The following is a 57671-nucleotide window of genomic DNA, read 5'->3' as shown; positions in this document are numbered from 1 at the left end:
GTCGGAAAACAAGATCCTGACCAAGGAAGAGGTCGAGGCGCTCCTGCTGCGCGGGCCGTTCCATCAATGGCTGGGCCTGAAGGTGGTCGAGGTCGGTGACGGCACGATCGAGCTGAGCGCCACCTGGCGTCCGGAATGGGTGGTGAACGCCGATCGCGGCTATGTCCATGGCGGCATCCTCGCGACCCTGGTGGACCTCACCGCCGATTGGGCGCTCGTTTCCAAGACGGGACGCGGCGTGCCGACGGTCGATCTGCGGGTGGATTATCACCGCGCCGCGATGCAGGGCGATTTGCGCTGTGTGGGCAAGGTGGTGAAGTTCGGCAGCCAGATCTCGGTGGCCGAGGCGCAGATCCTGGACGGCGACGGCAAGCTGCTGGCCAGCGGCCGTGGCGTCTACATGACCGCCACACCGAAGTGAGGGACGGCGCCATGGCGATCCTCGATCATATGGTGATCAACGCCTTGCGCGGCATGGACGCGGCGGCGGCGAGCTTCACGGCGCTGGGCTTCACGCTCACGCCGCTCGGCCGCCACACGCTGGGCTCCATCAACCATCTGATGATGACGCCGGGCGCCTACCTCGAACTCGTCGGCGTTCCGGTGGACGGCGGGCGCCAGCGCCCGGAAGTGCTGGACAGCCCGTTCGGCCTGAACGGGCTCGTCCTGCGCAGCGACGACGCCGACGCCACGTTCGACCGGCTCAACCGTGCCGGCGCGCGTGCCACTCCACCGGTCGCGTTCTCGCGGCCGGTGGAGATCGACGGCCGCCAGGAGGAAGCGAGCTTCCGAACCGTGCGTCTGGATGCCGCCGCATTCCCGGCGGGCCGCGTCTATTATTGCCAGCATCTCACGCCGCAATTCGTCTGGCGCGACGACTGGCTGACGCACGCCAACACGTTCTGCGGGTTCGACCGCATGGTCGTGACCAGCCCCGATCCGGACACCGACGCGCAGGCCTATGCCCTGGCGTGCGAGAGCACGGCCGAGCGCGGCGAAAACGGCTGGAGCGTCCCGATCGGAGACTTCATCGTCGACATCGTCGCCGGGCCGGCCCCGCGCTTCCACTCGCTTGGGCTGCTGTTCTCCGATCTCGGCGAGCTTGAGCGGCGCGCCGTGAATGAGAGCTCCGTCCGTTGGAAGCGCCTGAATGCCGAGGAAGCGGTGCTGGAGCTGCCCGATCTCGAACTCATTCTCACCTGCCGGACGGCGGCATGAACAGGCCGCGCAATCTCGGCGATCTTCTTCGCGGAACGGACACGACAGACGCACCCGCGATCATCGGCCTCGATGCCGAGGGCGTCGAAACGGCTCTGACCCGCGCCGGCCTGGACGCGCTGGCGGACGGATTCGCGCGGGGCCTGCTGAAGAACGGACTGGTGCGCGGCGACCGGGTCGCCATCCTCTCGGCCAACCGGCCGGATTATCTCGCGCTCGTTCTGGGCGCGATGCGGGCCGGCATCGTGCCCGTTCCGGTGAATTTCAAATTCCCGCCCGCAATGATCGCCGATGTGGTGTCGGACAGCGGCGCGAAGCTGGTGTTCTGCGACGCGCCACGCCGGGCGGATCTTGGGGCGGATATGCGCGCCGTGTCGTTCGACGACGAGGACGTCCATGCCTGGATCGACCCCGGGCCGTTCGATCCGGTCGTGCCGGCGGATGATGAACCGGCACTCAGCCTCTACACGTCGGGTTCGACCGGGCGGCCCAAAGGGGTGCTGCTGTCCCACGCCTCGCATTTGTGGGTCGTGAACACGCGCATGGCGGAACACGACATCGCCGGCGAGCGTATGCTGATCGCCGCGCCGCTTTATCACATGAACGCGCTGGCCAATTCCTTCTACGCGCTCGCCGCTGGCGCGAGCGTGGTGCTGCTGCCGCAATTCCAGGCCAAACGATATATCGAGGCCATCGACCGCTATCGTTGCACCTGGGCCACCGCCGTGCCGCCCATGATCGCCATGATGCTGCGCGAGAAGGAGGCGCTGGCCGCCGCCGATCTCTCCAGCGTGCGCACGGTGCGCATGGGCTCGGCCCCGGTCAACGACGCGCTGGCGCGGCAGATCCGCGATCTGTTGCCCAATGCCCGCATCATCAACGCCTATGGCACCACCGAGGGAGGGCCGATCGTGTTCGCCGCCGATCCCGAAGGTGCGCCCCTGCCGACGGGATCGGTCGGGAAGCCGCATTCGGGTGTCGAGGTGCGGCTGGTCGGCCCGGAGGCACCGGTCTCCGGCGTGCTGCAGATGAAGAGCCCGGCCGTCATGCTGGGCTATCACAACCGTCCGGACGTGCGCTCCCCCATCACGCCCGATGGGTTCTACGACACCGGCGACGTCTTCCGGCAGGACGAGAGCGGCTTCTTTTATTTCGTGGGCCGGGCCGACGACATGTTCGTCTCGGGCGGGGAGAACATCTTTCCCGGCGAAGTGGAGACGGTGCTGGAGAAGCATCCGGATATCCTTCAGGCCTGCGTCGTCCCCGTCGATGACGAGATAAAGGGCACCAAGCCGGTGGCCTTCGTCGTGCGCCGGCCGGGCTCGGCGCTCGACGAGGATGCCGTGAAGCAATTCGCGCTTCGAAACGCGCCGGCCTACCAGCATCCGCGCCGCGTCTGGTTCCTCGATGCCATGCTGCTGGCCTCCACCAACAAGATCGACCGCAAGGCCCTGCGCAACCGCGCCGACGCCCTGCTGGAGGAAGGATAGATGTTGGTTGCGACCGCGCCTGCCCCGTCGATCCAAACGGTCGATGATCGGGAATGGGTCACGCATGCGATCCAGAAGATCGAGACCGACATCAACCGCTCGGCCGACACCCATCTCATCCGGATCGATCTGCCGCGCGTTCCGTCCGTCGCGCTCTATCTCAAGGATGAATCGAGCCACCCCACCGGCAGCCTGAAGCATCGGCTTGCGCGCTCGTTGTTTCTCTACGCGCTGTGCAATGGATGGATCGGGCCCGAGACGACGATCGTGGAATCGTCCAGCGGCTCGACCGCGATCTCGGAAGCCTATTTCGCCCGCCTGCTGGGACTGCGCTTCATCGCGGTGATGCCACGCTCGACGTCGCCGGAGAAAGTGGCGGCCATCGCCTTTCAGGGCGGCAAGGCGCACCTTGTCGATCGCGGCGACGTCAGCGAGGAGGCCCGTCGCCTCGCCCGCGATATCGGCGGCCATTACATGGACCAGTTCACCTTCGCCGAACGGGCGACGGACTGGCGCGGCAACAACAACATCGCCGAATCCATCTTCACGCAGATGGAGCTGGAGGATCATCCGGTGCCCGATTGGGTGGTCTGCGGCGCCGGCACGGGCGGCACCTCCGCCACCATCGGCCGCTACATCCGCTACCGGAAATTCCCGACAGCCCTGTGCGTGGCCGACCCGGAAAGCTCGGTCTTCCACCGCCATTACGCAGACCGTTCGATCCGCCGGGTGGAGGCTTGCTGCAGCGTGATCGAGGGCGTCGGCCGCACCCTCGTGGAGCCCTCCTTCGTCCCGGAACTGGTAGATCGCGCCATCGCCGTGCCCGACGCGGCAAGCGTGGCCGCCGCCCGCATGGCCAGCGAATTGCTTGGCCGGCCATGCGGCGGCTCGACCGGCACCAATCTGTGGGCCTGCCTGCACCTCATCCGTGAGATGCAGGCCGAGGACCGCAGCGGCTCCATCGTGACCCTGCTGTGCGATTCCGGTGAACGCTATCGCTCGACGTTGTACGATGATCGCTGGCTCGCCGAGCGCGACATCGACGTCGCGCCCGCGCGCGCCGAGCTCGAACCCGTCTTCGGACGGATCTGAACTTTCCTTCTGACGCTTCCCGAGGACCATTCTCCATGGTGCACCGCTTCGACTGGGACGCCGGCTATTCTTCCCGCCGGCTGCCGATGTTCGGCCGCAACGTCGTTTCCACCTCCCATCCTCTTGCCGCCCAGGCCGGGCTCAAGATGATCTGGCAGGGCGGCAATGCTGTGGACGCCGCCATCGCCTCGGCGGCGGTCATGGCTCTGGTCGAGCCCTGCAGCAACGGCCTTGGCTCGGACGCCTTCTGCATCCTGTGGGACGGACAGAAACTGCACGGCCTGAACGCCTCGGGCACCGCGCCCGCCGCCTGGACGCCGGACTATTTCCGCGGGAAATACGGCGAAGACGCCGCACGGCCCCCCATGCGGGGCTGGGATTCGGTGACGGTGCCGGGCGCTGTCTCGTCCTGGGTTGCGCTCAGCGAACGGTTCGGCCGCCTGCCCTTCGGCGACCTTCTGGAGCCGGCCATCGAGATTGCCGAGCGCGGCTATCTGGTGCCGATGATCATCCAGCAGAAATGGGACGCCGCGTTCAACGTGGCGGAGATCGCACGTCAGCCGGGCTTTGCCGAGACGTTCCTGCCGCACGGCCGCGCACCGAACATAGGCGAGCTTTTCACCATGCCGGGAGCGGCCCGCATGCTGCGCGCCATCGCCGAGACGAAGGGCGCGGCCCTCTATGGCGGCGAGATCGCCGAGGCCATGGAACGACATGCGCGCGAGCATGGCGGCGCGATGACGGCGGCCGACATGGCGGCCTATCGCCCGGACTGGGTCGAGCCCATTTCCGAGGATTACCGCGGCTACACGCTGCACGAAATCCCCCCGAACGGTCAGGGCATCGCGGCGCTGATCGCGCTCGGGATCCTGTCGAACTTCGATCTGGCGGGACTGCCGGTGGACAGCATCGACAGCCAGCATCTGCAGATCGAGGCGATGAAGCTCGCCTTCGCCGACACCTATCGCTACGTCTCCGACCCGCGCACCATGGAGGTGACGCCGGAACAGATGCTCGACGATGCCTATCTTACCGAGCGGGCGAAGCTCATCGATCCGCGACGGGCGCAGGATTTCGCGGCTGGAAACCCGGTGCGCGGCGGCACGATCTACCTCACCGCAGCCGATGAATCCGGCATGATGGTGAGCTTCATTCAGAGCAATTTCATGGGCTTCGGCTCCGGCGTCGTGGTGCCGGAATGGGGCCTGTCGCTGCAGAACCGCGGGCACGGCTTCCATCTCGATCCGCAGAGCCCGAACGTGGTGGCACCGGGCAAGCGCCCGTTCCAGACCATTATCCCCGGCTTCCTGACCAAGGACGGTGCGCCGGTGATGAGCTTCGGCGTGATGGGCGGCAACATGCAGCCGCAGGGCCACATGCAGACCGTGGTCCGCATGCTCGACTACGACCAGAACCCGCAGGCCGCCTGCGACGCGCCGCGCTGGCGCTACAATGTCGGGCTCGACATCAATGTCGAAAGCGCCATGGCGCCGGACGTGTGCGAGGGCCTGTCCGCGCGCGGCCACCAGATCAGCGTCATCAACGACAGCTACCAGGATTTCGGCGCGGGCCAGTTCATCTGGCGCATGGGTGACCCGGCCGTGGAGGGCTATGTGGCCGCGAGCGATCCGCGCCGCGACGGGCAGGCCGCGGTCTTCTGACCGCGGGCTTCGGCGGGACGGGCAGGCGCGGCTGGTGCTCCCTGCCGACATGCTGAATAATTTCTTCGTATTTCGTCGCTACACCGCTAAACACGATCTGTTTTCGGTGCGGGAGTTATCCATGTCGCGCGTCTTCCGTCTTCCGCTGTCCGGCGTTGCCGCCCTGGCCCTTCTCGCCACCGGATCGGCTGCGTCCGCGGCGGATGCCTTGCTCGACCCCACGCCGATGGCGAACACGGAGACGGATCTCGTCATCGAAATCGGCGCAGGCGGACGTCTGCAGCCAGCCTATGAGGGCGCTTCGGAAACCGAGGTCGTCCCGTTTCCGATCATCAATCTTGAATACCTGAACATTCCTGGCCTGACCTCGTTCGGCGGCAAGAAGGGCGGCGGCTTCTCAATCGGGCCCTCCTTCCGCATGGTCGGCGAGCGCGACAGCAGCGAATATGACGACCTCGAAGGCCTGGAGGATGTGAGCGCATCCTACCAGCTCGGCATCAAGGTCGGTTACGAATGGGATTTCGCCGAGATTTACGGCGCGGCGCGCTATTCCTTCGGCGGCGCGCACGGCGTGGTGGGCGAGATCGGCGCCAACGCCATCTTCCGCCCGACCGCGCAATGGGAAATAAAGGCCGGCCCCGTTCTGGCGTTCGCCTCCTCCGACTACATGGACACCTATTTCAGCGTGACGCCGGGCGAGAGCCTCGCCACCGGCGGTCGGCTTGGTGCTTATGAGGCCGAGGGCGGCCTGAAATCGGCCGGCGTCACCGCCAATGCCCGCTACGAATTCCGCCCAGATTGGTTCCTGAACGCCGAAGCCTCCTACACCCGGCTTGTCGGCGATGCCTCGGATTCGCCGATCGTGGCTGACGCCGGCGACGAAAATCAGTTCACATTGGGTCTCGGCCTGTCGAAGCGTTTCTCGTTCGACCTGTTCTGAGCCCTGCCAGGGTCGGATTTGGAAGGCGCCGCCGGCTCTCCGGCGGCGTCTTTGCATTTCAGGCGGTCTTTGCGGCTCCGCTCAGCAGCGCGACCCATTCCTCGAGTGCGCGGACCTTCTTCGTATAGAACGCGCGCACTTTCTCGTCGGCAAAGCCGCCGTCCTCGCCGATCATGCCTTCCTTAAGCTGGATGTACGCCTCCGGCTGACCAATGAGGCGAATGTCTAGAACACCCAACAAGTTCCGAAGATTGGACTGAGCGCCACCCGTGCCGACGCCACTGTTCGACACGCCGGTGATGGCGCCGGGCTTGCCTGCCCAGGCGCTCTGACCATAAGGGCGCGAGGCCCAGTGCAGCGCGTTGAGGAGAAGCGGGGTCGGCTGGCGATTGTATTCCGGGGTGATGAAGAGGAAGCCATCAGCCGCCTTCACCTCGGCCCTCAGGCGGGCCACGCTCTCAGGCGGCGTGTCGGTATCGAGATCCTGGTTGTACAGCGGGAGGTCGTCGATCCTCAGCTCGTCGAAGGCGAAATCGGGAGAGGCCACCTTCGCCAGCGCCAAGCCGACCTGACGGTTGATCGACCCCTTGCGTGCGCTGCCGACGACCAGTCGAATGTTGAATCGTGCCATTGCCCTCTCCCGTCCCGAATATGTCCTGGGGGACGGCACGTTACCCAGATCATCGTGCGCTGCAAGAAGGCACATGACTGGAACCGCCCTCTGGACGCGCGCGTGTCAGCCGTCCAGTTCGGGATAATGCCGGAAGATGCCCTCCTGGTTGAAGGGCTCCCGCCGCGCGCTGGCGAGATAAGCGCGGATGTTGGGACGCTCCCCGACCGCATCACGCAGCGAGACGACATGCGGCGTCTTCTCCAGGGCGCGCGCGGATGCCTTCGGAAAGGCGTACGACAGCCCTTCCACAATCTGGAACAGCGAAAGGTCGGCATAGGTCAGGCGGTCGCCGACGAGATGGGCCGGGCCCGCCCGGTTGGCGAGCAGGACGCGCTCGAACCAGCCGAGGAATTTCGGGATGCGCTCGTCGCGGAAATTTTCGGAATAGCGCTTCGCTTCCGCCTTCTGCTCTTCGTAATAGAGACCGGACCCGATCGGATGATGGCTGTCATGCGCCTCGGCCACGATGTCGGCGATGGTGAGCTGGATCTGGTGGGTCCAGAGGCGGCCGGCTTCGTCGTCCGGCGCCAGGCCCAGGCGCGATCCGAGATAGAGCAGGATGTTGGCGGTCTGGCCGACGAGGACGTCCTTGTCGCGCAGGAAAGGCGGCGCGAAGGGCGGGGTCGATGCATCCTTTATCAGAGCGAGCATGGATTCCGTGCCCTCTTCCCGCGCCACATCGCGATAATCGGCGCCGGCTTCCTCGAGTGCGAGGCGGACATATTCGCCACGCCCCTGAAGGCCCGGCCAGTAATAAAGCTCGTACATCGCGATCTCCTTCACTGCGGCATGGCACCGGGAACGTAAATTGGTTAAGAGCGGCAAAGACGTGCGGGGAGCGAAGTCATGCCCAAAGTTAAACTTGCCAACGTTCTTGGAGTTCAGGTTCAGGCCAAGGACGGCACCTTTTCGATCCTGGGACGCGACGGCGCCGGCCGCGAGATACAGGTCGAATTGCCGATCTCTGCGGCGACCAAGCTCGCGGCGGAAACGCGGCGCGCAGCCCTGGCGAAGCCTTTTGCACCCAGCCCCACAGCCGCGCCCGGCTCCTGGGGCGAGGTGGTGCCTCTCGACGTCCGCACCGCCGCCGTGGGCACGCTGAGCCCACCGGCCGGACCGGCCGTGGCCATCGTGTTCGACCAGGGCGAGCCTTCGGAGCTGACCTTCCGGCTGCCGGCCAGCGGAGCGTTGGAACTCGGCAATCTGCTGATACAGGAAAGCACGAAGCTGAAAGGCTGATTTCGGGCGAAACCTTCCCCTGCCATGGCGCGTTTGGGAAGAGGATCCCCGAACCCGTACAGGTGGCGTCATGGCATTTTGGAGCACATCCCGCGCGTCGGACCTTCAGACGAAGATCGATGACATCCAGCACAGCCTGGCCGCGTTGAGCGACATTGTCGGCAGCAATGCCGATCAGGCCAGCAAGCGCGCATCGCGCGGGCTGCATCGCGTTGAGGAGCGCGTGCAATCGGGGGCGCACGACATCAGTTCCAGCGTGGTGCCGATGATCTCCGACCTCGGCCGCCAGATCGAGACGCTGTTGTCCGTCGTCACTTCGGTCACGGGGGGCTTTGCCCGCAAGGCCGGCAAGGAAAGCCGCCAAGCCTACAATACGGTCGAGGAGAAAATCGAGGACAACGCCGTGCTGGCCGTGCTGGCGGCTGCGGGCGTCGGTTTTCTGCTGGGCGCGGCGGTGGTGGGCAGCGCTACGGCGAGCCGTTCTTCCAACAACGACGAGCGCCGGCGGCCGGCTTCACGCGTGGAGTGAGACTGGCTCGGACCCGGCGGCGCGGATGGCGTTGAACCGGCCGATTCTGGTCCTATCTTAGGGGGCGAGGCAACGTCCTCACCCCCTTATCGGGTTCAAGTCCGGGACGGCCCGGCCTCTTTCAAAGGAGGCCGCAATGGCCTGGATCTATCTGCTCGTCGCGGGTCTGCTCGAAATCGTGTGGGCCTTTTCCATGAAGCAATCGGAGGGGTTCACGCGGCTGTGGCCGAGTGCGATCACGATCGTCACCATGGTGGCAAGCTTCAGCCTGCTGTCGATTTCCATGAAAACGCTGCCTCTGGGAACCGCCTACACCGTGTGGACGGGCATCGGCGCGGTGGGTGCGTTCCTCGTCGGCATCATGATCCTGGGCGAACAGATCAGCGCGACCCGCCTCGCCGCGGCGGCGTTGATCGTGTCCGGCCTGTTTCTGATGAAGCTTTCCGACGCGAGCTGATCCGCTCAGGAACATAGGGCTCGCCTGCCGCCGCGCGATTTTCTATACGCGCGTGATGATCGCGGCCGGGACCGTTCTGCTTCACGACAATCTGTCCGGAGGGCCGAGCCGCCTGTTCCGGAACCCGCGGCGCGTGCTGACGACGCGTCGCGCGGGCGAGGTCGTCGACCTCATCGGGCAGGCCGAGCAGGCGCTGGCCGATGGGTGGCATCTCGCTGGCACGTTATCCTATGAGATGGGGTTTCAGTTCGAGGAGCGGCTCGCGGCCCTGCTGCCGGCGGAAACGGACGCGGCATTGATGTGGCTCGGCGTGTATGACGCGCCGGAAACGCTTGGTCCCACCGAGGTGTGGAATTGGATCGGCGCGGCCTGTGGACCGGACATTCCCCGGGTTGACGATCTGCGCCTGCCCATTACCCGCGACGCCTATGCGCAGGCCTTCGCGCGGGTGAAGGCGTATATCGCGGCGGGCGACGTCTATCAGATCAATCTGACCATGCCGGCGATATTTCGGCTGAGCGGCGACCCGGTGTCGTTCTACCGCGATCTGTGCCTGCGGCAGAGGGTGGCGCATGGCGCGCTGATCAACACCGGCGAGCAGCACATCCTGTCGCTCTCACCTGAATTGTTCGTCGAGAACGAAGGCGGCCGCCTGACCACACGTCCGATGAAGGGCACGATCGCACGCGGCGCGTCGCCGGAGGAGGATGCCGCACAGGTCGCGCATCTGCGGGCGGATGAGAAGACGCGCGCCGAGAATCTGATGATCGTCGATCTTCTGCGCAACGATCTCGGCCGGATCGCCGAGATGGGCAGCGTCGAGGTCGATGATCTGTTCGCCGTCGAAACCTATGCCTCGCTGCACCAGATGGTGTCGAACGTGCACGCGAGCATGCGGCCGGGCACGGGATTCCGCGATGTGTTGCAGGCCCTGTTTCCCTGCGGTTCGGTGACGGGCGCGCCGAAAATTCGCGCCATGCAGATCATCCACGAAATCGAGGCCGCGCCACGCGGCGTCTATACCGGCAGCGTGGGCTGGGCCGCGCCCGATGGCGATTTCCGCTTCAACGTGGCCATCCGGACTGCCTTGATCGAAAGCGATGGACAGGGGCGCATCGGGATTGGCGGCGGCGTGGTGGCGGATTCGACGATGGATGCCGAATATGACGAGGCCCTGCTGAAGCTGGATTTCCTGCGCGATGTGCACGCGCCGTTCGGCCTGATCGAGACCCTGCAGTTCAACGGCGCGGAATACTGGCTGCTGGAGCGCCATATCGCTCGGCTCAAGGCTTCGGCCGAGGCCTTTGCCATGCCCTTCGACGAAGGCGCGGTTCGCACCGCACTGGCGCGGGAGGTTGAGGGCGTTAGCGAGCGCAGGCGGGTGCGGCTCGTGCTAGGCGAGAACGGCGAGGTGGAAGCGACCTCCGCACCTCTCGGCGCGATGGATCATCTCCGTTTTGCCCTTTGCCCGCGCCCGATGCGGTCGACCGACAGGCTCCTGCATCACAAGACAACGCGGCGGGCGATCTATGACGTGCCGCGGGCCGAGATGGCGCGGCAGCAGTGTGTTGACGAAGTGCTGTTTGCCAACGAACGCGGCGAGTTGACCGAGGGCAGCTTCACCAATCTTTTCGTGCGGCGCGGGGGCGTTCTGCTCACCCCCGCTCTCTCCTGCGGGCTTCTGCCGGGGACCTTGCGCGCGGAGCTTCTGGAGACGGGCGAGGCGCGCGAGGCCGTGCTGACGACGGCTGATCTGGCCGGCGCCGAGGCCATCTTCCTCGGTAATTCGGTTCGGGGAATGGTGCCGGCAACCTACGTGCGGGTCTAGCGCGGCGGCGGAAGCGTCCGTGTCTTCACGATCGGGGCAGGGGTCTTCGGCTCGTAGCGGCAGATATCGGCGATGAGGCAGCGCCAGCAGTCCGGGAGGCGGGCCTTGCAGACGTAGCGGCCGTGCAGGATCAGCCAATGATGGGCGTGCAGCAGTGCCCATTTCGGTACGGCCTTTTCCAGCGCCAGCTCCACGGCAAGCGGCGTCTTGCCGGGCGCGAGGCCCGTGCGGTTGCCGACGCGAAACAGATGCGTGTCGACCGCGATCGTGGGTTGGCCGAAGAAGATGTTGAGCACGACATTGGCGGTCTTGCGGCCGACGCCGGGCAAGGCTTCGAGCGCTTCGCGCGTGGCCGGCACCTCGCCGCCATGGTGCGCGATAAGCTGCTCCGACAGCGCGACGACGTTCCGGGCCTTGGTGTTGAACAGGCCGATGGTGCGGATATGGGCAGACACGCCCTCCACTCCGAGCGCCACCATCTTCTGCGGCGTATTGGCGACCGCGAACAGACCGCGCGTTGCCTTGTTGACGCCGGCATCGGTGGCCTGCGCCGACAGCACCACCGCCACCAGCAGCGTGAAGACGTTGACGTATTCGAGCTCGCCCTTCGGTTCGGGGTTGGCGGCCTGGAAACGGCGGAACAGCTCCTCGACCTCGGCCTTGCTCAGCCGCTTGCGGCGGCGCGGGAGCGGCGGAACGGGCGGATCGTCGGGCAAGGGCATCTGGCTTATAGGCATGGTCGCGCTAATATGCCCCTCTCGACGTCTCGACAAGAATGCGGTGCGGATGATCGACAACGCTGCCGACGAAGAAATCTATCACGCGGTGCTGCGGCCCCATCGCTCGCTCGGACCGCGCGGGTTTCGCATTCTGATGATCGCGACGGCGGCCGTCTCAACATTGGCCAGCCTGCCCTTCTTCGTGATCGGCGCCTGGCCGATCGTCGGCTTCTTCGGGCTCGATGTCCTGCTGCTCTACATCGCCTTCCGATGGAGCTATCGCACCGCCCGCGCCCGTGACGAAGTGGCCATGACGCACTTCGAGCTGCGGCTGAGGAAGACCTCGCATTGGGGCGAAGCCGCGGAATGGCGCTTCAACCCTGCCTGGGTACGCCTTCATCGCGAGGACGACGAGGATTACGGGTTGCAGCGAGTGGCCATCGCCGAGCGCCAACGGCTTGTCGATGTCGGCGGCTTCCTGGCGCCGGCCGACCGGGCGGATTTCGCATCGGAATTCTCAGCCGCTTTGGCACGCGCCAAATCCGGCCCACGATACAACTCAGCATAGTGGCGATACCGATAATTTTAGCTAAATACGGTATGCAGCATATCTGTTAACCATATTTTTCAGCGTTTCTCGCTACTAAAGGAGTAGTCGGAACGTATTATTACGTACCATCGTTCTTTGCACCGAGGTGGGTCGCACAACCAGAAAGCGATCGCGGAGGTTCAAATGAAGAATGCGAGCATGAAGAAGGCCCTGTGTGCCGCCAGTGCCGTTGCGCTAGTCTTGTCGCTGAGCGCGCCCGCAAATGCACTGGGCCTGGGACTTGGTAAGGGCCGAGGCGGCAATTCCGGTGGGGCCAACGGCACCGGCAGCAGCAGCAACAATGGCGGCAGCCGTGGTGGGGTCGGCGTCGGTATCGGCGGAAGCCGCGGGGTCAGCGTCGGCATCGGCCGTACCAATCGCGGCGGCGTCGGAGTTGGTGTCGGCATCGGCGGAGCGAGTGTCGGAGCGAGCGTCGGTGGAGCCAGTGCGGCATCCGTCGGCGTGGGCGTCGGAACCACGCGAGGCACGAGCGCTGCCGCCGGCACAGCATCCAGCACGTCAGCTCCCGCGGCCCGCTCAGCAGCTACCGCATCTTCAGATGACGATGCGCGTGTGATCCGGAAAAAGCGCGGTCTGAAGGCAAAGGCCAAGATTGCAGGCGAGAAGCGGACGGCCACAGCCAAGGCCAAGGCTGGTTCCGTGGCGAAGGCCAACGCCAAGGTCGGCGGCGAGAAGAACGTTGCCCGGGTCAAAGCAAAGGCGCTCAATGATAATGTGAAAGCCCGCGTCAAGGTCGGCGCTCCAGAGGCGCCTGCAACATCCGCCACGAACGGCATCGCCAAGGTGAAGGCGGACGTCGCGAACGGCAACAGCGTGGCCGACGTCAAGGCCAGTACCGTGAGCGATGCGGTCAAGGCTCGGGTCACCATTGGTGGAACGGCGACCGAAGGCACTCCAGGCAATGCCGGGACGGCAGCAAGCGCTGCAGATGTGAACGCCAACGCGCTCAACAACGGGGTGCAGTCACGCATCCGCGTGCTGCGGAGCGTGGCACCTGTGGCCGGCGTGAACGCCGACGTGCTCAGCAATGGCAGCGTGGCCGATGTCGACATCGGTGCGCTCAACCGCGGCCAGAATGCGGCCCCGCAAGACGGCACCGGGACCCCTGTGAGTGTGGATGTGAACGCGCTCAATCGTGGTGCCCAGCCGGCTGAAACCGACACCAACGGGCTCGCACGCGTGAACATCAATGCGTTGAACGATGGCCAGAAGGGCGTTTCCACCCCGACGAACCAGCGGGCCGGCATCGCCAATGTCGATATCAACGCACTGAACAATGGCGCACAGCCCTCGGATGCAAATTCGAACGGCATCGCCAACGTCAACGTCAACGCGCTGAACTCCGGGCAGAACGCGGCCGGCGATCAGAACGGCCAGCCTGCAAGCCCGGTCGGCGTCGACGTCAATGTGCTGAACCGCGGCGCGCAGCAGCCCGCCAACAACGATGGCGGCCTCGCCGACGTCAACGTGAATGCCCTGAACAGCGGCGCCGCGCCCTCGAACGGGAATTCGGGCGGCATTGCCAGCGTCGACGTCAATGCGCTGAACTCCGGACAGAATGCGGCCGGCGATCAAAACGCTCAGTCCGCAAACCCCATCGGCGTCGATGTCAACGTGCTGAACAGCGATGCTCAGCAGCCCGCCAACAACAATGGCGGCCTCGCCGACGTCAACGTGAATGCCCTGAACAGCGGTGCCGCACCCTCGAACGGCAATTCGGGCGGTATTGCCAGCGTCGACGTCAACGCGCTGAACTCCGGGCAGAATGCGGCCGGCGATCCAAATGCTCAGTCCGCAAGCCCGATCGGTGTTGATGTCAACGTGCTGAACAATGGGCAGGGCGCCGGCAGCGATCAGAACGGCCAGCAGGCCGGCCTGGCCGATGTCGATGTCAATGCGCTGAACAATGGAGGCACCTCGTCGAACAACGGGACGGGCACGATCGCCGACGTGGACGTCAACGCCCTGAATGGCGGCCAGAACACTGGCGGCGATCAGAGCGGCCATCAGGGCAGCGTCGCCGATGTCGACATCAACGCTCTCAATGGCGGCAACAATGCCGGCAATTCGGGCGGCGACGGCGGGAATGGCGGCGACGACACTGGCCCGCTGGCCAGCGTGAACGTCAACGTCGGCGGGAGCACCAATTCCGGCGGGAATGGCGGTTCCGGCAACGGCAATGGCGGCAATCCCGGAAACGGCGATAACGGTACCGGCAACGGTGGCAATGCCGGAAACGACGGCAATGGGAACGGCGGCGACGACACCGCCGGGAACGGAGGCAATGGCGGCGATAACGGTGGGAACACCGGCAACAATGGTGGCAGCGGTAACGGCGACACTGCCGGGAATGGCGGCGCCGGAGGCGGCACGGGCGACGGCGACGCGACCGACACCGGGACCGACGGCAATTCCACGGCCTCCTCCATCAACAACGTGCAGGCAGCCGCAGCCCCGGCCGAACGGAAGCCCGAGATACTCTGCGGCGGCATCGAATCTGGCGACGATTCCTGCCGCTGATACAGGCCAACATCATGGGGAAAGGCGCGGCTCAGGCCGCGCCTTTTTCTTTTCCGCCCGCATGCGACAAGACGCCCGGTTGTTGCTTTTTTCGACGCTCTCCCTATGGTGCGCCGCGACATCAGACATGGCTGCGCTTTTCAGGCTCCTCCCCGGCGGGCGCCGGCCCTTTTTTGGACCCCGACCCTATGAAGCTGCGCAACATCGCGATCATCGCCCACGTCGACCATGGCAAGACCACGCTCGTCGACGAACTCCTGAAACAGTCCGGCTCCTATCGTGAGAACCAGCGCGTCGCCGAGCGCGTGATGGATTCCAACGAGCTCGAAAAAGAGCGCGGCATCACCATCCTGGCCAAGGCGACATCGATCGTCTGGAAGGACACGCGCATCAACATCGTGGACACGCCCGGCCACGCCGATTTCGGCGGTGAGGTGGAGCGTATCCTGAACATGGTCGACGGTGCGATCGTCCTCGTCGACGCGGCCGAAGGCCCGATGCCTCAGACCAAGTTCGTGGTCGGCAAGGCGCTGAAGGTTGGTCTTCGGCCCATCGTCGCGATCAACAAGGTTGATCGTTCCGACGCGCGGCCGGCCGAAGTGGTGAACGAGGTGTTCGACCTGTTCGCCGCGCTGGACGCCACCGACGAGCAGCTCGACTTCCACATCCTGTACGGCTCCGGCCGTTCCGGCTGGATGGCTGAATCGCCGGAGGGGCCGCAGGATCAGGGCATGGCCCCGCTGCTCGACCTCGTGCTGAAGCACGTGCCGGAGCCGAAGGTCCATGAGGACACCCAGTTCCGCATGATCGGCACTCTGCTGGAATCGAACCCCTTCCTCGGCCGCATGATCACGGGCCGCATCACCTCGGGCTCCATCAAGCCGAACCAGAGCGTCAAGGTGCTGGCGCAGGACGGCTCGGTGGTCGAGCAGGGCCGCATCTCGAAGATCCTCGCGTTCCGTGGCATCGAGCGCACCCCGATCGAGGAAGGCGTCGCCGGCGACATCATCGCCATCGCCGGCCTGCCGAAGGGCACCGTCGCCGACACCTTCTGCGACCTCTCCGTCACCGAGCCCCTGAAGGCGCAGCCGATCGACCCGCCGACCGTGACGATGTCGTTCATCGTCAACGACAGCCCGCTGGCCGGCACCGAAGGCGACAAGGTGACCAGCCGCGTGATCCGCGACCGCCTGCTGAAGGAGGCCGAGGGTAATGTGGCGCTGAAGATCGAGGAAGCGTCCGACAAGGATTCGTTCTTCGTTTCCGGCCGCGGCGAACTTCAGCTGTCCGTGCTCATCGAAACCATGCGCCGCGAGGGCTTCGAGCTGTCGATCTCTCGTCCGCGCGTGGTGCTGCAAAAGGGCGAGAACGGCGAGACGCTCGAGCCGGTCGAGGAAGTGGTCATCGACGTGGACGAGGAGCATTCCGGCGTCGTCGTCCAGAAGATGGGCGAGCGCCGCGCCGAAATGCTGGAAATGCGCCCCTCGGGCGGAAACCGCGTCCGCCTCGTGTTCCACGCTCCCACCCGTGGCCTCATCGGCTACCAGTCGGAACTGATGACCGATACGCGCGGCACGGCCATCATGAACCGGCTGTTCCACGCTTATCAGCCCTATAAGGGCGAGATCGCCGGCCGCCGCAACGGCGTGCTGATCGCGAACTCGGCGGGCGAGGCCGTGGCCTATGCGCTGTGGAACCTCGAGGACCGCGGCCCGATGATGATCGAGCCCGGCTGGAAGGTCTATCAGGGCATGATCGTGGGCGAGCACACCCGTGAGAACGATCTGGAAGTGAACGTTCTCAAGGGCAAGCAGCTGACGAACATCCGCACCACGTCCAAGGACGAAGCGGTGCGCCTGACGCCGCCGATCCGCATGACGCTGGAGCGCGCCCTGACCTACATCCAGGACGATGAGCGCGTGGAAGTGACGCCGAAGTCGATCCGTCTGCGCAAGGTTCATCTCGACCCGAACAACCGCAAGCGCGCCGAGAAGACCAAAGAAACCGCCTGATCTTCCACACTCGGGCAATGAGAAAGGCCGGTCCCCGGGGGGCCGGCCTTTTTTGTTTTGCGCCGGCGTCCGATCTCCTCCGGCAGGTTGACTTATCGCCCGGCAACAGGCACTAGCCATAAAATACATACGAATATCGTAGTTTGGAATATTTTCAAGGTGGGCATGCCCCGCCGGGACCCTCGATGCACGCACTCGCTCAGCTCTACGACGATATCTCGGCGCCGGACGCGCCCTTCAGCCTGACACGCGGCAAAGAGAAGATCTCCGCGCAGGGGCAGCGGCATGTAATGGCCGGCTATACCCTGGCGGAAATGGGAGACGCCGCGCGCGCTTTCTTTGCGGGCAACAGAAACGGCCCCGATATGCTGACCGGTGCATTGCCCTTCGACCGGGACGCGGCCTGCTATCTTTTTCAGCCGGACCATCTCGGCATACAGGCTCAGCCTCCCTTTGGCGTTATCGATGGGGGATGCCGAAGCGACCGTCTGCAGGTCCGTCCCCAGCCCAGCACCCGCGCCTATGCGGCAGGCGTGCGCCGCGCCCTGGCGCTGATCGCTGCGGAGAAGGACGGACTACGCCGAATCGTGCTGGCGCGCAGCCTGTTCGTCAGTGGCGAGGAGGATTTCGACATTCCCGCTATCCTGCGGCGTCTGTCGGGCGATCCCGGAACCACCGCATTCTGCGTGCCCCTGGCCGAATGCACCCTCGTTGGAGCCACGCCCGAGCTTCTCGTTTCGAAGACGGGCACGCGCGTGGCGTCGCACCCGCTGGCCGGATCGGCGAAGCGCCTCGCGGATCCGGTACGCGACGAAGACGCGGCGCGGGCGCTCCTTGCTTGCGAAAAGGACCGGCGCGAGCACGCCGCGATGATCGAAGCCATCGCCGATGTGCTGGCTCCCTATTGTCGCAGCCTGTGCGTGCCCGAAACGCCGCGCCTGCTCGCCACCAAGACGCTATGGCACCTCGCCACCCGGATCGAAGGCGAGCTGCGCGATCCCGATATTTCGTCGCTCGATCTCGCGGCCGCGCTCCATCCGACGCCAGCCGTGTGCGGAATGCCGCGCCCGGCAGCGATCAAGGCTGTCAAAGCCATCGAGCCCTTCGATCGCGGCTTCTATTCCGGCGCGGTGGGCTGGTGCGATTCTTCGGGAGACGGCGAATGGCATGTGGCCATACGCTGCGCCGAGATATCCGGCCACAGGGCGCGGCTTTATGCCGGGGCCGGAATCGTGGCCGGTTCGGATCCGGATGACGAGATAGAGGAAACAGCGGCCAAGTTCATGGCCCTGCTGGACGCGTCGGCATCGAGGCGCCGATGGGCGGCTTCTGAGGACGGAGACATCCGCCGAACGCCTTGCACATGGGCATGAAAAAGGGCGGCTCAAGCCGCCCTTTTCAATTGGATCGGGCCGGATCAGAGGCCTTCGAACAGAGCCGTCGAGAGATAGCGCTCGGCGAAGCTCGGAATGATGATGACGATGTTCCTGCCCGCGAATTCGGGGCGCGAACCGATCTCCAGAGCCGCCGCGACCGCCGCGCCCGACGAGATGCCGACCGGGATGCCTTCGAGGCGGGCGACCTTGCGGGCCGTGTCGAACGCGGTCTGGTTGCCGACCGTGACGACCTCATCGATCAGCTCGCGATCCAGCACGTCCGGCACGAAACCGGCGCCGATGCCCTGGATCTTGTGCGGGCCGGGCTGTCCGCCCGACAGGACCGGAGAATCCTCGGGCTCCACCGCGATCAGCTTGATCGACGGATTGCGCTGCTTCAGGACCTGGCCAACGCCGGTGATGGTGCCACCGGTGCCGATACCCGCGATGACCGCATCGACTTTGCCATTGGTGTCGTTCCAGATCTCCTCAGCCGTGGTGCGGCGATGGACGGCGGGATTAGCCTTGTTCTTGAACTGCTGAGGCATCACCGAGCCCGGGATCTCGTTCAGCAATTCCTCGGCGCGGGCGATGGCGCCCTTCATGCCCTTGGCCCCTTCGGTGAGGACGAGTTCGGCACCCAGAAGAGCAAGCATCTTGCGGCGCTCGACCGACATGGTCTCCGGCATGACGAGGATCATGCGGTAACCGCGTGCCGCCGCCGTGAAGGCCAGTGCGATGCCGGTGTTGCCGGACGTGGGCTCGACCAAAGTGCCGCCGGGCTTGAGCACCCCGGCCTCTTCGGCGGCGTCGATCATGGCCACACCGATGCGGTCCTTGACGCTTGCGATCGGATTGAAGAACTCAAGCTTGGCCAACAGGTTGGCCTTTACGCCCTGCTCCTCGCCGATGCGATTCAGGCGCACCAGAGGCGTGTCGCCGATGGTCTCGGTGATGGAATTGTAAACGCGGCCGCGCCCGGGCACATGCTCCGTCTGCGGTTCTGTGGTGGCGAGCTGGGGCATTGGATCCTCCCGGATGAGCCTTTGAACGTGGCTTCTAAGAAATCACATCCTACGGATGTTTCAAGGGGCGCAATGCGCAAATCAGATCGTGAAATCGTAATTCGCCTGCGCCTCTCCGAAGACTTGGTCCTTCTGGGCGGCCTGGCAAAGATCATCGACCGTGATTTCCTCGAGCTTCTCGAGAAAAGTTTCGGAGGCCTGCTCGATCGCCGGCACCACGATGCCGCGCACGAGGGCCGAAGGCTCCTGTGATTCCTCGTCGGATTCGTCGCCGTTCTGGATGCCACCGGAGGCTGCGCGCACGATATCCGCAAGCGTGATGCGCCGGCGTTCCCGAGCCAGCTCATAGCCGCCGCGCGGACCGCGCACGCCCTTCAGGATGCCGGACCGCACGAGGACCTGAAGCAATGTTTCGAGATGGCGGGGGGGAAGGCTGTGGCGGGCCGACAGGGCCTTGGCCGCAATGGGCGCCGGGCGGGCGTGGTAGGCGATGTCCACGACGGCGGCGATGGCCAGCAAACTGCGGCGCGGTAGGAGGTTCATACGTCGGCCTTCTGATGTCCGGTGCCTGTGGAACCGAAACCACCGGCCCCACGTGTGGTTTCGCTTAGCACATCGGCTTCCCACAAATCGACTGTTTCCACGCGTGAAATGATCATCTGGGCGATGCGCATCCCCCGGGAAATGACGAAATCCTCGGTTCCGAGATTAATCAGAAGCACCTGGACCTCTCCCCGATAATCGGCATCGATCGTGCCGGGCGCGTTCAGCACCGTCACTCCATGGCGGAAAGCGAGGCCGGAACGGGGCCGCACCTGCGCTTCGTAACCGGCCGGCAATTCCATGACGAGGCCGGTGGGAACGAGGCGCCGCTCACCCGGACTTAACCGTAAAGGGGAAGCTTCTTCAACAGCCGCCAGAAGATCGAGGCCGGCGGCGCCTGAGGTTTCATAGGCGGGCAGCGGCAGCCCGGCTGCATGAGGAAGGCGGGTGACGGCGATCCGAATGCTCACGGCAACATCTCCGCGAGGCGCGCGATCAGACGCCGTGCCACCTCGTCCTTGGTCAAAGAGGGCCAGGTTTCGACGCCTGCGGCCGATACGAGATGCACCGCATTGCTGGTGCCGCCCATGATGCCGGTGTCGGGCGAAACGTCATTGGCGATGATCAGATCGCAGCCCTTGCGGGCGAGCTTGGCCCGGGCGTGCTCAAGCACCTCGTCCGTCTCGGCCGCGAAGCCGACCACGAGGCGCGGCCTGTCCTCGGTGAGGCGCGCAATACCGGCGAGGATGTCGGGATTCTCGACAAGGTGCAGCGCGGGGGGGCCGCCAGCCCCCTTCTTCACCTTTGAGGCGCTTTCCGTCTCCACCCGCCAATCGGCCACGGCCGCGGCGAAGATCGCGAGATCGGCGGGAAGCGCGACCTCCACCGCGGCCTGCATCTGGCGCGCGGTCTCGACCCGAACCACGTGCACGCCCTCGGGATCGGGAACCGCCACAGGCCCCGATATGAGAATTACCTCTGCGCCAGCTTCGGCCGCTGCACGCGCAATGGCATGGCCCTGACGGCCGGAGGAGCGATTGGCGAGGACCCGAACGGGATCGATGGGCTCGTGCGTCGGCCCGGACGTGACCAGAACGCGTCGGCCGGCCAGCACCTTTTCTATCGGCGACAAAAGCGCTTCGGCAGCCGCGACGATTTCCAGCGGCTCGGCCATGCGGCCCAAGCCGCTTTCGCCGCGCTCCGCCATAAGCCCCTCATTGGGACCGATGACGCCGATTCCGTCTTCGCGCAGGAGGGCGATGTTCCGCCGTGTGGCGTTGTGGCTCCACATGCGTGGGTTCATGGCCGGGGCGACGAGCGCCGGGCGGTCTGTGGCAAGCAGCGCCGTGGAGGCAAGATCGTTGGCCAGGCCATGGGCCATTTTCGCGAGAAGATCGGCCGTGGCCGGAGCGACGATGATGAGATCGGTGTCCCGCGCGAGGCGGATATGGCCGATGTCGTTTTCGTCGGCGAGATCGAACAGATCGCCGAACACGCGCTCGCCGCTGAGGGCGCCGACGGACAACGGCGTTACGAATTCCGCACCGGCTTCGGTGAGAATGGCGCGAACATGTGCGCCACGCTCCTTCAGCCGGCGGATCAGATCGAGACTCTTATAGGCCGCGATGCCGCCACCGATGATGAGAAGGACGCGGCGTTGGTCAAGGACGCTCTCGGTCATCGCACAGCCTTAGAACAAGATCGCGACGGCGAGCAAAATCGCGATGACCCAGAGCGCGAGATTGCCCCAGCGCGCGCGCCGCGCTTCCGCCCGGCCGATGCCGCGCAGCGTCTCCGGCGCGAGGGGAAAGCCGTGTTCGGACAGATCCTCAAGACGGGCGACGAGCCGCTCGCCCCGGATGATCAGATCCGGCAGCGCGCCGATACTGCGCCCGAGCCGGGTGAGCGTGTCGGCCGCATCCTCCACCCGGCCCTGCGGGCCGAGATTGCGAGTGATCCATTCGCGCACCACGGGGGCCGCCGTCTTCCACATGTCGAGACGGGGATCGAGCGAGCGGGCCACGCCCTCCACCACCACCATAGTCTTCTGGAGCATGATGAGCTCGGGGCGGGTGTACATGTCGAAGATCTCGGTGATCTCGAACAGCTGCGTCAGCAGCCGCGCCATCGAGATGTCCTCGGCGGGCCGGTCGTGAATAGGCTCGCCGATCGAGCGCAGGGCCCGGGCGAATTCGTCAACGGATTGATTGGGCCGCACATAGCCCGCGGCGAAATGGACCTCGGCCACGCGGCGGTAATCGCGCTCGATGAAGCCGTAGAGGATTTCGGCCAGGAAGCGGCGTTCCTTCTGGCCAAGGCGGCCGGTGATGCCAAAATCGATGGCGACGATGTTGCCGGCCGCATCCACGAACAGATTTCCGGGATGCATGTCGCCATGGAAGAAGCCGTCGCGCATGGCGTGGCGCAGGAACGACTGGATGAGGTTGCGCCCGAGCGCGGGAAGATCGTAGCCCGACGCGGCCAGCGCCGCCCTGTCGGTGAGAGGGATGCCCTCCACCCATTCCAGGGTCAGAACGTCCTTGGCCGTCCGGTCCCAATCAACGGCCGGCACCCGGAAGCCGGGGTCTCCCTTGGTGTTCTGCGCCATTTCCGACAAGGCCGCCGCCTCAAGCCGGAAATCCATCTCGAAGGTGACGGATTGCGCCAGCGTATCGACGACGGCGACGGGGCGCAGGCGCCGGGCAAAGCGGCTGAACCGCTCCAGCCATCCGGCGACGGCATAGAAGGTGGAAAGATCGCGCCGGAAGCGCCGAGCCACGCCCGGCCGGATGACTTTGACCGCGACCACGCGTTCCCCGCGCGGAGTGGCGATCGTGGCGCGATGGACCTGGGCGATCGAGGCCGCCGCCAGGGGCGGGCCGAAACTCGTGAACAGCGTGTCGACCGGGCGGCCGAGCGCATGCAGGATCGTGTCTTCGGCGACGCCGGTGCCGAACGGGGCCATGCGGTCCTGCAATTCGCCGAGCTCGCCCGCGATCTCGGCGCCGACCACGTCCGCGCGGGTGGCGAGGAACTGGCCGAGCTTCACATAAGAGGGGCCGAGCCGCTCCAGCGCTGTCGGCAAAGCATGGCCGCGCCGCTGGCGGCGCTCGACCACCCGGGAGGCGCGAATGGCGAACCGGGCCAGAGGCGGCAGGCCGCTGGTGTCGACCTCGCGGAACACGCCCTCGCGGGCGAACACCCAGGAGGCGCGCAGGATGCGTGCGATGTGGCCGATCGATCCGAGCATGCGCGGTTACAACCGCCAGCCGGTGTGCAAGGCCGCGATGCCGCCGGTGTAGGGCGTGTAGGCCACGCGGGACAGGCCGGCCGTGCGCATCATGCCGGCCAGCTCCTCCGGCGGGGGGAAGCGTCGGATGGATTCGACGAGATAGCGATAGGGCTCGCCATCACCCGCCACCAGACGGCCGATGTGAGGAATGGCCTTGAAAGAATAGAGATCGTAGACGCGGTCGAGCACCGGGGCATCGACCTTCGAGAATTCAAGGCAGAAGAAGCGGCCGCCGGGCACGAGCACGCGGCGCGCCTCGGCGAGGGCGCGGTCCATGCGCGGCACGTTGCGCAGGCCGAAGGCGATCGTCACCGCTTCGAAGCTGCAATCGTCGAAGGGAAGCTCCTCGGCATTGCCCTCGAAGATCTCGACGCGGTCGGACAGGCCCCGCGCCTCGGCTCGTTCGCGGCCGACCTCCAGCATCGAGGGGTTGATGTCGAACAGTGTGACATGCACGCCCGGCCCGCCCCGCTTCAGCGCGCCAAGCCCGATATCGCCCGTGCCGCCCGCAACGTCGAGCAGCCGGAAGCGCCGGGGTCCGCGCGGCAGATTGAGCTCGGTGAGGAGCGCCTGCTTCCAGGCCCGGTGCAGACCGCCCGACATCAGATCGTTCATCACGTCGTAGCGCTGCGCCACACCGTGGAACACCTCGTTCACCCGGCCCTGCTTGTCGCCGAGCGCGACATCCTCAAAGCCAAAATGCGTGGTTTCGGACTCGCCTGGGCGATCGGACATGCTGACACTTCCTAAGGAACGCGCGGACCCTAGCGCAGGGCCCGAGGCGACGCTAGTTTGCTTGCTCCATTCCCACCTGGCGCACAATGCCCGAGCTTCCAGAAGTCGAGACCGTCCGTCGCGGGCTTGAGCCCGCCCTTGTCGACCACACGCTGGCGCATGTCGAGGTGCGCCGGGCGGATCTGCGCTTTCCGTTCCCCGAAAATCTCGCCGCGCGGCTGACCGGACGGCGCGTGACCGCCCTGTCGCGTCGGGCGAAATATCTGTTGGCCGATCTCGACGACGGAATGGTGCTGATCATGCATCTGGGAATGTCGGGCTCGTTCCGCATCGATGCGCCCAAAGACGCCGAGCTGGTGCCGGGCGTCTTCCATCATGCGCGCTCGAAGCAGACGCCGCATGATCATGTGGTGTTCACGACGCAGACCGGCACCCGTGTCACCTACAACGATCCGCGTCGCTTCGGCTTCATGCTGCTCGTGCCACGCGCCGAGATCGGAGAGCATCCTCTGCTGAAGGATCTGGGAATCGAACCGCTCGGCAACGAGCTCGACGGGGCGGTTCTGGCCCGCGCCTTCGCCGGGCGGGAAACCAGCCTGAAGGCGGCGCTGCTCGACCAGAAGCTGATCGCGGGGCTCGGCAACATCTATGTGTGCGAAGCCCTGTTCCGCGCCGGACTGTCGCCGTTTCGCAAGGCACGCACATTGGCCGGAACCGCCCGGCCGGGCCTGCGGGCCGGCCGCCTCGCCCAGGCGATCCGCGACGTGTTGACCGAGGCTGTAGCGGCCGGGGGATCGAGCCTGCGCGACCACATCCAGACATCGGGCGAATTGGGCTATTTCCAGCACACCTTCCGCGTCTATGATCGCACGGGGCATCCGTGCACCCGCGAAGGCTGCTCCGGAACCGTTCACCGCATCACGCAGAACGGCCGCTCCACCTTTTATTGTTCGGCCTGCCAGCGCTGAGCGCATTGACCTCACGCCGGCAAGAGCTTATGAGAACCGTCCAATGCGGCGGGGCAACTTCGCCGCACACGTTTTTCTGTGCCCACGCGCCTGCCGCAGGGCAGGTTGTTCGAGGAACACGATATGGCCAACACGAAATCGGCCAAGAAGGCCGTCCGCAAGATTGAGCGGCGCACTGAAGTCAACCGCGCCCGCACCAGCCGCATGCGCACCTTCCTCCGCAAGGTCGAAGAGGCCCTGGCCTCCGGCGATGCGTCCGCGGCCTCCGAGGCACTGCGCGCCGCCCAGCCCGAGATCATGCGCGCTGCCCAGAAGGGCGTGCTGCACAAGAACACCGCGTCCCGCAAGGTGTCGCGCCTGTCGGCCCGGGTGAAGCTGCTGTCGGCCTGACACCTCGCTTCAGGACCCGTTGAAATTGGAAAAGCCCGGCCTTTGCGCCGGGCTTTTTCTTGCGTCATTCATGCGTTGTGGAAACGTCACAAAATGCCTCGACATGCCGATGGGGCCTTGACTCGCGGGATTCGCTGAATCCGCAGGAAAAACGCCGGCCGCGCAGTATTTCTCTATAGATATCAATGGTTTACGGGCAATACGTTTGGGTGCCCCTCGATTCCGGACACGGAGTCCGGGCGCAAGCAAAATTGTTAAAAAAATTTTGCAGCGCTCCCCGATCCGCGCGGACAGCGTCGAATCTCGCGGAGTCTCAACGCTTTTCACAGGCCGGCGCGAAAGCTGCGGTGCCGTGCGTATCAAACCGGAGCCGAATCGACCGACGGGACGCTTGCACCGGCCGCCCGGGTCTGTATCTTCGGGCTTGTCCCCGGCCCGCCAGGGACTTCAATAAATCAAAGCTTGGCCAGAACCTGCGTGGAGCAGGAATGGTTAAGTATTGTCGCCTTTCTGGCAAAATGGGGAATTGTCAGATGTTTCGTTGTGGGAAGATATCGAGGCACTCATCTTTCCCTTAGCGTTGCGTGGCGTTCAGTTAAAAAATTTAAACAATTAATGCGGAGTTTTCGATTCCGCATGAGGGGGCGTTATGTCTGGGCAGAACGGGGGGAGATATGCGGGCGATATCGACGCGCAAACCGCATTTCAGGAATTGGCCAAGCAGCCGGATGCCCAGCTCATCGATGTGCGGACGCGCGAAGAATGGACCTTCGTCGGCCTGCCGGACCTGTCCGGCATCGGCAAGGAGCCCTTGCTGATCGAATGGCAGATCTGGCCGGCCATGCAGGTCGCGTCCGACTTCCCCGAACGCCTGAAGGTCGCTCTCGCTGAGCGTGGCGTGCCGGGCGATGCCCCGCTTTATTTCCTGTGCCGTTCCGGCGGACGCAGCGCCGCCGCCGCAAGCATCAGCACCGCCAATGGTTTCGGGACCAGCTATAATGTGGTTGGCGGCTTCGAAGGCCCGCCAGATCCCGAGCGCCACCGCGGTACGGTCGACGGCTGGAAGGCGCACGGCCTTCCCTGGCGCCAAAGCTAGCCGGATCTCCCTCCATGCTCGACGTATCCAATGACGCGGCCCGCGCCGCGGCACCCGACTTTCGCACCCTATCCACATCCGATCAGGAGACCCAAATGGCCGCCACCGCTGAGCTTTCTTCCCAAGGTGGCGATTTCGGCGCGGCCTGGGAGCGTTCTCAGCGCCGGCTGCGCGCGGAACTGGGCGAGGACATCTATCTCAGCTGGTTCGCCCGCATCGAGCTGGAGGACGTTGATAGCGGCCTCGCGCGACTCTCGGTGCCGACGCGGTTCCTGAAGAGCTGGATCCAGTCGCATTACGCCGATCGCATCCTGCGGGCCTTCCATGCGGAGGCCGATGCGATCAACCGCATCGAACTGACCATCCGCACCGCGGGTGTGCGCCTTCCGCCCGTGGCCCGCAGCACGCCCATCGCCATCGAGGCCGCACCGAAGGCCAATGCCGCGCCAGCTGTGTCGACCGCACCCGCGACGGCCCATACGGTGGACACCGCCGGTGGACTTGCCGGATCGCCGGTCGACCGCCGTCTCGGCTTCGACACCTTCCTCGTCGGACGGTCCAACGCGCTGGCGCATGCCGCCGCGCGCGAAGTGGCCAATGCGCGGCCCGGCGAAGCGATCCGCTACAACCCGCTTTACGTCCATTCCGCAGTGGGACTCGGCAAGACGCATCTTCTCCACGCCATCGCCGGCGCGGCGGAAGCCGGCGGACGCCGGGTGCTGTACCTTACCGCCGAGAAATTCATGTTCGGCTTCGTCTCCGCGCTGCGGGCGCAGACCGCTCTGGCCTTCAAGGAGACCTTGCGCGCCATTGACATGCTCGTCATCGACGACGTGCAATTTCTTCAGGGCAAGACGGTGTCCGCCGAATTCGGCCACACGCTGAACGCGCTGATCGATGGCGGACGACAGATCGTGATTGCGGCCGACCGGCCGCCGGCCGAGCTGGAAAGCCTCGACGACCGCCTGCGTTCGCGTCTGGCCGGCGGCCTCGCGGTGGAGATGGGATCACTCGACGAGGAACTGCGGCTGCAGATTCTGAAGCTGCGCGTCGCCGCCGCCCGCGAGCAGGCCCCGGGCTTCGACGTGCCAGCCTCGGTGCTGACCTATGTGGCGCGCACGATCACCGCCAACGGCCGCGATCTCGACGGCGCGATCAACCGCCTGCTGGCCCACAACACCTTGACGGGCGCGGTGGTAACGCTGGAAATGGCCGAAGAGGCGCTGCGCGATCTGGTGCGCAACCGCGAGCCGCGCCGCGTCAAGATCGAGGACATCCAGCGCATCGTGGCGCGCCATTACAACGTGTCGCGCGCCGACATCCTGTCGGCCCGACGCACCGCAACCGTCGTGCGGCCGCGACAGATCGCGATGTATCTCGCCAAGGTGCTGACGTTGCGCTCGCTGCCCGAGATCGGCCGCCGCTTCGGCGGGCGCGATCACACCACGGTGCTGCACGCGGTGCGCAAGATCGACAATCTGATCGGCACCGACAATGCGCTGGCGGATGACGTCGATCTGCTGAAGCGCATGCTTTCGGAGTGAAAGCGGGTCAGAACCTCTAGAAAGTCTTGCGGAATTTTGGGGGAGCGGCCAATGTCGCCCTCCCGGCGGGTGGGGCTGCGGACGGAACCCGACCGCTCGTGCCGCCGGTCGCAGACGATGGAGCGGGACAACAGATGAAAGTGACCCTTGAGCGGGCCGCGCTGCTCAAATCTCTCGGCCATGTGCACAGGGTTGTGGAACGCCGCACGACCATTCCGATCCTGTCCAACGTCCTGATCCGCGCCGAAAACGGCGGGCTGAGGCTGCAGGCGACGGACCTCGATCTCGAAGTCGTGGAAACGAGCCCCGCCGAGATCGGCCAGCCCGGCTCGACCACCGTCCCCGCCCACACCTTCTACGACATCGTGCGCAAGCTGCCGGACGGCGCCCAGGTGGCGCTGGAGCAGACCGGCGAAACCGGCACGCTCGTCATCCGCTCCGGCCGTTCGCGCTTCACGCTGCAGACGCTGACGGAAGCCGATTTCCCCGATCTCGCCACGGGCGACCTGCCGGTGCGGTTCGAGCTTCCGGCCAACGACCTCAAGCGCCTGATCGAAAAGACGCAATTCGCGATCTCGACCGAGGAAACGCGCTATTACCTCAATGGCATCTACCTCCACACGATGGACGTGGAGGGCCAGACAGTCCTGCGTGCGGTGGCGACCGATGGTCACCGCCTGGCGCGCGTCGAATTGCCGGCCCCCGAGGGCTCGGCCGGAATGCCGGGCGTGATCGTGCCGCGCAAGACCGTGGCCGAAGTACAGCGCCTGTTCGAGGACCCGAACGGCACCGTGACCATCGAATTGTCGGCGACCAAGATGCGCTTCTCGATGGGCGATGTGGTGCTGACGTCGAAGCTGATCGACGGCACGTTTCCCGATTATGCGCGTGTCATCCCGCTCCACAACGAGAAGCGCCTAACCGTCAGCAAAGCGGATTTCGTCAGCGCCGTGGACCGCGTCTCGACGATCTCCTCGGAGCGCGGCCGCGCGGTGAAGCTTGCCATCAGCGACGGCAAGCTCGTCCTGTCGGTCACCAATCCGGATTCCGGCAGCGCGACCGAGGAGATCGAGGTCGAGTATGCGGCGGACGCCATCGATATCGGCTTCAATTCCCGCTATCTCCTCGACATCGCCGCCCAGATCGACACCGAAAGCGCCCTGCTCAAGCTGAACGATCCGGGTTCGCCCACCCTGATCCAGGATCAGGAAGGCGCGTCCGCCCTCTATGTCCTGATGCCGATGCGGGTGTGACGGACAATCCGGCGAAACGCGTCGCGCTCACCCGGCTCAAGCTGGCCAATTTTCGCAATCATGCCGCGCTCGACATTTCGAGCGGCGGCCTGAGCGTGGCCCTGACGGGCCCGAACGGCGCAGGCAAGACCAATATTCTGGAAGCCCTGTCCATGTTGGCGCCGGGTCGTGGGCTGCGGCGCGCCGCGCGCACCGATATGGCCCGGCAGGCTGGCGACGGCTCCTGGGCGGTGGCGGCGGAGCTGGAAGGCGCGGCTGGGCCGGCCCAGCTCGGCACCGGCACGGATTCGGGCGATGACAGCGGCGGCCGGCGTTTCCGCATCAACGGCGCAAATGCTTGCGGCCCCGGCTCGTTCGCCGAGCATTTGAGGTTCGTCTGGCTGACGCCGTCCATGGACGGGCTGTTCGGAGGCCCGGCCGGCGACCGTCGGCGCTTCCTCGACCGCCTCGTTCTGGCGGCCGATCCGGACCATGGCAGCCGCGTTGCCGGGTTCGAGCGTGCGCTGCGCACCCGCAACCGCCTGCTGGAAGACCATGCCACCGATCCCCGCTGGCTGGACGCGGTGGAGCGCGAGATCGCCGAACTGGCGATCGCCGTGGCGGCGGCGAGGTTCGAAACCGTGCAGCGCCTTTCGGCCATGATCGCGGAAACGCGCGACGACGCTGGAGCTTTCCCTCATGCGGAGATTGCGCTGGGAGGCTGGATGGAGACCGAGATCGCTTCCGGTTCGGCGCTGGCGGCGGAGGATACATACCGGGCGCGGCTGCGTTCGCTGCGGGCCAGGGACCGGGCTGCCGGCCGGACGACGGAAGGGCCGCAGGCGTCCGATCTTTCCGTCCGGCACGGACCGAAGGCCATGCCCGCCGCTCTGTGCTCGACGGGAGAGCAGAAAGCCCTCCTGATCGGTCTCGTTCTGGCCCATGCCGGCCTGGTGGCGCGCTTGCAAGGGGCGGCCCCTCTCGTCCTGCTTGACGAGGTGGCGGCCCATCTCGACCCCGCACGGCGGCAGGCCCTTTATGACACGCTCGACGCCTTGGGCGCGCAAGCCTGGCTGACAGGCGCCGATCCCGCCGCCTTCGTGGAATTGGGAGAGCGCGCAGCTCTGTTCCGAATCGGCCCCGGACATGCGGAGCAGGTGCGCTGACCATGGTGGGGATGAAGGAGGCGCGGGCCAGCCTGAAGGCCGTGTTCGGCTATGACGATTTCCGGTCGGGGCAGGCCGACGTCATCGCGGCCGTGCTGAAGGGCGACGACGTGCTGGCCGTGATGCCGACCGGCAGCGGAAAATCGATCTGCTACCAATTACCGGCGATCCTCGAAGGCGGTTTGACCGTCGTCGTGTCGCCGCTCATCGCGCTGATGCGCGATCAGGTGCAGCAGATGACCGCGCTCGGGATCGAAGCGGCCAGCCTCAATTCCGGCAATTCGGACGAGGAAAGCCGCGACGCCTTTCGTCGCATGGCAAATGGGGATCTGCGCCTCCTGTTCGTCTCGCCGGAGCGGCTGGCCGGCACCTCGCTGGCGGAGCGGCTGGCGCGGGCAGGCGTGCGCCGCCTCGCCATCGACGAGGCGCACTGCGTGTCCCAATGGGGGCACGATTTCCGGCCGGAATACCGGCAGCTCGCCGATGTGCGCTCCATCCTCGCCGGTGTTCAGACCATTGCCTTGACGGCCACGGCCGACACCACCACCCGCGCGGACATCGCGGCCGCGTTGTTTCCGACGCCGCCGCACATCGTGGTGCAGAGCTTCGACCGGCCCAATCTCGGCCTGCGCTTCGAGCCCAAGGACCGTCCCACCGAGCAGATCGCGGACGTGGTGGCGCGCAACGGCAAGAGATCCGGCATCGTCTATGCCTCGTCCCGCGCCCGGACGGAGAACCTCGCCGCATCCCTGGGCCGCAAAGGACATCGCGCGCTGGTCTATCACGCCGGCCTCAGCCAGGAGGAGCGTGCCCGCAATCAGGATCTCTTCCTGCAGGAGGACGGCGTGGTGATGGTGGCGACCATCGCCTTCGGCATGGGCATCAACAAGCCGGACGTCCGCTTCGTGGTCCACGCCGACATGCCGGCCGGTATCGAGGCCTATTATCAGGAGATCGGCCGCGCGGGGCGCGACGGGCTGCCGGCCGAGACGCTGACGCTCTACGCTCTGGAGGACATGGCCTTTCGCCGCCGCCAGATCGAGGAGAAGGATTCGAGCGAGGAACGGCGCCGGATCGAGCATCGGCGCCTGTCGGCAATGATCGATCTGTGCGAGGTCGCCACCTGTCGGCGGCAGGCCCTGCTGGCCTATTTCGGCGAGGAGAGCGGCCCGTGCGGGCGCTGCGATCTGTGCTCCGGCCATGCGAAGCTGGAAGATGCCACCCTGCCCGCGCAGAAATTGCTGTCGGCTGCGGTGCGGACCGGACAGCGGTTCGGCGCCGGGCATCTGGCGGATGTGCTGCTGGGCGAGATGACGGATGCCATCAAACGGCACGGCCATGATGCGCTGAAGACGTTCGGCGTCGGCAAGGATCTGCCCCGGCGGGCCTGGATGACAATGGTGCGCCAACTCTACGCCGCCGGCATCCTGGCCGATGCCAGCGCCGAGCACGGCGGGTTCGCGCTGACCGAACGCGGAGGAGCGGTGCTGCGCGGGCAGGAACGGCTGCAGCTTCGCGCGGTGCCGGACGCGCCGGCCCGCCGCACGCGTCGCGCCGGCAGCCCCGACCGCGACGGCCTGAATTCGTCCGATGCCGCGCTGTTCGAGCATCTGAGAGCACTGCGCCTGACCTTGGCCAGGGAAGAAGGGGTGGCGGCCTATGTGGTGTTCTCCGACCGCACCCTGATCGAGATGGCGCAGCAGCGGCCGAGCACCCCCGACGAGATGGCGCTGGTGCAGGGTGTCGGCACCGCCAAGCTCAAGCGCTACGGCGATGTTTTCCTTCAGGCCATGCTTGATTTCGACGGTTGAGGACGATCCATCCACAGGGCGTGAAATCCGAGCATTTTGTCATTATATATGTTGCTGAAGCGAATCGGCCGGATTCGCTGGAATTTTCAAGGAATTCTGTCTGATGAGCGATGCCGCAGCGGCCAGCGCGTCTGCCCCCGAATATGGCGCGGAATCCATCAAGGTCCTCAAGGGCCTGGATGCCGTGCGTAAACGTCCGGGCATGTATATCGGCGATACCGATGACGGCTCCGGCCTCCACCACATGGTCTATGAGGTGGTGGACAACGCCATCGACGAGGCGCTCGGCGGCTATGCCGATCTCGTCACCGTCACGCTGAACGACGACGGCTCGGTGACCGTGACGGACAATGGCCGCGGTATCCCGACCGATATGCACAGCGAAGGCGTTTCGGCGGCCGAGGTCATCATGACCCAGCTGCACGCCGGCGGTAAGTTCGACCAGAATTCCTACAAGGTCTCCGGCGGCCTGCACGGCGTCGGCGTCTCGGTTGTGAACGCGCTGTCGACCTGGCTGCGCCTGCGCATCTACCGCAACGGCAAGGAGCACGAGATCGCCTTCACCCACGGCGAAGCCGATGCCCCGCTGAAGGTGCTGGGCGACGCCAATGGCAAGCGCGGCACCGAGGTGACGTTTCTCGCCTCGCCTCAGACCTTCACCCATATCGAATACGATTACGCCACGCTGGAACACCGGCTGCGCGAACTGGCCTTCCTCAATTCGGGCGTCCGCATCATTCTAACCGATGCCCGCGGTGTCGAGACGAAGAGCGAGGAACTGTTCTACGAAGGCGGTGTCGAGGCCTTCGTGCGTTATCTCGACCGCACCAAGAAACCCCTGACGGACACGCCCATCGTGGTACGTGGCGAGCGTGACGGCATCACCGTCGAGGCGGCGCTGTGGTGGAACGACAGCTATTACGAGAACGTTCTGTGCTTCACCAACAACATTCCGCAGCGTGACGGCGGCACCCATCTCGCAGGTTTTCGCGGCGCCCTGACCCGCCAGATCACCGGCTATGCGGACTCCTCGGGCATCACCAAGAAGGAGAAGGTGTCCTTCACAGGAGACGATTGCCGCGAAGGCCTGACCTGTGTGCTCTCGGTGAAGGTGCCGGATCCGAAATTCTCGTCGCAGACCAAGGAAAAGCTCGTCTCGTCCGAGGTGCGTCCCGCGGTCGAGAACGCCATGAGCGCCGCGCTCGCCGAATGGTTCGAGGAGCATCCCGCCGAAGCCAAGACGATCATCGGCAAGGTGGTGGAAGCCGCTTCTGCGCGCGAGGCCGCCCGCAAGGCCCGCGAATTGACGCGCCGCAAGGGCGCGCTCGACATGGCCTCCCTGCCCGGAAAACTGGCCGATTGCCAGGAACGCGACCCGGCGAAGTCCGAGCTGTTCCTGGTCGAGGGCGATTCCGCCGGCGGCACCGCCAAGCAGGGCCGCGACAAGGCGTTCCAGGCCGTGCTTCCGCTGCGTGGCAAGATTCTCAACGTGGAGCGTGCCCGGTTCGACCGCATGCTGGGCTCCGAGCAGATCGGCACGCTGATCCTGGCACTCGGCACAGGCATCGGCCGCGAGGAGTTCAACCCCGACAAGCTGCGCTATCACAAGATCATCATCATGACGGACGCGGACGTCGACGGTTCGCACATCCGCACCCTGTTGCTGACGTTCTTCTTCCGCCAGATGCCGGAGCTGATCGAGCGCGGGCACATCTACATCGCGCAGCCCCCGCTGTATAAAGTGGCGCGCGGCAAGAGCGAGCAATATCTCAAGGACGAGCGCGCGCTCGAGGATTACCTGATCTCGACGGGCGCCGACGGCATGGTGCTGACACTGGATTCCGGCGCGCAACTGGCCGGCCCGGACCTCATTTCCCGCGTTGAGCAGGCGCGCAGCGTGCGCTCCACGCTCGATGGCCTGCACCAGCGCTACAATCGCGGCCTCGTCGAGCAGGCGGCCATCGCCGGCGCCCTGCGCAGCGACGTGCTGAGCGACCTCGATAGCGCCGTGGATCTGGGACGTGAGATCGCGACGCGGCTGGACGCCATCTCCGACGAGACAGAGCGCGGCTGGACGAGCGCGGTCGACGAGACCGGCTTCACCTTCGAACGCGAGGTGCGGGGCGTGCGTGAAGTGACGCGCCTCGACACGGCGTTGCTGGCGACGGCGGATGCGCGCCGCCTCAACGACCATGCGGCGAGCCTGAAGGAAACCTACGACCAGCCCTCGACACTGACACGGCGCGAGGACCGGCAGAGCATTTTCGGGCCTGTCGGCCTGTTGGAGGCCGTGCTCGCAGTTGGCCGCAAGGGCGTGTCCTTGCAGCGCTACAAGGGCCTGGGCGAGATGAATGCCGAGCAGCTCTGGGAAACCACGCTCGACATCAATGTGCGCTCGCTGCTGCAGGTGCGCGTGAAGGAAGGCGATGGCGCCGATGACATCTTCACCCGCCTGATGGGCGAAGTGGTGGAGCCGCGCCGGGAGTTCATCCAGGACAACGCGCTGACGGTGTCGAATCTCGACGTGTGACGATCTCGGGCGGCGTCATGCCGCCTGAAGACCTCCGATCACGCTCAGCGACGCCTGCGTCGCCGCCTCTCGCTGTTCAGGGCTAACGGCGACGCCCTCCGCGAGAATGACCTTGGGCGCGGTGATGCCGAAGAAACCCAGAACCGATCGCAGATAAATCTCGGCGTGCTCGAACGTCTGAACGCCACGCCGATGACGACGACGTCGGCCGCGAGAAACTCCTTCAGGATGCGGTCGCCAATGCGACATCGTTACGGTTGTCCTGATCGAGATCGAAGCGGGCGGTCTTTCCGACGATCCCGCCGGGGGTCGATTACAAATTGACCGATCTCGGTCGCTCGGGTGGTTACGATGCAAAGATCCCGACGGACTGAACCTCATGCCGGGAGACGCACACCCTCCTCCGGTTCGTGGATCGGGCAGCCATTGAAGCGGCCCCGGAATTCGGACGACATCTCGTAGGCCGATCTACGGACGCGGTTGATGACGCCCAGCGGGCGGTGGGCTTCGAGGCCGGTCCAGACGCTGAACCGCATGGCATCGTCCACCCGGTGCGAACGTTCCTCGCTCCACCCCATCTGCACCGGCACACGCAGTCTGGCCACGGCGATGAAGGGGCTCTTCTCCTCGTCCCATATGATGGTGGCGTCCTCGATCGGCATGGCGTCCGCATCGCGACACAGCTGAACCCTGAGCTCCCATTCGCTGGCGGAACGCGCCGTTTCGGCGGCAACCGCCTCGCGAACGCCGTTCGGCTTGCCCGAGACATCCACCTTTGTCCCCGTCAATGCGGTGAGGTTTTCCGAAAGGGGCGCCAGCGAAAGCTTGGCGACATGATCGCCATATCGAAAGGCGGTCTGGGAGTAATAGGTTTCACCCAGCGGGTGCACGTTCGGTGCACCGCCGAGCGTTTTCAACGTGGCGCTTTCACCACCGACGGCTTCGATCAGACTTTCGGTGCCGCGCAGAACCGCCGACAGCGCTTTCTTCGCCCATTGTGCGCGATCCGTCGTCTTGGCCAGCAGCTTGAGATTGCCGAGGAATTGCTTCGCAGTCTTGGCGGCAAAGGCGGGGCCGTTGACCATGACGAAGTCTTGCGCGCTGCCCTCCGCGCCGGACAGGCGTGGCCCGTCCACATTCCTTACCTTGAGGGCGATGCCCCTCGGTACCGAGATGCTGTCGTCGAGAATGTCTCCGGGATTGGTCGAGATGCGCAGAATAGCCGGATGGCGGCCGGGACGCGCGAACATGCCCTGGGCCATTTCGGGCGGGAGGCCGCCCAATATCTCCAGCTCACCCTCGATCAGCCCGTGGCTCTTGGCGTGTACCGCACGCACGGCATGTCCGTAATCGGCGGACGTCGTCTCAAGGATCTCGTGCAGGGCGGCGTTCAGTTCCGCGGAGGTCTGCGCTTCGCCATCCTCCTCCGTTTCGAGATGGGGAGCGTAAGGAATTGGTTGAAGCGAGGACATGACAGCTCCCGAGATGTTTGGGAGCAAAACGAGCGGCGATTGGAATGTTTCCATGAAGGGGCCCCGGCATTCGTCCTGCCGGGGCCCCTATTTTGATTCAGGCCGGTTGCTGCACCACGGCCGTTTCAGGCGTGACGTCCGCCGCCGCATGGCCGCGCTCGATGAAGCGGCGGCGCAGCGGCTTCAGGACGAACAATGCCAGGACGGCGGCAATCGCGTTGAGGCAGACCGAAATCGCGAACACTGCGTACCAGCCGTAGGCGGCCGAGACGAGGCTGGCGAGCGGGACGAGCAGGGCCGCCGTGCCCTTGGCCGTGTAGAGCAGGCCGTTGTTCGTGGCTGCGAACTTCGAGCCGAACGTGTCTCCGGACGTGGCGGGAAACAGGCTGTAGATCTCGCCGAACACACCGAAGAACAGCGCCGAGAAGACGACGAAGATCAGCGGGTTGTTGCCCTTGAACACCAGCAGGGACAAGGCCAGCGCAGCAATGGCGAAGGCGATGAACATGGTGTTCTCGCGCCCGATCGTATCCGACACCCAGCCGAAGAAGGGCCGGCCGAAGCCGTCGAAAATACGGTCGAGCGAGATGGCGAAGGTCAGTGCCGCCATGGTGATGCCGAGGATCGTGACGGGCGTCTCGGCAACGCCGAAATCATGGGCGATAGGGCCAATCTGTGCGGCGGCGATCAGGCCACCGGACGCGACCATCACGAACATCACATACATCAGCCAGAACACGGGCTTCTTCAGCATCTGCCCGGGTGAGTAATCGACCCGGGTCTGGATATGGCGGCTGACCTTCTTCGGAGCCGGAAACTTGACCGTGGGAGAGCGCAGAAAAAATGACAGGAACAGGACGACCGCGCCCTGACCGAGGCCGAAATACAGGAAGGCCTGCTCGTAGCCGCTGGTGGCGATCATTTTCGCGATGGGGGCAACGGTCAGGGCCGCGCCGGCACCGAAGCCGGCGGCCGTGATTCCGGCCGCGAGACCGCGCCGATAGGGAAACCATTTCAACGCGTTCCCGACGCAAGTGCCATAAACCGCGCCCGACCCGATGCCGGCGACGATGGCGCCCGCATAGAGCATGGGCAGAGAACTCGCGACGGAGTTCAGCACCCAGGCGCCCGCAATCAGCACCGCGCCGAACATGACTACGACGCGCGGGCCATAGCGATCGACGAACCAGGCTTCCACCGGCACGAGCCACGTTTCCGTCAGGACGAACAGGGTGAACGCGATCTGGATGGCCGGGCGGCCCCAGCCGAACTTCTGGTCGATGGGATCGACGAACAACGTCCAGCCGTATTGGAGATTGGCGATCATCGCCATGCAGACAAGGCCACACAGCAACTGGATCCACGGGCGCCATTTCCCGAGATCCGCATGAGCTTCAACCATCGTCACCATATCCTTGCTTGCGCCACGAACTCGGGCCGTTTCCTTGGTGCGTGACAGAGAACGAGCGTCGACAGGGCCGGCGCAGCAGGCCAATACTTATTGCCTATAGAACTCACTGCAAGACAGATACTTGTTTTTCTAGCATCGACTTTCGTCTGATGCAGATATATACTGCTTATTTCCTTGGTATATAGCTATATTATTTATGTAATTCGTTTCTCAGCAGGCGGCTATGAATTTATTGCTGGGCGCTCCGCAAGCTTTTCCGAGCCCTATGCATCCTGAGGATAGCCTCATATTATTTGGAATAACCCATGTAGCCAGGGCGAGTTGTCGCATATATACCACGGTATTTCTACAGATTGCTGTGGCATGCCATCTTCCTGCGCGCGGCTTTCGGGAATGCGAGCGCTGTGCTAGAGGATCGCCGCATCGCGGCTCCGTGCCGGGTATGTGACAGTTCAGCGAAAGGCCGCCCCACGCATGACCGCCCGTAAGTCCAGCTTCGATTATGAGGATCTTCTCGCCGTGGGGCGCGGTGAGGTGTTCGGCCCGGGCAACGCGCAATTGCCGCTTCCGCCTATGCTGATGTTCGACCGGATCACCGACATTTCGGAAGAGGGTGGCGAGTTCGGCAAGGGCTATGTACGGGCGGAGCTCGACGTCAATCCGGACCTCTGGTTCTTCTCCTGCCACTTCAAGGACGATCCCGTGATGCCGGGCTGCCTCGGCCTCGACGCTCTGTGGCAGATGGTCGGCTTTTACCTCGGCTGGCTCGGCTCGCCCGGCCGCGGACGTGCGCTGGGCACCGGCGAGATCAAGTTCACCGGACAGGTTCTGCCGAACGTGAAAAAGGTGGAATACGGCGTGGACTTCAAGCGCGTGATGCGTTCCAAGCTCGTGCTCGGCATCGCAGATGGCTGGCTGAAAGCCGATGACGTCCTTATCTATCGGGCACAGGACCTGAAGGTCGGCCTGTTCCAGACCGAGCCGTCGGCAGGCGGCTGAGATTTCCTTGAACCATAGGGGCTGCGTCCGCGCGGCCCTGTGGCGGAGAAAAGCATGAGACGTGTCGTCGTGACGGGGATGGGCATCGTATCGTCCATCGGCAATTCCACGCAGGAAGTGCTGGCCAGCCTGTACGAAGCGAAGTCCGGGATCACCCGGTCCGAGGAATATGGCGAGCATGGGTTCCGCTCGCAGGTGCACGGCCGTCCCAGCCTCAATGCCGAGGATGTGGTGGACCGCCGCGCCATGCGCTTCCACGGCGGAGGCACTGCCTGGAACCATGTGGCCATGGAGCAGGCGATCGCGGATGCTGGGCTCGAAACCGGCGAGATCTCGAACGAGCGCACCGGCATCATCATGGGCTCGGGCGGCGCGTCCACCCGCACCATCGTTGAAGCGGCCCAGAAGACGATCGAGACCGGCTCGTCCAAGCGCGTCGGCCCGTTCGCCGTGCCGAAGGCGATGTCGTCGACGGCTTCGGCCACGCTCGCTACCTGGTTCAAGATCCGGGGGGTGAACTATTCCATTTCTTCGGCCTGCGCGACGTCGAACCATTGCGTCGGCAACGCCGCCGAGATGATCCAGTACGGCAAACAGGACATCATGTTCGCCGGCGGCTGCGAGGACATGGACTGGACGCTGTCCGTCCTGTTCGACGGCATGGGCGCGATGTCCTCGAAGTACAACGACACGCCGCAGAAGGCTTCACGCGCCTATGACAAGGACCGCGATGGCTTTGTGATTTCCGGCGGCGCGGGGGTGCTGGTTCTGGAAGAACTCGAACACGCCCGGGCGCGCGGCGCCCGCATCTACGGCGAGATCGCCGGCTATGGCCTGTCGTCCGACGGCGTGGACATGGTGGCCCCCTCCGGCGAAGGCGCGATGCGATGCATGCGCATGGCGCTGTCCACGGTCGGCCCGAAAGTGGATTACATCAACCCGCACGCCACCTCGACGCCGATCGGCGATCTCAAGGAGATCGAGGCCATCCGGGACGTGTTCGGCGCCGGCGATGCCTGCCCGCCGATCTCGGCCACGAAGTCGCTGACCGGCCACGCCCAGGGCGCGACCGGCGTACAGGAATCGATCTATTCGCTGCTGATGATGAACAACGGCTTCATCTGCGAAAGCGCGAATATCGAGGAGATCGACCCGGCCGTTGCCGACATGCCGATCCTGCGCGAACGCCGTGACAATGTGCAGCTCGGCTGCGTATTGTCGAACTCCTTCGGCTTCGGCGGCACCAATGCCAGCCTGGTCTTCAAGCACATCGACGCCTGAGCGACAGGAAGGGCAGGTTTTCCATGGTTGCCGGATTGCTCGCGGGCAAGCGCGCGCTCGTCATGGGCGTGGCGAACGATCATTCCATCGCCTGGGGCATCGCCAAGCGCCTCGCCGAGGCGGGCGCCGAACTCGCCTTCACCTATCAGGGCGGCGCGCTGGCGAAGCGCGTGCGGCCGCTTGCGCTGAGCGTTGGCTCAGATTTCCTTCTGCCGTGCGATGTGGAGGATGAAGCGTCGGTCGACGCCGTGTTCTCCGCGATCGAGGAGAAATGGGGCGGGCTCGACATCGTCGTCCACGCCGTCGCCTTCTCCGAAAAATCGGAGCTGAAAGGCCTCTACGCAGACACGAGCCGTGCCAATTTCCAGCGCACCATGGTGATCTCGTGCTTCTCGTTCACGGAGATCGCCCGCCGCGCCGCGCCGCTGATGCGGGATGGCGGTTCGCTGCTGACCTTGACCTATGGCGGCTCGACCCGCGTCATGCCGAATTACAACGTGATGGGCGTGGCCAAGGCGGCGCTCGAGGCGAGCGTGCGGTATCTTGCGTCCGATTACGGGCCGCAGGGCATTCGCGTGAACGCCATTTCCGCCGGTCCGGTGCGGACGCTGGCGGGCGCGGGTATCGCGGACGCACGGCTGATGTTCAACTACCAGAAGCGGCATGCTCCCTTGCGGCGCACCGTGACGATCGAGGAAGTGGGCGGCGCCGCGCTTTATCTCGCATCCGAGCTCGGCTCGGGCGTGACCGGCGAAGTGCATTACGTCGATTCCGGCTACAACATCATCTCGATGCCGCGCCCCGACGCGCTGAAGATGGTCGATGCGGTTGAAGAGGCGGCCGAACAGGCGGCTGCGGAGCCCACCTCCGCCGACGGCGAATGAGGTTGTTCTGAGGCTCGACTGAAGGTAGCCTGTGTTCACCGGTTGTTCGGCACGTTTGCCGAATCTTCAGCCTCGGAACGCTCGATGGCCACCTCTTCGCTCAAAATTGCGCTGCTTGGCGCGGTGTCCCTGCTTCCGGCGACGGCCCATGCGGCGGATCTCTGGACAGAGCCCGCCGGCGGGTGGGCTGGTTTCTACGCCGGCTCGATCGTAGGTTATGGCTGGTCGCAGTTCGACACGGGCTCCGGAGCGGCGTCCGGCGGCGGCGATATCGACGGAACGACGGGCGGTGGCCTTCTCGGCTACAGCTGGCAATCGGGCAATTTCGTCTACGGCCTCGAGGGCGACATCACGCTGCACGAACTGCGCGGCGTGACCGATGACGGCACGTTCCCGGCCGCCGAAGTGGACACGATGTATTCGGCGCGCCTGCGTGCGCGGCTCGGCTATGATCTGGGCTGGGCCCTGCCGTTCGTGGCCGCGGGCGGCGTGATGAACGAATCCTATATTCGCAGCGCCGCTGATGGTTTCGATGGCGACGTACAGCGGCTGTTCGGGTGGACCGCCGGGGCCGGCGTCGATTTCAAGGTTCACGTCCCTTACGTCGAATTGCTGCTCGGCCCGCTCGTTCTGCGCGCTGAATATGTCTACGAGGATTTCGGCTCCGAGCCTTTCTCGGTGACGGGCGGCATCGATGCCGAGCAGAGCACGCATTTCGTACGTGGTGCCGTGATCTGGCGACCGGGCGAAGTGGGCGGGAGCTTCAGCCGTTCCGCAAACGCGTCTGTGGACTGGTCCGGGGCTTATGGCGGTGTGATGGTGGGCTATGGCGCCATGGACCTCGAAACCGAGGGCGCCGGAATAAGCGACACGATCGATGCCGATGGCGTGGTCGGCGGCCTGTATCTTGGCCGCAACTTCATGTTCGGCAATTGGGTCGTCGGCTATGAAGGCGCTCTTCTTCTTGGCAATATCGAGGGTAACGGTGCCCAGCCGGGCGCCGCCGACGTCGAGTTCCGCACCAATATCCAGGCGGACGCCCGCCTGCGCGTGGGCTATGCGATGGGCGCGTTCCTTCCCTTTGTCGCCGGCGGCGCGGCGTGGACACGCAGCGAGCAGGAAACCTCCCTCGGAGAGCAGCGCGGGCGTGTGCCGGCCGAATTATGGACCGTCGGCGCAGGCCTCGATTACCAGCTGACCGATGCCATCTCGGTGCGCGGCGAATATGTCTATGCGAGTTCCTTCGACTCGCAGACCACCAATTTTGGCGGCGTTCCGGCCGATCAGGACCTGGAACTGCACGAGGTCCGCTTCGGCACGGCCTACCATTTCTGATCCATGCGGAGCGGGCGCCATCAATTCGGGCCGCGATCGCGGCACGGGATCGCCCGGTCCCTGACGGCTTTTCTGGCCGCCTGCGCCTTGCTGTTCCATCTGGTGGCGATGTCGGCGGGCATGCCTCTGTTGCAGCCGGCCGGCGAGGGGCTTCACGCAGGTCTTGATGTCCATTGTTCCGGCGGCGGGGGGGATGCCCACGCCGGGCATCATTCTCCCGCGCCCGAGGATCCCGTCCCCTCCCATCATCAGAAGCGCATGGAATGCCCCCTGTGCAACCACGGGCAATGGGGGCTCGATCTGCCGCGGGGCATCATCGTCGCGGCGCCGTCCAATGCGATCCAGACGAAGGCCCTGCTGCCGCGCTCCGAGCCGCCGCCGGTCCCCGCCCGGCCGCCCTCCCGCCAGCCCCGCGCTCCCCCCGCTTACGCCTGAAGACAATCTGATCGAGCCATCCGTTTCCAGCGGAGGGCTGCGCATTTGTTACGCTCAGGAAAGCTCATTATGACCATCGATATCGCGTCCCCGACGCGGTCGGCGAATTCGCGCGCGTCCGGCTGGAGCCCGGAATTTCGTGCCTTCGTCACCCGCCTCCATTTCTATATCGGCCTCTTTGTCGGGCCATTTCTCATCGTGGCGGCCCTCAGCGGCACGCTTTACGTTCTCACGCCCCAGGTCGAGGACGTCCTCTACCGTGACTATCTCCGCACGGAGAGCACCGGCACGGCGCACCCCCTTGCCGCACAGGTCGAAGCGGCCCAGGCCCATATCGGCTCATCGGCGACCTTGTTCGCCATTCGGCCGGCAGACGGGCCGGGGCGCACGACGCGTGTCCTGTTCAGCGAGCCAGGCCTCCAGCCATCGGAAAGCCATGCCGTGTTCGTCGATCCTGCGACATTGCGCGTGCAGGGCGATCTCATTGCTTACGGCACCTCCGGTTCACTGCCGATGCGCACGACGCTCGATTACCTGCACCGGGATCTTCTGCTCGGCTCATTGGGCCGCAATTACAGCGAACTGGCCGCATCCTGGCTGTGGGTGCTCGCGGCAGGTGGGGTTCTGATGTGGTGGATGCGCCGGCACACGAAGCCCCGCGATGGTGCTCGCCGCTTCCACACGCTGATCGGCCTGTGGCTTTCGGTCGGGCTTCTCTTTCTGTCGGTCACCGGCCTGACCTGGTCGCGCTGGGCCGGCGGGAATATCGATGTCGTTCGACAGGCTCTGGGCTGGGTGACGCCTGCCGTTTCGCTTGCGCTCGATGCATCTGGCGCCCCAGCCGTTCCAGCCGAAGCGACAGAATCATCGGAACACGCCGACCATACTCTGCCTGTGGCACCCGCTGAGGACGCGGAACATGGGGAACACGCCCATCACGCAGCCCCGGCCGCTCCGGTGCCCGCCAATGGCGATGCGGCGGCGCTTGTCGACCCCGTGCTTACTGCCGCGCGGGATGCGGGACTTGATTCCGCAATGATCGAGATCCGCCCACCGCGCCAGCCCGGGCAGGCTTGGACGGTGCGCGAATACGACCGGAGCTGGCCAAGCCAAGTCGACACGCTGGCGATCGATCCCCGCACGATGACGGTGAGCAGCCGCGCCGATTTCGCGGACTTCCCGCTGATCGGCAAGCTGATCCAATGGGGAATCGCGGCCCATATGGGGATCCTGTTCGGGCTGGCCAATCAAATCGTCGTGGCGGCGATCGGGTTGTTCCTCGTCATCACAGGCGTGCTTGGCTACGTGATCTGGTGGCGCCGTCGCCCGGCGGCTGGCGTACCGCTGACGCAGACCTTCACGTATCTCCCGGGGCCGCAAAAGGTGCTGTGGGTGGTGCTCGCCGTCCTGCTGGGCTGGGCCCTGCCTGCGCTTGGCGTAAGCCTCGCGGCGTTCATCATTCTGGATATCGGACGCTGGGTATGGAATGGCCGCCACAGAACGTCACGCGCATCGGCGCAGGGCGATCTTTGAACAGTCGCTCCATGCACAATGAAAAAGGGCGGCCTTTCGGCCGCCCTTTCTGTTTCTGCGATATGCGCGACGATTACTCGCCTGCGTCCGCCTCGGCGGCCGGCTGCGGCTTGTTTTCGATGTCCTCTCCGGTCGCCTGGTCGACAACCTTCATGGACAGGCGGGTCTTGCCGCGATCGTCGAAGCCGAGCAGCTTCACCTTGACCTTGTCGCCCTCCTTAAGGACGTCAGAGACCTTGGCGATGCGCTGCTGCGCGATCTGGGAGACGTGGACGAGACCATCGCGCGAACCGAAGAAGTTCACGAAGGCGCCGAAATCGACCACCTTTACCACCGTGCCGTCGTAGATCTGGCCGACTTCCGGCTCCGCGACGATGGAGTGGATCCAGTTCAGCGCGGCCTTGATGGCCTTGCCATCGGACGAGGCGACCTTAACCGTGCCGTCGTCTTCGACATTGATCTTGGCGCCCGTCTTCTCGACGATCTCACGGATCACCTTGCCGCCCGAACCGATCACGTCACGGATCTTGTCGACCGGGATCTTGATGACTTCGATGCGCGGTGCGAACTCGCCGAGTTCGGGACGAGCCGCGGTCAGCGCCTTGCCCATTTCGCTCAGGATGTGGACGCGACCGTCCTTCGCCTGGCCGAGAGCGACCTTCATGATCTCCTCGGTGATGCCGGCGATCTTGATGTCCATCTGCAGGGCGGTGATGCCCTCGGTGGTGCCGGCCACCTTGAAGTCCATGTCGCCGAGGTGATCCTCGTCGCCCAGAATGTCGGAGAGAACCGCAAAGCGCTCACCCTCGAGGATCAGGCCCATGGCGATGCCCGCGACCGGGCGCTTCAGCGGAACGCCCGCATCCATGGCCGCCAGAGAGGTGCCGCAAACGGTGGCCATCGAGGAGGAACCGTTCGACTCCGTGATCTCCGAGACAACGCGCAGCGTGTACGGGAATTCATGGTTCGGGGGCAGCATCGGATGGATGGCGCGCCATGCCAGCTTGCCGTGGCCGATTTCGCGGCGGCCCGGGGAACCCATGCGGCCCGTCTCACCCACCGAATAGGGGGGGAAGTTGTAGTGCAGCATGAAGGATTCCTTGTAGGTACCCTCCAGCGCGTCGATGAACTGCTCATCCTCGCCGGTGCCGAGCGTGGCGACCACGAGGCCCTGCGTCTCACCGCGGGTGAACAGCGCCGAGCCATGGGTGCGCGGCAGAACGCCGACTTCGGACAGGATCGGACGCACGGTCTTCACGTCGCGCCCGTCGATGCGGATGCCTTCGTCGAGGATGTTGAGGCGCACGATCTTGGCTTCAAGATCGTGGAACACCGAGCCGACCTTGGTGGCGGTCGGTGCGGTCTCGTCACCCTCGGGGCAGAGAGCCGCGACAACGGCCTTGCGGATCTCGCCGACGCGGGCGTAGCGGTCCTGCTTGCGGCTGATCTTGTAGGCATCGCGCAGATCGGTTTCTGCGATCTCGCGGATGCGGGCCTCGAGCACGCTGTCATCGATCGTGGCCATGTCGCGCGGCTCCTTGGCCGCTTTCTCCGCGAGGCGGATGATGGCGTCGATGACGGGCTGGAAGCCGCGATGGCCGAACATCACCGCGCCGAGCATGGTCTCTTCCGAGAGCTCCTTGGCTTCGGATTCCACCATCAGCACCGCGTCCTGCGTGCCGGCCACAACGAGATCGAGATCGCTCTCCTTGATGCGGTCTACGGAGGGGTTCAGCACGTACTCACCGTCGATGTAGCCGACGCGCGCGCCGCCGATCGGGCCCATGAACGGCACACCCGACAAGGTGAGGGCGGCGGACGCTGCCACCATGGACAGCACGTCCGGATCGTTCTCGAGGTCGTGGCTCAGCACGGTCACGACGACCTGGGTGTCGTTGCGCCAGCCATTGACGAAGAGGGGGCGGATCGGGCGGTCGATCAGGCGGGAGACGAGCGTCTCCTTCTCGGTCGGCCGGCCTTCGCGCTTGAAGAAGCCGCCCGGAATGCGGCCGGCTGCGTAGAAGCGCTCCTGATAATTGACCGTGAGCGGCATGAAATCAACGCCGGGCTTCGGCGCCTTGGCGGCAACGACCGTGGCGAGGACGGTGGTGTCGCCATAAGAGGCCCACACAGCGGCGTCAGCCTGACGGGCGACACGGCCGGTTTCGAGCACGAGCGTCTGACCGCCCCATTCAATGACTTCGCGTTGGATATCGAACATGTAAATCTTCTCTTGGTCTGCGGCAGAGCGCCGGGCCACGAGCAGAACGACGAGGGATTCTTCCGGTGATGGACGTTCCGTCCCGGAGGGATGGAAGCAAATCCCTGGCAATCCTGCCCTGGCGTTTGGGCACCCTGCCTGAGAGGCTGCGTCATCCCCATGACGACGCGGCCGAAAAACAGCGGCGCGCCGAAGCGCGCCGCGTGGTGTCAGCGGCGAATACCGAGCCGCTTGATGAGGTCCTGATAGCGCGCCTGATCCTTCGACTTCACATAGTCGAGCAGGCTGCGGCGCTGGCTGACCATCTTGAGCAGGCCGCGACGGGAATGGTTGTCCTTGGCGTGGCTCTTGAAGTGCTCGGTCAGGTTGGTGATACGCTCGGTCAGGATCGCGACCTGAACTTCCGGAGAGCCGGTGTCGCCTTCCTTGGTCGCGTATTCCTTGACGAGTTCGTTCTTGCGTTCGGCGGTAATCGACATCGGGTATCCTTTTCTGATCCGGGCCCAGATCAACCGGGCAATTGAAACACGCGTTTCGGATGGATCTCGCCGCCCTCGGCTTCCGCCAGCGCGACCAGGACACCCTGAGCGGTGACATAGCAGGTGCCGTGGAGCAGCGGAGCATCACGTCCGCGCAACAAAATGGCCTGCCCCCTGCGGAGGCGGGCCGCATCCGCCCCGTTCACGGCCAACGCCGGGATGTCGTCCAGCGCGGTCTCGACGGGGAGAAGATGATCGGCGAGGTTGCCCTCATCAGGCGCACATAAGCGCAAGCGGTCAATCTCGTCCAGTGAAATCAGGGTGTGTTCGCCGAAGGGGCCGACACTGACCCGGCGCAGCGCCGTGATGTGGCCGTGGCAGCCAAGCCTCCTTCCCATGTCGCGGGCCAACGCACGGACATAGGCGCCCTTGCCCGTCTCGGCTTCGAAGGTCGCGCTGTCGGCATCGTCGGCGACGAGAACCAGGGAATGGATCTCGATGGCGCGCGAGGCGAGATCAAGCTCCTCGCCATCCCGTGCGAGATCGTAGGCCCGCTCGCCCGCCACCTTGATGGCGGAGAAGCTTGGCGGCACCTGCTCGATCGTGCCGGTGAAGTCGGGCAACAGGGCCAGGATCTCCTGACGGTCAGGGCGGCGATCCGATGTCGCCGTCACGGGGCCCTCAGAATCATCCGTGGCGGTCTCGACGCCCCAACGCACCGTGAAACGATAGACCTTGCGGCCATCCATGGCGAAAGGCACGGTCTTGGTGGCTTCACCGAAGGCGATGGGCAGGCATCCGGTGGCCAGCGGATCGAGCGTGCCGGCATGCCCGGCCTTCTTGGCCCCGAACGCGCGTTTTACCTTGGCCAGCGCATGCGTCGACGTCATGCCGCTGGGCTTGTCGAGGATCAGCCAGCCGTGAACATCGATTTTCTTGGAGCGAAATTGCTGGGGCTTGGGCGCGTCCATCAATCCTCATCTCCCTGACCATCGTCCTGATGGCCGGAATCCACATCGCGCCGGACCTCGGGGCGGTCGAGCAGGGCGTCCATGCGCTCGCCGATATCGAAGCTGGTGTCTTCGCGAAAGCGGAGATCCGGCACGGACCGCAGTTCGATCTTGTGACCGAGCTCACCGCGCAGGAACTTCTTGTTTCGATCGAGCGCGGAGATCACTCCCGCGACGTCCTTGCCGCCAAGCGGCATCACATAGGCCGTGGCGAGCTTCAGGTCGGGCGACATGCGCACTTCGGGGACGGTGATGACCGACCGCTCCAGGACCGGATCCGGAACATCGCCGCGCTGTAAAATCTCGGCGAGCGCATGGCGGATCACTTCGCCCACACGCAATTGCCGCTGGGACGGACCTGCGCCGCCCCCCGTCTTGGCCTTCGCCATAATCTTGAACCCAATCGTTTTTGCCGGAGGGCGGATTTGGACCGCGCCTTCTCAAAAAACCTAATCGCGCCGCGCCTGTTCCAACGCGGGGATGACGAATGCAAAGCGCCCCACCCGGTTGAGAGGCGGAGCGCTTCACAAAGTTCGGACGTCAGAGCGAGCGGCTGACCTCGGTCACGCGGTAGCACTCGATGATGTCGCCAGCACGCATGTCCTGGTAGTTCTCGAAGGCCATGCCGCATTCCTGGCCGACCTGAACTTCCTTGACCTCGTCCTTGAAGCGCTTGAGCGTCGACAGCTTGCCTTCGTGGACCACGACGTTGTCGCGGATGAGGCGCACGCCAGCCCCGCGCTCGACATGCCCTTCGGTGACGCGGCAACCCGCGACCTTGCCGACCTTGGAGATGTTGAACACCTCCAGGATCTGGGCATTGCCGAGGAATTCCTCGCGGCGCTCCGGAGCCAGAAGGCCCGACATCGCGTTGCGGATATCGTCCACGAGATCGTAGATGATGTTGTAATACCGCACTTCGACGCCCTGCCGGTCGGAGGCATCGCGGGCCTCCTTGAGCGCACGGACGTTGAAGCCCAGCACGGCCGCACCCGATGCACCCGCCAGCGTGATGTCGCTTTCGGTGATGCCGCCGACACCCGCATGCAGAACGCGGGCCTGGACCTCGTCGTTGCCGAGCTTTTCGAGCGCCTGGACAATGGCCTCGACCGAACCCTGCACGTCACCCTTGATGACCAGCGGGAATTCCTGACGACCCGCCGAGCTTTTCAGCTGCGACATCATCTGCTCGATAGAGCCCCCGACGGCCCGACCGCTCGTCGCGGCCTGCTTGTCGCGGCGCACGCGCTCACGATATTCGGTGACTTCACGCGCGCGGGCTTCGTTCTCGACGACGGCCAGCCTGTCGCCGGCCTCCGGCGTGCTGGAGAAGCCCAGGACTTCCACCGGCAGCGACGGCGGCGCGTCCTTTACGGGCTTGGCCTGATCGTTGACCAGCGCACGGACGCGGCCCCAAGCCGAGCCCGCAACCACGATATCGCCGGTGCGCAGGGTGCCGCGCTGAACCAAAACGGTCGCCACGGGGCCACGGCCCTTGTCGAGCTTCGCCTCGATGACGATGCCCTCGGCCGGACGATCCGGATTGGCCTTCAGGTCGAGCAGTTCCGCCTGCAACTGGATGGCCTCCAGCAGCTTGTCGAGATTGAGCTTCTTGAGTGCCGAGACCTCGACCTCGAGGATGTCACCGCCCAGCGTTTCGACCTGGATCTCGTGCTGCAGCAATTCGCTGCGCACGCGCTCGGGCTTCGCGCCCGGCTTGTCGATCTTGTTGATCGCCACGATGATCGGGACGCCCGCCGCCTTGGCGTGGCTGATGGCCTCCACCGTCTGCGGCATGACGCCGTCATCGGCGGCAACAACGAGAACCACGAGGTCGGTCGCCTGCGCTCCACGCTGACGCATGGAGGTGAAGGCGGCGTGGCCCGGCGTATCGATGAAGGTGATCAGGCCGCCAAGCGGCGAGGTGACCTGGTAGGCGCCGATGTGCTGCGTGATGCCGCCGGCTTCGCCGGAGACCACGTTGGTGTGGCGCAGCGCATCGAGCAGCGACGTCTTGCCGTGATCGACGTGACCCATGATGGTGACCACCGGAGGACGTGTGGTCTGCGTGCCCTCGTCGTCCACGGTGTCGAAGAGGCCTTCCTCGACGTCCGACTCAGCGACGCGACGCACGGAATGGCCGAGCTCTTCGGCGACCAGCTGCGCGGTATCGGAATCGATCACGTCGTCCGGACGCTTCATGATGCCCTGCTTCATCAGCAGGCGCACAACATCGACGGCACGCTCGGCCATGCGGTTGGCCAGTTCCTGGATCGTGATGATCTCGGGAATGACGACTTCACGCTGAAGCTTTTCCTTCGGCTCGGCCTGAATCTTGCCCGTCATGCGCTGCACGCGGCGGCGGAAGGCCGCGACGGAACGCGCGCGCTCCTCCTCGGTCTCGAACGCCGTGCTCAACGTCAGTCGGCCGCGCTGCTTCTCCTGGCCGGCCTTCGTGCGCTCGGGCTTCGGCGGAACGGCGGGACGCATCGGCATGCCGGGACGGCGCAGCCCAAGGGTCTTGGGCGCCTCATCATCCGCACCGAGAGGCCGTGCGCCGGCAGGACGCGGGGCATCGCCGCGCTTGGCGGCTTCGGCCTCGGCCTTCTTGCGTGCTTCTTCCTCGGCCGCGCGACGAATTTCTTCCTCGCGCTTGCGAACCTCTGCAGCCTCGCGCTCGGCGGCGCGACGGCGATCCTCTTCCTCGCGACGCTTGACGTCGGCGATGGCCTTCTGACGGTCATCCGCCTCACGCGCCTTGGCATCGGCCAATGCGCGATCGCGGGCTTCCTTTTCCTCTTCGGTCAGCGTGCGCAGGACAACGCCGGGATTGCGTGGCGCGCCGGGACGGGCCGCGCCCGGACGGGGCGCACTGCCGCGGGGGGCCTGGGCCGCGGGGGCGCCGGGGCGAGGACGGGCCTGCCCGGCAGGAGCCTGCGCCGGGGCAGCAGCCGCAGGGCGGGCCGGGGGCGCCGGAGGTGCCTTCGGAGCAGCTGGAGCGGGGGCAGGAGCCGGAGCTGCGGCCTTGGGAGCCTCAGCAGCCGGGGCGGGAGCCACAGGAGCCGGCGTGGGCGCAACAGGCGCAGGCTGGGGCGCGGGGGACGGAGCCGGAGCCGGAGCCGGAGCCGGAGCCGACTCGGGAGCCTTCGCAACCGGGGCGGCCGGAGGCGCGGCGGGAGCCGGTGCACGCGGAGGAACGGGGGCGGCGGCCGGCGCGGCCGCGACGGGACGCGGCGCCGGAGCAGCGGGAGCCGGCGGAACCGGAGCAGCAGGTGGCGCCGCCTGGGCGCTTTCGGCACCCGGCCCCAGAACACGCCGCTTCACCTTCTCAACCACGACGGTCTTCGACCGCCCATGACTGAAACTCTGGCGCACCATTCCCTGCTCGACCGGGCGCTTCAGCGTCAGCGTCTTTCCAGAAGCAACGCCTAAAGTTTTATCGCCCGGGTTCTTCGTATCCGTCATCGACTATCCGTTCCTGCGGGTTGCCCCGTTTCGTCATCCTGCACCGGCGCGGATGGTTCAGCGCCGGACCTGTAGCGCGCGAGATCGTCGATCCGCGCGAGGAGGGCGTTGCTCACGGGGCCCGCGAGCAGCGCCGCATGTATCACATTCTGGCGTCCGAGCGCCAAATCCATTTGGCCCGACGTGAATATTTCCCGCGTCGGGACGTCCCTGCCTTCACGAAGGCGGCGTGTTGCGGCGGCCAGCTTGCGCTTGCCGTCCTCGCCGCCGTCCGATGCGTGGACCAAGGCCACGGCATCACCCGCGAGCGCCTGCTCCACTTTTGCAAAGCCCGTCACAACGCGCCCTGCCTTGTTGGCCATGGACAGCATATCGAGCGCCGTCCGCTGAAGAAGGCCTTCGACCTCCTCCGGGAGATCCGTAACCGTCACCGGGCCTTTGAAGCCGCGGCTGAACGCCTTCCGCCGGATCGCTTCCGCCAGCACATCGCGGCTCGCCGTCACCCAAACACCCCGCCCCGGAAGCTTGCGCTTCAGATCCGGGACGACCGTTCCGTCGGGCGCCCGAACGAAGCGGATGAGCGCGTCGACCGGCCGAACCGTCCGCGTCGCCGCGCAGGTCCTCGACAGGGCACGCCGATCATCACCTGCGCCGTCTTCGCCCCGATCTTCGCTCAGGCCTGCGTCTCCTCAGCGCTTTCTTCGACTTCGCTCTCGGCTTCGTCGGCCTCATCGATCCAGCCGGCCTTGCGGCGGGCGTCCATGATCATCGCCTCGGCCTCCTCACGGGAGACCTCGAAACCTTCCAGCGCGCCGGGGAAGCGCTTGCTCTCTCCATTTGCCCGCTCGGTCCAGCCGACGAGATCGTCGGTGGCGCAGCCGGCAAGGTCATCCACGCTCTTGATGTCGTTCTCGCCGAACGCAACCAGCATGGCGAGCGTCACACCCTCGACCTCACGAAGGTCGTCGGCCACGCCCAGTTCGAGGCGGCGCGAATCGTGCTCGGCCTCGATACGGGCCAGATGATCACGGGCGCGGTTCTGGATTTCTTCGGCCGTGTCCTCGTCGAAGCCCTCGATCGAGGAGATTTCGCTCTGGTCGACATAGGCCAGCTCCTCGATGGAGGCAAAGCCCTCGGCCGCGAGAAGCTGTCCCACGACCTCGTCGAGATCGAGCGCTTCCATGAACATCTGGGTGCGCTCGTTGAATTCCTTCTGACGACGCTCCGATTCCTCGGCCTCCGTCATGATGTCGATGTCCCAGCCGGTAAGCTGAGAGGCAAGGCGCACATTCTGACCGCGACGACCGATGGCCAGCGACAGCTGCTCATCCGGAACGACCACCTCGATCTTGCCGGACTCCTCGTCGAGCACGACCTTGACCACTTCCGCCGGCTGCAGCGCATTGACGATGAAGGTGGCTTCGTCGGGCGACCACGGGATGATGTCGATCTTCTCACCGCCGAGCTCGTTGACCACAGCCTGCACGCGCGAGCCGCGCATGCCGACGCAGGCACCGACCGGATCGATCGAGGAATCACGCGAGATGACGCCGATCTTGGCCCGGGAGCCGGGATCGCGGGCGACCGCCTTCACCTCGATGATGCCGTCATAGATCTCGGGCACTTCCTGCGCGAACAGCTTCGCCATGAATTGCGGATGCGTGCGGCTGAGGAAGATCTGCGGCCCGCGCGGCTCGCTGCGCACATCGTACACGTAGGCGCGAATGCGATCGCCGGGACGGAACATCTCGCGAGCCAGCAATTCGTCACGCCGGACGATGGCCTCGCCACGGCCGAGATCGACGATGACGTTGCCGTATTCGACGCGCTTCACCAGACCGTTGACGATGTCGCCGATGCGGTCGCGGTATTCCATGTACTGCCGCTCGCGCTCGGCCTCACGTACCTTCTGGACGATGACCTGCTTGGCGGACTGGGCGGCGATGCGGCCGAAATCGAAAGGCGGCAGCGTCTCGGAGATGTAATCGCCGACCTGTGCAGCCGGGTTACGGCGGCGGGCATCCTCGATGGCGATGTCGGTCGAGGTGTTCTGCACCTGATCGGTAACGAGAAGGAGCCGAGACAGCCGGATCTCGCCGGTCTTGGGATGGATTTCCGCGCGGACCTCGGTCTCGGCGCCGTAGCGGGCGCGGCCGGCCTTCGCGATCGCATCCTCCATCGCGGCGAGAACGATCTGGCGATCGATCACCTTCTCTCGCGCGACGGCGTCGGCGATCTGCAAAAGCTCCAGACGATTGGCGCTGACGGCCATGTCCCTTATCTCCGTCCCTTGTGGCGTGGCGACCGCGATGCGGCCGGTTCCTCGCCGGAATCTGTTTCGGTTTCCGGCTGCGCATCCCCGCGCAGCGCACCTTCAGCAAACTTGCCGCGCTTCAGAGCCTCGTCGATGAGCGCGTCCGTCAAGACGAGACGGGCCTCCGTCATCCCCTCGATGGGAAGGCGAACTTCGCTCTCCTCACCGGGGCGGGCGTCATCGCGCTGCAACCGCGCCTGCTCTCCATCGAGGCCGAGCAAGACGCCGCGGAACCTCTTGCGGCCCCCGATCGGCTCGTCCATCTCGATCTTGGCGACGTGGCCGGACCACCGGGTAAAATCCTCAAGCCGGGCCAGCGGACGATCGATGCCCGGCGAGGACACTTCCAGATGATAGGCCCGACCGACAGGATCGTCCACATCGAGAACGGGCGACACCGCGCGGCTGACCGCCTCGCAATCCTCGACACTCATCGTGCCATCCGGCTTTTCAGCCATGATCTGCACGGTGCAGCCGTTCTGCGCCGTTACCTTGACGCGCACCAGCCGATAGCCGAGATCGCCCAGCGTGGCCTCGATGAGGGCGGCCACGCGCGCGGCAATTCCGGTCTCACGAATGAGACGGCGATCGTCGGCAATTGCGGGTTCCTGATCGGTCATCTGGCCCAAAGAATATTGGAGCGGGTCCCGGCAGGACCCACCCTCATGAACGTTTCATGAGAAGGAGATTTCCGTTGTCATATAGGAAAATGCCGGTTGTGCGCAAGGCTTCGTGAAGGAACACGCGGCCGTGACAGGTGTTTGGGCCTTGAACAGAGGTTCGTCACTCAAAGGGAGATCATCATGTTCAGCAGACGCACGCTTCTCGCCGGCGCGAGCGCTGGCCTGGCCCTGAGCGCAATGCCCCTCGCGGCCCCACGCCTCGCACGCGCCGCAGCGCCGTTCCAGCAGCCGAAACTGCCCTTTGCCGAAGACGCCCTGGCGCCCTCGATCTCCGCCCAGACCGTCAACCTTCACTACGGCAAGCATCATGCCGCCTATTTCAAGGCGCTGAACGATCTGGTGCCCAACCGACCTTATGCCGATATGACGCTTGAGGAAGTGGTGAAGGCCAGCGCGCAGAAGGACGACGACCGCAAGATCTTCAACAATGCCGGACAGGCCTGGAATCACATCTTCTATTGGGAGCAGTTCAAGACCGGAGGCGCGAAAGCCCCTCAGGGCACGCTTCTTCAGGCGATCGAGCGCGATTTCGGCGGCCTCGACGACTTCAAGACCAAGTTCACCGCCGCGGCCGGCGACGTCTTCGGGTCCGGCTGGGCATGGCTTGTCCACGACAATGGCAAGCTAACCCTGAGCGGGACACCCGGCGGTGACAGCCCGTTCGCGCGCGGGAAGACACCCCTCCTCGGCATCGACGTGTGGGAGCACGCCTATTATCTCGATTACCAGAACCGGCGGCCGGAACATGTGAAGGCCGTGCTCGACAATATCGTGAATTGGGACGTCGTCGCCGAACGGATGGCGTAAGCCTTTTCACGAAGGCAGGCGGCGGCATCTCCGACCGACGCCTGCCACCTTGCAGGGGAGCGCGCCCCTGATATACCGGCAGGACCTTGCCGCACACATTTCCCGTTCGCAAATTCGCGCTGCGCCGCCCGCTCCTGAGCCGTCAGGAACTTGTGCTCGTCCTCATCACCATGGTGTGGGGCGGGACATTCCTCGTCATCCAGAAAGCAATGGAGGTGTCGGGGCCGCTGTTCTTCGTCGGCCTGCGCTTCGTGATTGCCGGATTGATCCTGGCCGCCCTCTTCCACCGCCTGCTGCGCGGCACGACCCGTGTCGAACTGGTTGGCGGCGTGGTGATCGGCGTGAGCCTGTTCCTGGGCTATTTCCTGCAGACCTGGGGACTGCAGACGATATCCAGCAGTACGTCAGCGTTCATCACCGCGCTCTACGTGCCCTTGGTGCCGCTGCTGCAATGGGTCGCGCTGCGCCGCCCGCCCCATGTCATGAGCTGGGCCGGAATCGCGCTGGCGTTCACGGGCCTTGTGTTGATGACCGGACAGGACGCGGGCTCCCTGCGCTTCTCACAAGGCGAGATCGCCACGATCCTGTGTGCACTGGCCGTGGCGGTGGAGATCATCCTGATCAGCCGCTACGCCGGCCGTGTCGACAGCCGCCGGGTGACGGCGATCCAGCTCCTCGTGGCGGGCTTTCTCTCGTTCGGCCTGATGCCGATCGCGGGGGAGGCCGTGCCGGCATTCTCCTGGCAGCTTGCCGCCAGTGCGCTGGGTCTCGCCGCCGCAAGCGCGGGCATCCAGCTTGCGATGAACTGGGCGCAGCGCTCGGTATCGCCCACCCGCGCGACCCTGATCTACGCAGGTGAACCGGTCTGGGCCGGGATCGTGGGCCGCATTGCGGGCGAGCGGCTGCCCAGTTTGGCCCTGCTCGGCGCAGCATTGATATTGGCCGGCGTGCTGGCGAGCGAATTGCGGCCCAAATGGCGCCGACCCGAGAAATCTGACACTTCGTTCTAATTCCCGGTGACGGCCCATCTGCCGGAAAAATACCCGCTGCGCAGAAGATAGACGGCCATCGCGACCGACACATAACCCTCGACGATGCACAGCGTGATCGCCGCGCCGATCTCTCCCTTCCAGCGGACAAGCGGGATGACGAGGAGAAGGCTCAGCATGCCTGCCGTGACGAGGATGATGTTGAATGCCCTGTTGCGCCCGTTCGGCAGGATGATCTGCAGCCCGATGAAGGTGGAAAAGGACATGATGACGGGAAGCAAGGCAAGATAGCGAAGCACCTCCCCTGAGGCCGCGAAATCCGGCCCGCCGACGATCCGGACGAAATGGTCAGCCCCGACGAAGAGCGTGATCCCGATCAGAACGGAGGCGCCGATGATGACCAGCGCCGAGCGCTTGAGGAGATAGGATGCGTGTGCCGCGTCGGTGCGGACGAGCCGGCTCAGGCGCGGGAACAGCGCGTTGGAGACCGGCGCCAGCACCGATTGCGCAGCGAGGCGCAGTCGGTCTGCCAGAACGAAATGTCCCGTCGCGGCAGGGCCCGCCAGTGTACCGAGAATGATGGGCGTGAGATTGACGTACATGCCGACGGCGGAGGTCGACAGGAAGATGGTGCTGCCGTCCCGCAACTCACCCCACACATCCCGCCATTTCGGGAACGTCCAGACAAACAGGCGGCTTCGGTGCAGCCAGACGAAGGTGGCGGCGCCCGCGAGGATGGTGGCAGCGGCGTTGCAGCCGATCATCCATTCCGCATCACCCGGGCTTTTCACGAGAAGCACGATCAGGACCAGCGCGAGGATGCGCGACGCGATCTGGATGAGGGAGAACTCTTTCATCCGCTCCAGCCCCGTGAGCAGCCAAGTGGGAAAAACGGCCTGGCCGGCGATGGTGCCCAGGCCGAACAGATAGAGCTCCGCGTTAGTCTCAAAAAACGGCAGCGTCAGCACCAGCGCCAGGATGAGCGCAATCATCAACACGGCCAGGATCGCCTGCGAGGCGATCGTCGCAGCGGCGATGCGGGACACCTCATCCGGATCGTCCTGAGCGGCGGCGATCTTTCGCGTGGCGCTCCATGAAAAGCCCCAGCTGACCACGAGGCTGAAATAGCCGAGCACCAATTGCACCAGCGCAACCCGGCCCCAGGTCTCCACCCCCAGAACACGCGCGCTATAGGCCGCAATCAGAACGGGGATGACGTAGGACGAGATTTGAAGCACGCCCAGCGCCATAATGTTCGAAAGCAGGCTGCGCGGCTGTCTCATCGATGCTCGAACCGCTCCGGAATCGTCATGTCGCCGATAAGTATTCGGCGTTGCCCTCAAATGGGAGCTGCCGCCTCTTCGGCGTCCACGACTATGCCATCTTTCCTTTTGGGAGCTACCTGCAAACTGCGGTTGCATTCCTAAAAAAGTACGCTTAACTTTATCGATCAGTATTCCGATGAAGTCGGAGGGCCGTTTATGCTTAGCGTTTTGCGCAGCCAAGCCCCCCGCATCCGAACAATGCTAACGCCATCAGCGCTTTTGCTGCTGAAGGGCGTGCATCGTGTCGTAAATGCGCACAACAAGGCTGATTTTTACTGTTCCGGTCATGGCCTGGAGGTCGGAGCTCTTTCCTGCCCGTTTCGTTTTACGAA

Annotated in this window: 52 protein-coding genes (2 of these 52 cut by a window edge); 31 read left to right on the top strand and 21 right to left on the bottom strand. The window is 65.1% G+C overall.

From position 1 onward, the window contains the following. From ACQ6S1_RS10100 to ACQ6S1_RS10075, 6 genes are all read left to right on the top strand, one after another. Nucleotides 1-421, top strand: partial view of a PaaI family thioesterase gene (locus tag ACQ6S1_RS10100; RefSeq protein WP_445041049.1) — the 3' portion only. Its footprint begins 2 nt before the window's first position; 421 of the gene's 423 nt are visible here — the last part of the coding sequence; only part of the start codon is in view: it crosses the left edge, with 1 base visible at nt 1; its stop codon occupies nt 419-421. Nucleotides 422-432: 11 nt separating this feature from the next. Then, nucleotides 433-1218, top strand: a complete 786-nt coding sequence (locus ACQ6S1_RS10095; protein WP_445041048.1) for a VOC family protein — start codon at nt 433-435, stop codon at nt 1216-1218. Beyond that, nucleotides 1215-2708 carry a class I adenylate-forming enzyme family protein gene (locus ACQ6S1_RS10090; RefSeq protein ID WP_445041047.1) on the top strand — a complete coding sequence of 498 codons (1494 nt, stop codon included), beginning with the start codon at nt 1215-1217 and terminating at the stop codon, nt 2706-2708. Before ACQ6S1_RS10095 ends, ACQ6S1_RS10090 begins: the two co-directional genes overlap by 4 nt. Next, nucleotides 2709-3800, top strand: coding sequence for a PLP-dependent cysteine synthase family protein (locus ACQ6S1_RS10085; protein ID WP_445041046.1), 1092 nt, complete (start codon nt 2709-2711; stop codon nt 3798-3800). 35 nt (nt 3801-3835) lie between these two features. Next, a complete protein-coding gene (locus tag ACQ6S1_RS10080; RefSeq protein ID WP_445041045.1) occupies nt 3836-5461 on the top strand; it encodes a gamma-glutamyltransferase family protein in 1626 nt (541 codons plus the stop codon). 121 nt (nt 5462-5582) lie between these two features. Then, nucleotides 5583-6401 (top strand): MipA/OmpV family protein, encoded by an 819-nt coding sequence (locus tag ACQ6S1_RS10075; protein WP_445041044.1) that lies wholly within the window; start codon nt 5583-5585, stop codon nt 6399-6401. 58 nt (nt 6402-6459) lie between these two features. Here the strand turns inward: ACQ6S1_RS10075 and ACQ6S1_RS10070 are convergent, their stop codons facing one another. After that, nucleotides 6460-7032 (bottom strand): NADPH-dependent FMN reductase, encoded by a 573-nt coding sequence (locus ACQ6S1_RS10070; RefSeq protein ID WP_445041043.1) that lies wholly within the window; start codon nt 7030-7032, stop codon nt 6460-6462. Nucleotides 7033-7137: 105 nt separating this feature from the next. Next, nucleotides 7138-7842 (bottom strand): glutathione S-transferase, encoded by a 705-nt coding sequence (locus ACQ6S1_RS10065; protein ID WP_445041042.1) that lies wholly within the window; start codon nt 7840-7842, stop codon nt 7138-7140. A 78-nt stretch (nt 7843-7920) separates the two neighbouring features. Between ACQ6S1_RS10065 and ACQ6S1_RS10060 the strand changes: the two genes are divergently transcribed. The 4 genes from ACQ6S1_RS10060 (at nt 7921) to ACQ6S1_RS10045 (ending at nt 11127) form a co-directional block, all read left to right on the top strand. Beyond that, nucleotides 7921-8313, top strand: coding sequence for a hypothetical protein (locus ACQ6S1_RS10060; RefSeq protein WP_445041041.1), 393 nt, complete (start codon nt 7921-7923; stop codon nt 8311-8313). A 70-nt stretch (nt 8314-8383) separates the two neighbouring features. Next, nucleotides 8384-8842 carry a hypothetical protein gene (locus ACQ6S1_RS10055; protein ID WP_445041040.1) on the top strand — a complete coding sequence of 153 codons (459 nt, stop codon included), beginning with the start codon at nt 8384-8386 and terminating at the stop codon, nt 8840-8842. A 136-nt stretch (nt 8843-8978) separates the two neighbouring features. Beyond that, the gene (locus ACQ6S1_RS10050; protein ID WP_445041039.1) at nt 8979-9299 is read left to right on the top strand and encodes a DMT family transporter; all 321 of its coding nucleotides are present in this window, start codon (nt 8979-8981) and stop codon (nt 9297-9299) included. A 55-nt stretch (nt 9300-9354) separates the two neighbouring features. Continuing rightward, on the top strand, nt 9355-11127 hold the full coding sequence (locus ACQ6S1_RS10045) for an aminodeoxychorismate synthase component I (RefSeq protein WP_445041038.1): 1773 nt from the start codon (nt 9355-9357) through the stop codon (nt 11125-11127). Here the strand turns inward: ACQ6S1_RS10045 and nth are convergent. Continuing rightward, nucleotides 11124-11849: an endonuclease III gene (nth, locus tag ACQ6S1_RS10040; RefSeq protein WP_508162244.1), complete on the bottom strand. Its 726-nt coding sequence runs from the start codon at nt 11847-11849 to the stop codon at nt 11124-11126. The two genes, ACQ6S1_RS10045 and nth, sit on opposite strands and share 4 nt — an antisense overlap. A 64-nt stretch (nt 11850-11913) precedes the next feature. On the opposite strand from nth, the gene ACQ6S1_RS10035 reads away from it, so the two are divergent. The 4 genes from ACQ6S1_RS10035 (at nt 11914) to ACQ6S1_RS10020 (ending at nt 18361) form a co-directional block, all read left to right on the top strand. Further along, a complete protein-coding gene (locus ACQ6S1_RS10035) occupies nt 11914-12414 on the top strand; it encodes a DUF2244 domain-containing protein (RefSeq protein WP_445041036.1) in 501 nt (166 codons plus the stop codon). Nucleotides 12415-12579: 165 nt separating this feature from the next. Next, nucleotides 12580-14976 carry a beta strand repeat-containing protein gene (locus ACQ6S1_RS10030; RefSeq protein WP_445041035.1) on the top strand — a complete coding sequence of 799 codons (2397 nt, stop codon included), beginning with the start codon at nt 12580-12582 and terminating at the stop codon, nt 14974-14976. 188 nt (nt 14977-15164) lie between these two features. Then, a complete protein-coding gene (gene typA, locus ACQ6S1_RS10025) occupies nt 15165-16988 on the top strand; it encodes a translational GTPase TypA (RefSeq protein ID WP_445041034.1) in 1824 nt (607 codons plus the stop codon). A gap of 185 nt (nt 16989-17173) precedes the next feature. Continuing rightward, entirely contained in the window at nt 17174-18361 is a 1188-nt protein-coding gene (locus ACQ6S1_RS10020) for an isochorismate synthase (RefSeq protein WP_445041033.1), read from the top strand. Between the two features lie 44 nt (nt 18362-18405). Here ACQ6S1_RS10020 and cysK read toward each other — a convergent pair whose 3' ends face one another. The 6 genes from cysK to ubiE all read right to left on the bottom strand — a co-directional run bounded on the left by cysK (nt 18406) and on the right by ubiE (nt 23959). Beyond that, a complete protein-coding gene (gene cysK, locus ACQ6S1_RS10015; RefSeq protein ID WP_445041032.1) occupies nt 18406-19389 on the bottom strand; it encodes a cysteine synthase A in 984 nt (327 codons plus the stop codon). Between the two features lie 81 nt (nt 19390-19470). Continuing rightward, nucleotides 19471-19932: an RrF2 family transcriptional regulator gene (locus ACQ6S1_RS10010; protein WP_445041031.1), complete on the bottom strand. Its 462-nt coding sequence runs from the start codon at nt 19930-19932 to the stop codon at nt 19471-19473. Next, the gene (dut, locus tag ACQ6S1_RS10005) at nt 19929-20402 is read right to left on the bottom strand and encodes a dUTP diphosphatase (protein ID WP_445041030.1); all 474 of its coding nucleotides are present in this window, start codon (nt 20400-20402) and stop codon (nt 19929-19931) included. Before dut ends, ACQ6S1_RS10010 begins: the two co-directional genes overlap by 4 nt. Then, nucleotides 20399-21613, bottom strand: coding sequence for a bifunctional phosphopantothenoylcysteine decarboxylase/phosphopantothenate--cysteine ligase CoaBC (gene coaBC, locus ACQ6S1_RS10000; protein ID WP_445041029.1), 1215 nt, complete (start codon nt 21611-21613; stop codon nt 20399-20401). The genes dut and coaBC overlap by 4 nt, the downstream gene beginning before the upstream one ends. Nucleotides 21614-21622: 9 nt before the next feature. Beyond that, nucleotides 21623-23182, bottom strand: coding sequence for a 2-polyprenylphenol 6-hydroxylase (ubiB, locus tag ACQ6S1_RS09995; protein ID WP_445041028.1), 1560 nt, complete (start codon nt 23180-23182; stop codon nt 21623-21625). Between the two features lie 6 nt (nt 23183-23188). Continuing rightward, entirely contained in the window at nt 23189-23959 is a 771-nt protein-coding gene (gene ubiE / locus ACQ6S1_RS09990) for a bifunctional demethylmenaquinone methyltransferase/2-methoxy-6-polyprenyl-1,4-benzoquinol methylase UbiE (RefSeq protein ID WP_445041027.1), read from the bottom strand. An 86-nt stretch (nt 23960-24045) separates the two neighbouring features. On the opposite strand from ubiE, the gene mutM reads away from it, so the two are divergent. The 8 genes from mutM to gyrB all read left to right on the top strand — a co-directional run bounded on the left by mutM (nt 24046) and on the right by gyrB (nt 34696). Continuing rightward, a complete protein-coding gene (mutM, locus tag ACQ6S1_RS09985) occupies nt 24046-24927 on the top strand; it encodes a bifunctional DNA-formamidopyrimidine glycosylase/DNA-(apurinic or apyrimidinic site) lyase (protein ID WP_445041026.1) in 882 nt (293 codons plus the stop codon). A gap of 123 nt (nt 24928-25050) precedes the next feature. Further along, entirely contained in the window at nt 25051-25317 is a 267-nt protein-coding gene (gene rpsT / locus ACQ6S1_RS09980; protein WP_445041025.1) for a 30S ribosomal protein S20, read from the top strand. A gap of 649 nt (nt 25318-25966) precedes the next feature. Then, the gene (locus tag ACQ6S1_RS09975) at nt 25967-26413 is read left to right on the top strand and encodes a rhodanese-like domain-containing protein (RefSeq protein ID WP_445041024.1); all 447 of its coding nucleotides are present in this window, start codon (nt 25967-25969) and stop codon (nt 26411-26413) included. Nucleotides 26414-26508: 95 nt separating this feature from the next. After that, on the top strand, nt 26509-27957 hold the full coding sequence (dnaA, locus tag ACQ6S1_RS09970) for a chromosomal replication initiator protein DnaA (protein ID WP_445041023.1): 1449 nt from the start codon (nt 26509-26511) through the stop codon (nt 27955-27957). A 134-nt stretch (nt 27958-28091) separates the two neighbouring features. Beyond that, the gene (gene dnaN / locus ACQ6S1_RS09965; RefSeq protein WP_445041022.1) at nt 28092-29210 is read left to right on the top strand and encodes a DNA polymerase III subunit beta; all 1119 of its coding nucleotides are present in this window, start codon (nt 28092-28094) and stop codon (nt 29208-29210) included. Beyond that, nucleotides 29207-30355, top strand: coding sequence for a DNA replication/repair protein RecF (recF, locus tag ACQ6S1_RS09960; protein ID WP_445041021.1), 1149 nt, complete (start codon nt 29207-29209; stop codon nt 30353-30355). The genes dnaN and recF overlap by 4 nt, the downstream gene beginning before the upstream one ends. Nucleotides 30356-30357: 2 nt before the next feature. Further along, a complete protein-coding gene (recQ, locus tag ACQ6S1_RS09955; RefSeq protein ID WP_445041020.1) occupies nt 30358-32166 on the top strand; it encodes a DNA helicase RecQ in 1809 nt (602 codons plus the stop codon). Between the two features lie 103 nt (nt 32167-32269). Beyond that, nucleotides 32270-34696, top strand: a complete 2427-nt coding sequence (gene gyrB / locus ACQ6S1_RS09950) for a DNA topoisomerase (ATP-hydrolyzing) subunit B (RefSeq protein WP_445041019.1) — start codon at nt 32270-32272, stop codon at nt 34694-34696. 15 nt (nt 34697-34711) lie between these two features. Here gyrB and ACQ6S1_RS09945 read toward each other — a convergent pair whose 3' ends face one another. The 3 genes from ACQ6S1_RS09945 to oxlT all read right to left on the bottom strand — a co-directional run bounded on the left by ACQ6S1_RS09945 (nt 34712) and on the right by oxlT (nt 37570). After that, nucleotides 34712-34945, bottom strand: coding sequence for an NADPH-dependent FMN reductase family protein (locus tag ACQ6S1_RS09945; RefSeq protein WP_445041018.1), 234 nt, complete (start codon nt 34943-34945; stop codon nt 34712-34714). A gap of 128 nt (nt 34946-35073) precedes the next feature. After that, nucleotides 35074-36168, bottom strand: coding sequence for a catalase family protein (locus ACQ6S1_RS09940; protein WP_445041017.1), 1095 nt, complete (start codon nt 36166-36168; stop codon nt 35074-35076). A gap of 97 nt (nt 36169-36265) precedes the next feature. Then, nucleotides 36266-37570 carry an oxalate/formate MFS antiporter gene (gene oxlT / locus ACQ6S1_RS09935; protein ID WP_445041016.1) on the bottom strand — a complete coding sequence of 435 codons (1305 nt, stop codon included), beginning with the start codon at nt 37568-37570 and terminating at the stop codon, nt 36266-36268. A gap of 483 nt (nt 37571-38053) precedes the next feature. Between oxlT and fabA the strand changes: the two genes are divergently transcribed. From fabA to ACQ6S1_RS09905, 6 genes are all read left to right on the top strand, one after another. Next, a complete protein-coding gene (gene fabA / locus ACQ6S1_RS09930) occupies nt 38054-38578 on the top strand; it encodes a 3-hydroxyacyl-[acyl-carrier-protein] dehydratase FabA (RefSeq protein ID WP_445041015.1) in 525 nt (174 codons plus the stop codon). 54 nt (nt 38579-38632) lie between these two features. Further along, a complete protein-coding gene (gene fabB, locus ACQ6S1_RS09925; RefSeq protein WP_445041014.1) occupies nt 38633-39859 on the top strand; it encodes a beta-ketoacyl-ACP synthase I in 1227 nt (408 codons plus the stop codon). Nucleotides 39860-39882: 23 nt separating this feature from the next. Continuing rightward, entirely contained in the window at nt 39883-40743 is an 861-nt protein-coding gene (gene fabI, locus ACQ6S1_RS09920) for an enoyl-ACP reductase FabI (protein WP_445041013.1), read from the top strand. Between the two features lie 84 nt (nt 40744-40827). Continuing rightward, complete coding sequence (locus ACQ6S1_RS09915; protein ID WP_445041012.1) at nt 40828-42078, top strand: outer membrane protein; 1251 nt, start codon at nt 40828-40830, stop codon at nt 42076-42078. A gap of 3 nt (nt 42079-42081) precedes the next feature. Next, nucleotides 42082-42513, top strand: coding sequence for a DUF2946 family protein (locus ACQ6S1_RS09910; protein ID WP_445041011.1), 432 nt, complete (start codon nt 42082-42084; stop codon nt 42511-42513). 69 nt (nt 42514-42582) lie between these two features. After that, nucleotides 42583-44046: a PepSY-associated TM helix domain-containing protein gene (locus ACQ6S1_RS09905; RefSeq protein WP_445041010.1), complete on the top strand. Its 1464-nt coding sequence runs from the start codon at nt 42583-42585 to the stop codon at nt 44044-44046. A 73-nt stretch (nt 44047-44119) separates the two neighbouring features. On the opposite strand, the gene pnp is transcribed toward ACQ6S1_RS09905, so the two are convergent. The 8 genes from pnp to rimP form a co-directional block, all read right to left on the bottom strand. Beyond that, a complete protein-coding gene (gene pnp / locus ACQ6S1_RS09900) occupies nt 44120-46267 on the bottom strand; it encodes a polyribonucleotide nucleotidyltransferase (protein ID WP_445041009.1) in 2148 nt (715 codons plus the stop codon). 209 nt (nt 46268-46476) lie between these two features. Then, nucleotides 46477-46746 (bottom strand): 30S ribosomal protein S15, encoded by a 270-nt coding sequence (rpsO, locus tag ACQ6S1_RS09895; protein ID WP_445041008.1) that lies wholly within the window; start codon nt 46744-46746, stop codon nt 46477-46479. 29 nt (nt 46747-46775) lie between these two features. Continuing rightward, complete coding sequence (truB, locus tag ACQ6S1_RS09890) at nt 46776-47717, bottom strand: tRNA pseudouridine(55) synthase TruB (protein WP_445041007.1); 942 nt, start codon at nt 47715-47717, stop codon at nt 46776-46778. Then, nucleotides 47717-48145: a 30S ribosome-binding factor RbfA gene (rbfA, locus tag ACQ6S1_RS09885; RefSeq protein ID WP_445041006.1), complete on the bottom strand. Its 429-nt coding sequence runs from the start codon at nt 48143-48145 to the stop codon at nt 47717-47719. Before rbfA ends, truB begins: the two co-directional genes overlap by 1 nt. Nucleotides 48146-48296: 151 nt before the next feature. Beyond that, nucleotides 48297-51221 carry a translation initiation factor IF-2 gene (infB, locus tag ACQ6S1_RS09880; protein WP_445041005.1) on the bottom strand — a complete coding sequence of 975 codons (2925 nt, stop codon included), beginning with the start codon at nt 51219-51221 and terminating at the stop codon, nt 48297-48299. After that, complete coding sequence (locus ACQ6S1_RS09875) at nt 51218-51898, bottom strand: RNA-binding protein (protein WP_445041263.1); 681 nt, start codon at nt 51896-51898, stop codon at nt 51218-51220. The genes infB and ACQ6S1_RS09875 overlap by 4 nt, the downstream gene beginning before the upstream one ends. Beyond that, nucleotides 51895-53493, bottom strand: a complete 1599-nt coding sequence (nusA, locus tag ACQ6S1_RS09870) for a transcription termination factor NusA (RefSeq protein WP_445041004.1) — start codon at nt 53491-53493, stop codon at nt 51895-51897. The genes ACQ6S1_RS09875 and nusA overlap by 4 nt, the downstream gene beginning before the upstream one ends. Nucleotides 53494-53498: 5 nt before the next feature. Then, entirely contained in the window at nt 53499-54155 is a 657-nt protein-coding gene (gene rimP / locus ACQ6S1_RS09865) for a ribosome maturation factor RimP (protein WP_445041003.1), read from the bottom strand. 183 nt (nt 54156-54338) lie between these two features. Between rimP and ACQ6S1_RS09860 the strand changes: the two genes are divergently transcribed. Both ACQ6S1_RS09860 and ACQ6S1_RS09855 read left to right on the top strand, forming a co-directional pair. Continuing rightward, complete coding sequence (locus tag ACQ6S1_RS09860) at nt 54339-55025, top strand: superoxide dismutase (RefSeq protein ID WP_445041002.1); 687 nt, start codon at nt 54339-54341, stop codon at nt 55023-55025. 86 nt (nt 55026-55111) lie between these two features. Beyond that, nucleotides 55112-56035, top strand: coding sequence for a DMT family transporter (locus ACQ6S1_RS09855; RefSeq protein ID WP_445041001.1), 924 nt, complete (start codon nt 55112-55114; stop codon nt 56033-56035). Here the strand turns inward: ACQ6S1_RS09855 and ACQ6S1_RS09850 are convergent. Further along, nucleotides 56032-57297, bottom strand: a complete 1266-nt coding sequence (locus tag ACQ6S1_RS09850) for an oligosaccharide flippase family protein (protein WP_445041000.1) — start codon at nt 57295-57297, stop codon at nt 56032-56034. The genes ACQ6S1_RS09855 and ACQ6S1_RS09850 overlap by 4 nt on opposite strands. A gap of 198 nt (nt 57298-57495) precedes the next feature. On the opposite strand from ACQ6S1_RS09850, the gene ACQ6S1_RS09845 reads away from it, so the two are divergent. Then, nucleotides 57496-57671 carry the start of a methyltransferase domain-containing protein gene (locus ACQ6S1_RS09845; RefSeq protein WP_445040999.1) on the top strand. 598 nt of this gene lie beyond the right edge of the window, so the window shows 176 of its 774 coding nt (coding positions 1-176); it begins with the start codon at nt 57496-57498; its stop codon lies beyond the right edge, outside the window.

It is taken from the genome of Terrihabitans aquatilis (genome assembly GCF_052542005.1).
The sequence above is the reverse complement of the archived record's forward strand: the minus strand, read 5'-3'. Positions and strand labels throughout refer to the sequence as shown.

Bases quoted from the DNA above. Each gene is read 5' to 3' on its own strand.
- ACQ6S1_RS10095 (WP_445041048.1), top strand. From the start codon at position 433: ATGGCGATCCTCGATCATATGGTGATCAACGCCTTGCGCGGCATGGAC.
- ACQ6S1_RS10090 (WP_445041047.1), top strand. From the start codon at position 1,215: ATGAACAGGCCGCGCAATCTCGGCGATCTTCTTCGCGGAACGGACACG.
- ACQ6S1_RS10085 (WP_445041046.1), top strand. From the start codon at position 2,709: ATGTTGGTTGCGACCGCGCCTGCCCCGTCGATCCAAACGGTCGATGAT.
- ACQ6S1_RS10080 (WP_445041045.1), top strand. From the start codon at position 3,836: ATGGTGCACCGCTTCGACTGGGACGCCGGCTATTCTTCCCGCCGGCTG.
- ACQ6S1_RS10075 (WP_445041044.1), top strand. From the start codon at position 5,583: ATGTCGCGCGTCTTCCGTCTTCCGCTGTCCGGCGTTGCCGCCCTGGCC.
- ACQ6S1_RS10070 (WP_445041043.1), bottom strand. From the start codon at position 7,032: ATGGCACGATTCAACATTCGACTGGTCGTCGGCAGCGCACGCAAGGGG.
- ACQ6S1_RS10065 (WP_445041042.1), bottom strand. From the start codon at position 7,842: ATGTACGAGCTTTATTACTGGCCGGGCCTTCAGGGGCGTGGCGAATAT.
- ACQ6S1_RS10060 (WP_445041041.1), top strand. From the start codon at position 7,921: ATGCCCAAAGTTAAACTTGCCAACGTTCTTGGAGTTCAGGTTCAGGCC.
- ACQ6S1_RS10055 (WP_445041040.1), top strand. From the start codon at position 8,384: ATGGCATTTTGGAGCACATCCCGCGCGTCGGACCTTCAGACGAAGATC.
- ACQ6S1_RS10050 (WP_445041039.1), top strand. From the start codon at position 8,979: ATGGCCTGGATCTATCTGCTCGTCGCGGGTCTGCTCGAAATCGTGTGG.
- ACQ6S1_RS10045 (WP_445041038.1), top strand. From the start codon at position 9,355: ATGATCGCGGCCGGGACCGTTCTGCTTCACGACAATCTGTCCGGAGGG.
- nth (WP_508162244.1), bottom strand. From the start codon at position 11,849: ATGCCCTTGCCCGACGATCCGCCCGTTCCGCCGCTCCCGCGCCGCCGC.
- ACQ6S1_RS10035 (WP_445041036.1), top strand. From the start codon at position 11,914: ATGATCGACAACGCTGCCGACGAAGAAATCTATCACGCGGTGCTGCGG.
- ACQ6S1_RS10030 (WP_445041035.1), top strand. From the start codon at position 12,580: ATGAAGAATGCGAGCATGAAGAAGGCCCTGTGTGCCGCCAGTGCCGTT.
- typA (WP_445041034.1), top strand. From the start codon at position 15,165: ATGAAGCTGCGCAACATCGCGATCATCGCCCACGTCGACCATGGCAAG.
- ACQ6S1_RS10020 (WP_445041033.1), top strand. From the start codon at position 17,174: ATGCACGCACTCGCTCAGCTCTACGACGATATCTCGGCGCCGGACGCG.
- cysK (WP_445041032.1), bottom strand. From the start codon at position 19,389: ATGCCCCAGCTCGCCACCACAGAACCGCAGACGGAGCATGTGCCCGGG.
- ACQ6S1_RS10010 (WP_445041031.1), bottom strand. From the start codon at position 19,932: ATGAACCTCCTACCGCGCCGCAGTTTGCTGGCCATCGCCGCCGTCGTG.
- coaBC (WP_445041029.1), bottom strand. From the start codon at position 21,613: ATGACCGAGAGCGTCCTTGACCAACGCCGCGTCCTTCTCATCATCGGT.
- ubiB (WP_445041028.1), bottom strand. From the start codon at position 23,182: ATGCTCGGATCGATCGGCCACATCGCACGCATCCTGCGCGCCTCCTGG.
- ubiE (WP_445041027.1), bottom strand. From the start codon at position 23,959: ATGTCCGATCGCCCAGGCGAGTCCGAAACCACGCATTTTGGCTTTGAG.
- mutM (WP_445041026.1), top strand. From the start codon at position 24,046: ATGCCCGAGCTTCCAGAAGTCGAGACCGTCCGTCGCGGGCTTGAGCCC.
- rpsT (WP_445041025.1), top strand. From the start codon at position 25,051: ATGGCCAACACGAAATCGGCCAAGAAGGCCGTCCGCAAGATTGAGCGG.
- ACQ6S1_RS09975 (WP_445041024.1), top strand. From the start codon at position 25,967: ATGTCTGGGCAGAACGGGGGGAGATATGCGGGCGATATCGACGCGCAA.
- dnaA (WP_445041023.1), top strand. From the start codon at position 26,509: ATGGCCGCCACCGCTGAGCTTTCTTCCCAAGGTGGCGATTTCGGCGCG.
- dnaN (WP_445041022.1), top strand. From the start codon at position 28,092: ATGAAAGTGACCCTTGAGCGGGCCGCGCTGCTCAAATCTCTCGGCCAT.
- recQ (WP_445041020.1), top strand. From the start codon at position 30,358: ATGGTGGGGATGAAGGAGGCGCGGGCCAGCCTGAAGGCCGTGTTCGGC.
- gyrB (WP_445041019.1), top strand. From the start codon at position 32,270: ATGAGCGATGCCGCAGCGGCCAGCGCGTCTGCCCCCGAATATGGCGCG.
- ACQ6S1_RS09945 (WP_445041018.1), bottom strand. From the start codon at position 34,945: ATGTCGCATTGGCGACCGCATCCTGAAGGAGTTTCTCGCGGCCGACGT.
- ACQ6S1_RS09940 (WP_445041017.1), bottom strand. From the start codon at position 36,168: ATGTCCTCGCTTCAACCAATTCCTTACGCTCCCCATCTCGAAACGGAG.
- oxlT (WP_445041016.1), bottom strand. From the start codon at position 37,570: ATGGTTGAAGCTCATGCGGATCTCGGGAAATGGCGCCCGTGGATCCAG.
- fabA (WP_445041015.1), top strand. From the start codon at position 38,054: ATGACCGCCCGTAAGTCCAGCTTCGATTATGAGGATCTTCTCGCCGTG.
- fabB (WP_445041014.1), top strand. From the start codon at position 38,633: ATGAGACGTGTCGTCGTGACGGGGATGGGCATCGTATCGTCCATCGGC.
- fabI (WP_445041013.1), top strand. From the start codon at position 39,883: ATGGTTGCCGGATTGCTCGCGGGCAAGCGCGCGCTCGTCATGGGCGTG.
- ACQ6S1_RS09915 (WP_445041012.1), top strand. From the start codon at position 40,828: ATGGCCACCTCTTCGCTCAAAATTGCGCTGCTTGGCGCGGTGTCCCTG.
- ACQ6S1_RS09910 (WP_445041011.1), top strand. From the start codon at position 42,082: ATGCGGAGCGGGCGCCATCAATTCGGGCCGCGATCGCGGCACGGGATC.
- ACQ6S1_RS09905 (WP_445041010.1), top strand. From the start codon at position 42,583: ATGACCATCGATATCGCGTCCCCGACGCGGTCGGCGAATTCGCGCGCG.
- pnp (WP_445041009.1), bottom strand. From the start codon at position 46,267: ATGTTCGATATCCAACGCGAAGTCATTGAATGGGGCGGTCAGACGCTC.
- rpsO (WP_445041008.1), bottom strand. From the start codon at position 46,746: ATGTCGATTACCGCCGAACGCAAGAACGAACTCGTCAAGGAATACGCG.
- truB (WP_445041007.1), bottom strand. From the start codon at position 47,717: ATGGACGCGCCCAAGCCCCAGCAATTTCGCTCCAAGAAAATCGATGTT.
- rbfA (WP_445041006.1), bottom strand. From the start codon at position 48,145: ATGGCGAAGGCCAAGACGGGGGGCGGCGCAGGTCCGTCCCAGCGGCAA.
- infB (WP_445041005.1), bottom strand. From the start codon at position 51,221: ATGACGGATACGAAGAACCCGGGCGATAAAACTTTAGGCGTTGCTTCT.
- nusA (WP_445041004.1), bottom strand. From the start codon at position 53,493: ATGGCCGTCAGCGCCAATCGTCTGGAGCTTTTGCAGATCGCCGACGCC.
- rimP (WP_445041003.1), bottom strand. From the start codon at position 54,155: ATGACCGATCAGGAACCCGCAATTGCCGACGATCGCCGTCTCATTCGT.
- ACQ6S1_RS09860 (WP_445041002.1), top strand. From the start codon at position 54,339: ATGTTCAGCAGACGCACGCTTCTCGCCGGCGCGAGCGCTGGCCTGGCC.
- ACQ6S1_RS09850 (WP_445041000.1), bottom strand. From the start codon at position 57,297: ATGAGACAGCCGCGCAGCCTGCTTTCGAACATTATGGCGCTGGGCGTG.